The sequence below is a fragment of the Bradyrhizobium sp. genome (genome assembly GCF_035935975.1).
Classification (GTDB): domain Bacteria; phylum Pseudomonadota; class Alphaproteobacteria; order Rhizobiales; family Xanthobacteraceae; genus Bradyrhizobium.
The window spans coordinates 1-56,114 of the sequence record NZ_DASYWN010000058.1 but is presented as its reverse complement, the minus strand read 5'-3'; the positions used below and the strand labels follow the sequence as shown (position 1 = coordinate 56,114).

General features: G+C 64.8%; 53 protein-coding genes (1 of these 53 running past the window's edge). 28 read left to right on the top strand and 25 right to left on the bottom strand.

The window, feature by feature from the left end:
* The 6 genes from VGR99_RS37690 to xth form a co-directional block, all read left to right on the top strand.
* A protein-coding gene (locus VGR99_RS37690; protein WP_326905011.1) for an ammonium transporter crosses the window boundary here: on the top strand, window positions 1–1,263 show its 3' portion. 186 nt of this gene lie to the left of the window's left edge; 1,263 of the gene's 1,449 nt are visible here — the last part of the coding sequence; the start codon falls outside the window, past its left edge; the stop codon is at window positions 1,261–1,263.
* Window positions 1,264–1,468: 205 nt separating this feature from the next.
* Window positions 1,469–1,873, top strand: a complete 405-nt coding sequence (locus VGR99_RS37685; protein WP_326905010.1) for a GFA family protein — start codon at window positions 1,469–1,471, stop codon at window positions 1,871–1,873.
* A 274-nt stretch (window positions 1,874–2,147) separates the two neighbouring features.
* The gene (locus VGR99_RS37680) at window positions 2,148–3,362 is read left to right on the top strand and encodes an aminotransferase class I/II-fold pyridoxal phosphate-dependent enzyme (protein WP_326905009.1); all 1,215 of its coding nucleotides are present in this window, start codon (window positions 2,148–2,150) and stop codon (window positions 3,360–3,362) included.
* Window positions 3,363–3,371: 9 nt separating this feature from the next.
* Entirely contained in the window at window positions 3,372–5,861 is a 2,490-nt protein-coding gene (locus VGR99_RS37675) for a DNA translocase FtsK (protein ID WP_326905008.1), read from the top strand.
* 152 nt (window positions 5,862–6,013) lie between these two features.
* On the top strand, window positions 6,014–6,769 hold the full coding sequence (locus tag VGR99_RS37670; protein ID WP_326905007.1) for an outer membrane lipoprotein carrier protein LolA: 756 nt from the start codon (window positions 6,014–6,016) through the stop codon (window positions 6,767–6,769).
* Window positions 6,770–6,992: 223 nt separating this feature from the next.
* The gene (xth, locus tag VGR99_RS37665; protein ID WP_326905006.1) at window positions 6,993–7,808 is read left to right on the top strand and encodes an exodeoxyribonuclease III; all 816 of its coding nucleotides are present in this window, start codon (window positions 6,993–6,995) and stop codon (window positions 7,806–7,808) included.
* Window positions 7,809–7,913: 105 nt separating this feature from the next.
* Here xth and VGR99_RS37660 read toward each other — a convergent pair whose 3' ends face one another.
* Together VGR99_RS37660 and VGR99_RS37655 are read right to left on the bottom strand one after the other, a co-directional pair.
* Complete coding sequence (locus VGR99_RS37660; RefSeq protein WP_326905005.1) at window positions 7,914–8,357, bottom strand: cyclic nucleotide-binding domain-containing protein; 444 nt, start codon at window positions 8,355–8,357, stop codon at window positions 7,914–7,916.
* Between the two features lie 60 nt (window positions 8,358–8,417).
* Window positions 8,418–9,104 carry a response regulator transcription factor gene (locus VGR99_RS37655; RefSeq protein ID WP_008142830.1) on the bottom strand — a complete coding sequence of 229 codons (687 nt, stop codon included), beginning with the start codon at window positions 9,102–9,104 and terminating at the stop codon, window positions 8,418–8,420.
* A 203-nt stretch (window positions 9,105–9,307) separates the two neighbouring features.
* On the opposite strand from VGR99_RS37655, the gene VGR99_RS37650 reads away from it, so the two are divergent.
* Window positions 9,308–9,877, top strand: coding sequence for a L,D-transpeptidase family protein (locus VGR99_RS37650; protein ID WP_326905044.1), 570 nt, complete (start codon window positions 9,308–9,310; stop codon window positions 9,875–9,877).
* A 6-nt stretch (window positions 9,878–9,883) separates the two neighbouring features.
* Window positions 9,884–10,669 carry a 2-keto-4-pentenoate hydratase gene (locus VGR99_RS37645; protein ID WP_326905004.1) on the top strand — a complete coding sequence of 262 codons (786 nt, stop codon included), beginning with the start codon at window positions 9,884–9,886 and terminating at the stop codon, window positions 10,667–10,669.
* A 142-nt stretch (window positions 10,670–10,811) separates the two neighbouring features.
* Here the strand turns inward: VGR99_RS37645 and VGR99_RS37640 are convergent, their stop codons facing one another.
* The gene (locus VGR99_RS37640) at window positions 10,812–11,501 is read right to left on the bottom strand and encodes a YggS family pyridoxal phosphate-dependent enzyme (protein ID WP_326905003.1); all 690 of its coding nucleotides are present in this window, start codon (window positions 11,499–11,501) and stop codon (window positions 10,812–10,814) included.
* A gap of 107 nt (window positions 11,502–11,608) precedes the next feature.
* Between VGR99_RS37640 and VGR99_RS37635 the strand changes: the two genes are divergently transcribed.
* Entirely contained in the window at window positions 11,609–13,312 is a 1,704-nt protein-coding gene (locus VGR99_RS37635) for a diguanylate cyclase domain-containing protein (protein WP_326905002.1), read from the top strand.
* Between the two features lie 97 nt (window positions 13,313–13,409).
* Here the strand turns inward: VGR99_RS37635 and VGR99_RS37630 are convergent, their stop codons facing one another.
* Window positions 13,410–14,453 (bottom strand): GGDEF domain-containing protein, encoded by a 1,044-nt coding sequence (locus tag VGR99_RS37630; RefSeq protein ID WP_326905001.1) that lies wholly within the window; start codon window positions 14,451–14,453, stop codon window positions 13,410–13,412.
* A gap of 193 nt (window positions 14,454–14,646) precedes the next feature.
* Here VGR99_RS37630 and leuS point away from each other — a divergent pair, with 193 nt between their 5' ends.
* From leuS to holA, 3 genes are all read left to right on the top strand, one after another.
* Entirely contained in the window at window positions 14,647–17,271 is a 2,625-nt protein-coding gene (gene leuS, locus VGR99_RS37625; protein ID WP_326905000.1) for a leucine--tRNA ligase, read from the top strand.
* The gene (gene lptE / locus VGR99_RS37620; RefSeq protein ID WP_326904999.1) at window positions 17,258–17,809 is read left to right on the top strand and encodes an LPS assembly lipoprotein LptE; all 552 of its coding nucleotides are present in this window, start codon (window positions 17,258–17,260) and stop codon (window positions 17,807–17,809) included. The genes leuS and lptE overlap by 14 nt, the downstream gene beginning before the upstream one ends.
* A 107-nt stretch (window positions 17,810–17,916) precedes the next feature.
* The gene (gene holA / locus VGR99_RS37615; RefSeq protein WP_326904998.1) at window positions 17,917–18,945 is read left to right on the top strand and encodes a DNA polymerase III subunit delta; all 1,029 of its coding nucleotides are present in this window, start codon (window positions 17,917–17,919) and stop codon (window positions 18,943–18,945) included.
* A gap of 304 nt (window positions 18,946–19,249) precedes the next feature.
* Here holA and VGR99_RS37610 read toward each other — a convergent pair whose 3' ends face one another.
* The 7 genes from VGR99_RS37610 to hemJ form a co-directional block, all read right to left on the bottom strand.
* Entirely contained in the window at window positions 19,250–20,137 is an 888-nt protein-coding gene (locus tag VGR99_RS37610; RefSeq protein ID WP_326904997.1) for a ParB/RepB/Spo0J family partition protein, read from the bottom strand.
* A 149-nt stretch (window positions 20,138–20,286) separates the two neighbouring features.
* The gene (locus tag VGR99_RS37605) at window positions 20,287–21,141 is read right to left on the bottom strand and encodes a ParA family protein (RefSeq protein WP_326904996.1); all 855 of its coding nucleotides are present in this window, start codon (window positions 21,139–21,141) and stop codon (window positions 20,287–20,289) included.
* Window positions 21,142–21,169: 28 nt separating this feature from the next.
* Complete coding sequence (gene rsmG / locus VGR99_RS37600; RefSeq protein ID WP_414645219.1) at window positions 21,170–21,943, bottom strand: 16S rRNA (guanine(527)-N(7))-methyltransferase RsmG; 774 nt, start codon at window positions 21,941–21,943, stop codon at window positions 21,170–21,172.
* Window positions 21,944–21,952: 9 nt separating this feature from the next.
* On the bottom strand, window positions 21,953–23,833 hold the full coding sequence (gene mnmG / locus VGR99_RS37595) for a tRNA uridine-5-carboxymethylaminomethyl(34) synthesis enzyme MnmG (RefSeq protein ID WP_326904995.1): 1,881 nt from the start codon (window positions 23,831–23,833) through the stop codon (window positions 21,953–21,955).
* A gap of 713 nt (window positions 23,834–24,546) precedes the next feature.
* Window positions 24,547–25,902, bottom strand: a complete 1,356-nt coding sequence (gene mnmE, locus VGR99_RS37590; RefSeq protein ID WP_326904994.1) for a tRNA uridine-5-carboxymethylaminomethyl(34) synthesis GTPase MnmE — start codon at window positions 25,900–25,902, stop codon at window positions 24,547–24,549.
* Between the two features lie 315 nt (window positions 25,903–26,217).
* The gene (gene rho / locus VGR99_RS37585; protein ID WP_028133442.1) at window positions 26,218–27,483 is read right to left on the bottom strand and encodes a transcription termination factor Rho; all 1,266 of its coding nucleotides are present in this window, start codon (window positions 27,481–27,483) and stop codon (window positions 26,218–26,220) included.
* A gap of 250 nt (window positions 27,484–27,733) precedes the next feature.
* A complete protein-coding gene (gene hemJ / locus VGR99_RS37580; protein WP_326904993.1) occupies window positions 27,734–28,168 on the bottom strand; it encodes a protoporphyrinogen oxidase HemJ in 435 nt (144 codons plus the stop codon).
* A gap of 456 nt (window positions 28,169–28,624) precedes the next feature.
* Between hemJ and VGR99_RS37575 the strand changes: the two genes are divergently transcribed.
* From VGR99_RS37575 to dnaQ, 4 genes are read left to right on the top strand one after another with little or no spacing between them, the layout of a single operon-like run.
* On the top strand, window positions 28,625–29,464 hold the full coding sequence (locus VGR99_RS37575; protein ID WP_326904992.1) for a pyruvate, water dikinase regulatory protein: 840 nt from the start codon (window positions 28,625–28,627) through the stop codon (window positions 29,462–29,464).
* A complete protein-coding gene (locus VGR99_RS37570) occupies window positions 29,465–30,073 on the top strand; it encodes a Maf family nucleotide pyrophosphatase (protein WP_326904991.1) in 609 nt (202 codons plus the stop codon).
* A 22-nt stretch (window positions 30,074–30,095) separates the two neighbouring features.
* A complete protein-coding gene (coaE, locus tag VGR99_RS37565) occupies window positions 30,096–30,695 on the top strand; it encodes a dephospho-CoA kinase (RefSeq protein WP_326904990.1) in 600 nt (199 codons plus the stop codon).
* Window positions 30,696–30,724: 29 nt separating this feature from the next.
* Window positions 30,725–31,444, top strand: coding sequence for a DNA polymerase III subunit epsilon (dnaQ, locus tag VGR99_RS37560; RefSeq protein ID WP_326904989.1), 720 nt, complete (start codon window positions 30,725–30,727; stop codon window positions 31,442–31,444).
* A 9-nt stretch (window positions 31,445–31,453) separates the two neighbouring features.
* Here dnaQ and secB read toward each other — a convergent pair whose 3' ends face one another.
* Complete coding sequence (gene secB / locus VGR99_RS37555; RefSeq protein WP_326904988.1) at window positions 31,454–31,942, bottom strand: protein-export chaperone SecB; 489 nt, start codon at window positions 31,940–31,942, stop codon at window positions 31,454–31,456.
* A gap of 417 nt (window positions 31,943–32,359) precedes the next feature.
* Here secB and VGR99_RS37550 point away from each other — a divergent pair, with 417 nt between their 5' ends.
* From VGR99_RS37550 to VGR99_RS37540, 3 genes are read left to right on the top strand one after another with little or no spacing between them, the layout of a single operon-like run.
* Window positions 32,360–33,067: a Tim44/TimA family putative adaptor protein gene (locus VGR99_RS37550; RefSeq protein WP_326904987.1), complete on the top strand. Its 708-nt coding sequence runs from the start codon at window positions 32,360–32,362 to the stop codon at window positions 33,065–33,067.
* Window positions 33,045–34,565, top strand: a complete 1,521-nt coding sequence (locus VGR99_RS37545) for a murein transglycosylase A (RefSeq protein WP_326904986.1) — start codon at window positions 33,045–33,047, stop codon at window positions 34,563–34,565. The genes VGR99_RS37550 and VGR99_RS37545 overlap by 23 nt, the downstream gene beginning before the upstream one ends.
* Window positions 34,562–35,164, top strand: a complete 603-nt coding sequence (locus VGR99_RS37540) for a Smr/MutS family protein (protein ID WP_326904985.1) — start codon at window positions 34,562–34,564, stop codon at window positions 35,162–35,164. Before VGR99_RS37545 ends, VGR99_RS37540 begins: the two co-directional genes overlap by 4 nt.
* Here VGR99_RS37540 and VGR99_RS37535 read toward each other — a convergent pair.
* From VGR99_RS37535 to hslV, 5 genes are all read right to left on the bottom strand, one after another.
* Window positions 35,161–36,285, bottom strand: a complete 1,125-nt coding sequence (locus VGR99_RS37535) for a hypothetical protein (RefSeq protein WP_326904984.1) — start codon at window positions 36,283–36,285, stop codon at window positions 35,161–35,163. The genes VGR99_RS37540 and VGR99_RS37535 overlap by 4 nt on opposite strands.
* A gap of 211 nt (window positions 36,286–36,496) precedes the next feature.
* Window positions 36,497–37,801: an ATP-dependent protease ATPase subunit HslU gene (gene hslU, locus VGR99_RS37530; RefSeq protein WP_326904983.1), complete on the bottom strand. Its 1,305-nt coding sequence runs from the start codon at window positions 37,799–37,801 to the stop codon at window positions 36,497–36,499.
* A 49-nt stretch (window positions 37,802–37,850) separates the two neighbouring features.
* Complete coding sequence (locus VGR99_RS37525; protein WP_326904982.1) at window positions 37,851–38,483, bottom strand: DUF2585 domain-containing protein; 633 nt, start codon at window positions 38,481–38,483, stop codon at window positions 37,851–37,853.
* A complete protein-coding gene (locus VGR99_RS37520; protein ID WP_326904981.1) occupies window positions 38,480–38,965 on the bottom strand; it encodes a GNAT family N-acetyltransferase in 486 nt (161 codons plus the stop codon). The genes VGR99_RS37525 and VGR99_RS37520 overlap by 4 nt, the downstream gene beginning before the upstream one ends.
* 17 nt (window positions 38,966–38,982) lie before the next feature.
* Entirely contained in the window at window positions 38,983–39,543 is a 561-nt protein-coding gene (gene hslV, locus VGR99_RS37515) for an ATP-dependent protease subunit HslV (RefSeq protein WP_326904980.1), read from the bottom strand.
* A 264-nt stretch (window positions 39,544–39,807) separates the two neighbouring features.
* Here hslV and hisB point away from each other — a divergent pair, with 264 nt between their 5' ends.
* The 7 genes from hisB to coaA all read left to right on the top strand — a co-directional run bounded on the left by hisB (window position 39,808) and on the right by coaA (window position 44,543).
* The gene (hisB, locus tag VGR99_RS37510; protein WP_211411357.1) at window positions 39,808–40,401 is read left to right on the top strand and encodes an imidazoleglycerol-phosphate dehydratase HisB; all 594 of its coding nucleotides are present in this window, start codon (window positions 39,808–39,810) and stop codon (window positions 40,399–40,401) included.
* A 64-nt stretch (window positions 40,402–40,465) separates the two neighbouring features.
* Window positions 40,466–40,996 carry a DUF2628 domain-containing protein gene (locus VGR99_RS37505; RefSeq protein WP_326905042.1) on the top strand — a complete coding sequence of 177 codons (531 nt, stop codon included), beginning with the start codon at window positions 40,466–40,468 and terminating at the stop codon, window positions 40,994–40,996.
* The gene (hisH, locus tag VGR99_RS37500; protein ID WP_326904979.1) at window positions 40,993–41,643 is read left to right on the top strand and encodes an imidazole glycerol phosphate synthase subunit HisH; all 651 of its coding nucleotides are present in this window, start codon (window positions 40,993–40,995) and stop codon (window positions 41,641–41,643) included. The genes VGR99_RS37505 and hisH overlap by 4 nt, the downstream gene beginning before the upstream one ends.
* Window positions 41,640–42,383: a 1-(5-phosphoribosyl)-5-[(5-phosphoribosylamino)methylideneamino]imidazole-4-carboxamide isomerase gene (gene hisA, locus VGR99_RS37495; RefSeq protein ID WP_326905041.1), complete on the top strand. Its 744-nt coding sequence runs from the start codon at window positions 41,640–41,642 to the stop codon at window positions 42,381–42,383. Before hisH ends, hisA begins: the two co-directional genes overlap by 4 nt.
* 3 nt (window positions 42,384–42,386) lie before the next feature.
* Window positions 42,387–43,160 (top strand): imidazole glycerol phosphate synthase subunit HisF, encoded by a 774-nt coding sequence (gene hisF / locus VGR99_RS37490; RefSeq protein ID WP_194478777.1) that lies wholly within the window; start codon window positions 42,387–42,389, stop codon window positions 43,158–43,160.
* A gap of 78 nt (window positions 43,161–43,238) precedes the next feature.
* The gene (locus VGR99_RS37485) at window positions 43,239–43,559 is read left to right on the top strand and encodes a phosphoribosyl-ATP diphosphatase (RefSeq protein WP_326904978.1); all 321 of its coding nucleotides are present in this window, start codon (window positions 43,239–43,241) and stop codon (window positions 43,557–43,559) included.
* Between the two features lie 27 nt (window positions 43,560–43,586).
* Window positions 43,587–44,543 (top strand): type I pantothenate kinase, encoded by a 957-nt coding sequence (gene coaA / locus VGR99_RS37480; protein ID WP_326904977.1) that lies wholly within the window; start codon window positions 43,587–43,589, stop codon window positions 44,541–44,543.
* 11 nt (window positions 44,544–44,554) lie between these two features.
* On the opposite strand, the gene VGR99_RS37475 is transcribed toward coaA, so the two are convergent.
* From VGR99_RS37475 to VGR99_RS37460, 4 genes are all read right to left on the bottom strand, one after another.
* Window positions 44,555–45,184, bottom strand: coding sequence for a histidine phosphatase family protein (locus VGR99_RS37475; RefSeq protein WP_326904976.1), 630 nt, complete (start codon window positions 45,182–45,184; stop codon window positions 44,555–44,557).
* Between the two features lie 134 nt (window positions 45,185–45,318).
* Complete coding sequence (locus VGR99_RS37470) at window positions 45,319–47,544, bottom strand: PAS domain-containing hybrid sensor histidine kinase/response regulator (protein WP_326904975.1); 2,226 nt, start codon at window positions 47,542–47,544, stop codon at window positions 45,319–45,321.
* A 125-nt stretch (window positions 47,545–47,669) separates the two neighbouring features.
* A complete protein-coding gene (locus tag VGR99_RS37465) occupies window positions 47,670–48,143 on the bottom strand; it encodes a hypothetical protein (protein WP_326904974.1) in 474 nt (157 codons plus the stop codon).
* Window positions 48,144–48,263: 120 nt separating this feature from the next.
* Complete coding sequence (locus VGR99_RS37460; protein ID WP_326904973.1) at window positions 48,264–49,802, bottom strand: YifB family Mg chelatase-like AAA ATPase; 1,539 nt, start codon at window positions 49,800–49,802, stop codon at window positions 48,264–48,266.
* Window positions 49,803–50,028: 226 nt separating this feature from the next.
* Here VGR99_RS37460 and VGR99_RS37455 point away from each other — a divergent pair, with 226 nt between their 5' ends.
* Window positions 50,029–50,274 carry a PilZ domain-containing protein gene (locus tag VGR99_RS37455; RefSeq protein WP_011083489.1) on the top strand — a complete coding sequence of 82 codons (246 nt, stop codon included), beginning with the start codon at window positions 50,029–50,031 and terminating at the stop codon, window positions 50,272–50,274.
* 80 nt (window positions 50,275–50,354) lie between these two features.
* Window positions 50,355–51,143 carry a tetratricopeptide repeat protein gene (locus VGR99_RS37450; protein ID WP_326904972.1) on the top strand — a complete coding sequence of 263 codons (789 nt, stop codon included), beginning with the start codon at window positions 50,355–50,357 and terminating at the stop codon, window positions 51,141–51,143.
* 21 nt (window positions 51,144–51,164) lie between these two features.
* Here the strand turns inward: VGR99_RS37450 and VGR99_RS37445 are convergent, their stop codons facing one another.
* From VGR99_RS37445 to cpaB, 4 genes are all read right to left on the bottom strand, one after another.
* A complete protein-coding gene (locus tag VGR99_RS37445; protein WP_326904971.1) occupies window positions 51,165–52,454 on the bottom strand; it encodes an AAA family ATPase in 1,290 nt (429 codons plus the stop codon).
* Complete coding sequence (locus VGR99_RS37440; RefSeq protein ID WP_326904970.1) at window positions 52,451–53,185, bottom strand: CpaD family pilus assembly protein; 735 nt, start codon at window positions 53,183–53,185, stop codon at window positions 52,451–52,453. The genes VGR99_RS37445 and VGR99_RS37440 overlap by 4 nt, the downstream gene beginning before the upstream one ends.
* A gap of 64 nt (window positions 53,186–53,249) precedes the next feature.
* Window positions 53,250–54,770 (bottom strand): type II and III secretion system protein family protein, encoded by a 1,521-nt coding sequence (locus VGR99_RS37435; protein WP_326905040.1) that lies wholly within the window; start codon window positions 54,768–54,770, stop codon window positions 53,250–53,252.
* A 10-nt stretch (window positions 54,771–54,780) separates the two neighbouring features.
* Window positions 54,781–55,599 carry a Flp pilus assembly protein CpaB gene (cpaB, locus tag VGR99_RS37430; protein WP_326904969.1) on the bottom strand — a complete coding sequence of 273 codons (819 nt, stop codon included), beginning with the start codon at window positions 55,597–55,599 and terminating at the stop codon, window positions 54,781–54,783.
* Between the last annotated feature and the right edge of the window lie 515 nt (window positions 55,600–56,114).

Genomic DNA, 56,114 nt, shown 5'->3' with positions numbered 1-56,114 from the left:
TCCAAGAACATGCTCTCCGTTCTGATGCAGGTGTTCTACACCGTCTGCGTCGTCACCGTGATCTGGGCCGTCTACGGCTACAGCCTCGCCTTCACCGGCGGTTCCGACTTCATCGGCGGCTTCTCGAAGGCCTTCATGATGGGCGTCACCACCGACTCGAAGGCCGCGACCTTCTCGGTCGACGCCAACATCTCGGAGCTCATCTATATGTGCTTCCAGATGACCTTCGCGGCGATCACGCCCGCCCTCATCGTCGGCGCCTTCGCCGAGCGCATGAAGTTCTCGGCGATCGCCCTGTTCATCCCGCTCTGGGTCACGCTGATCTACTTCCCGATCGCGCACATGGTCTGGTACTGGCCGGGCCCGGACGCGATCCAGGACGCTGCCAAGGCTCTGGCTGCGGCGGGTGATGCGGCGGCGAAGACTGCGGCTCAGGCCAAGCTCGACGAGATCAACGCCGACGCCGGCTGGATCTTCAAGAAGGGCGCGATCGACTTCGCTGGCGGCACCGTGGTGCACATCAACGCCGGCATCGCGGGCCTCGTCGGCGCTCTCTTGATCGGCAAGCGCGTCGGTTACGGCAAGGAGCTGATGGCTCCGCACTCGCTGACCATGTCGATGATCGGCGCCTCGCTGCTCTGGGTTGGCTGGTTCGGCTTCAACGCCGGCTCCAACCTCGAAGCCAACGGCGGCGCTGCCCTCGCCATGACCAACTCCTTCGTCGCCACCGCAGCCGCCGCGCTGTCGTGGATGTTCGCGGAGTGGATCGTGAAGGGTCACCCGTCGGTGCTCGGCGTCATCTCCGGCGCTGTCGCGGGCCTCGTGGCCGTCACGCCTGCCGCCGGCTTCTCCGGTGTCATGGGCGCGATCGTCCTCGGCCTGATCGTCGGCGTGGTCTGCCTGTTCTTCTGCACCGTCGTGAAGAACGCGCTCGGCTACGATGACAGCCTCGATGTGTTCGGCGTGCACTGCGTCGGCGGCATTGTCGGCGCCCTCGGCACCGGCATCCTCGTCAACCCCGCCCTCGGCGGCGCCGGCATCATCGACTACACCGCGATCCCGCCGAAGGTTGCCGATTACGACTTCGCGGCGCAGATGATCTCCCAGATCTGGGGCGTCTGCACCACGCTGGTGTGGTCGGGCATCGGTTCGGCGATCCTCTACAAGGTCGTCGATGTGATCGTTGGCCTCCGCGCCAATGTCGAGAGCGAGCGTGAAGGCCTCGACATCACCGAGCACACCGAGCGCGCCTACAACATGTAACTCTCCTCCCGGGCGCGGCTCTCCTCGGGGCCGCGTCCACAACTACGGTTTGGGCACATACCCGGCAATGCCCCGACCGTTGAGGGGCTCCAGCGCAAGTTGGAGCCCCTTTCTTTTTGGCGGGTGTGAAGAAGAAAAGGATTGCCATTCCAGATTGCCGGCGCAGAAATATCGACCACAACGAACAACAAAACGGGAGGTCGTCATGCGTTTGGAAGGCGGATGCTATTGCGGCGAAGTGCGCTACGTGGCTGAGGGCGATCCGATGATGCAGGCCCAGTGTCATTGCCGCGAGTGCCAGTACATCTCGGGCGGCGCGCCCAACACCTTCATCGCGATGCCGGCGGACGGCTTCAGCTACATCATCGGACAACCCAAGCAGTTCACGCGCAAGGATCTCGAGCGGGCGGTGACGCGCGAATTCTGCCCCGAATGCGGCACGCATCTGGTGACCAAGGTTCCAGGCCTGCCTGCCGCGATCCTGAAGGTCGGCACGCTGGACGAGCCGGAGCAGTTCCACCCGCAGATGGCGATCTACACCTGCGACAAGCAGGAGTTCCACGCGATCCCCGCAGGCATGGCGACGTTCGAGAAGCTGCCGGGGCATTAGGCCGAGACCGCGATCGGCACATCACCAGACGACGACCGACGCGCGGCCGATCATGCCGCCGCGCGAGCGGGGTGGCGGCTGTTCCGTATACAATCACCGGCAAGGCTCCGCCCGCCGGGCCGGAACCTCTCATCTGGGTTACGGAAATGACTCTTGATGGCGCGGAAAGCCGATGGTTAATCGCGTCTTAACCTCGCCCTATCTATGGTGAACTGAACCGTTTCCCGCCGGCGCTTTCGTGCGACCGGCCGTTCCAAGAGTACTGGCGCCCAGAATGGTCATGACCGCTTCAACCCGTGCGCCGCTGGACGGTGGAAGCTCCAACAACGCACGCTCGCCCTTCGTCCGGCTGAACGAGTTGCTGGCGCCGCATCAACCCGGCAAGCCCTTGATTTCGCTCGCGGTCGGCGAGCCGCAGCATCCCGTGCCCGACTTCGTCGGCCCGGTGCTGGCCAAGCACATCGCCGATTTCGGCCGTTACCCGATGAACCAGGGCACCGAGCCGTTCCGCCAGGCCGCGAGCGCCTGGCTGTCGTCGCGCTTCAGGCTGCCGCGGCCGCTCGACCCCAAGGCCGAGATTCTCGTCCTCAATGGCAGCCGCGAGGGGCTGTTCCTCGCCGCGATCGCAGCCGCGCGCTATGTCGGCCCGCGTCCGGGCAAGCCGGCCATCCTGATGCCGAACCCGTTCTACCCGGTCTATGGCGCCGGTGCCCTCGCAGCCGCCTGCGAGCCGGTCTATCTGCCGACCACCGTCGAAAACGGTTTTCTGCCCGATCTCGACGCCATCGACGAGGCGACGCTGGCGCGCACGGTGGCGTTCTATCTGGCTTCGCCCGCCAATCCGCAGGGCTCGGTCGCCAAGCCCGACTATTTCAGGCGATTGAAGCAGCTCGCCGATCGCTACGGCTTCATGATCCTCAGCGACGAGTGCTATTCGGAGATCTACACCCGCGAAGCACCGGGCAGCGCGCTCGAATGCGCTGGCCCCGATTTCACCCGCGTGGCTGCGTTCCAGTCGCTGTCGAAGCGCTCCAACCTCCCGGGCCTGCGCGTCGGCTTCGCCGCCGGCGACAAGAAGTTCATCGGCATGTTCCTGGAGCTGCGCAACATCGCGGCGCCGCAGGTGCCGGTGCCGCTTCAGCATGTCGCGACCTTTGCCTATGGCGACGAAGCGCATGTCGAGGAGAACCGCAGGCTCTACCGGATCAAGTTCGATCTCGCCGACCAGATCATCGGCAACCGCTACGGCTATCGCCGGCCCGACGCCGGCTTCTGCGTCTGGCTCAACACGTCCGAGATCGGCGACGACGTGTCGGTGTGCCTGAAGCTCTTCACCGAAGCAGGCGTGCGCGTGGTGCCCGGCAGCTTCCTGGCACGGCAGCAGCCGGACGGCTTCAATCCCGGTGCCGGCTACATTCGCCTCGCACTGGTGCAGGATAGCGAGACCACGGCGCAGGCGCTGCACCGGCTGGTCGAAACTCTGGGTTAGGCGGGGCCCATGAGCATGTCGGCAATCGAACGTGTCATTCCACTGGTCGGCCATCTGCCGCCCTCGCTCCGCGAGGGGCTGGCGCGGCGCATGCGCGAGCTCACCGGCCTTGGCCTGATCGCCCTGGCGGGTGTCGCCTCGGCGGCGCTGATGACATGGTCGGTGCAGGACCCCAGCCTCAGCCACGCGACCTCGCGGCCGATCCGCAACATTCTCGGCTATGCCGGCGCGATCGGCGCCGACCTTGCGATGCAGATCCTCGGGCTCGGCGCGATCATGCTGGTCCTGACCGTCGCGGTCTGGGGCTGGCGCATGATGACCCATCGCCCGTTCGACCGCGAGGCGCTGCGGCTCGGCTCCTGGATTCTCTGCACGGTGATTGCGGCCGGCTTTGTCAGCTGCTGGCCGCATGGCGGCGCCTGGCCGCTGCCGACCGGCCTCGGCGGCGTGGTCGGCGACGCTCTGGTGCGCGCGCCCGCGGTGATCTTCGGACCACCAGGCACGATCTATCGCACCGTGCTCGGCGTGATCCTGTTCGCGGGTATGGCCGCGACCTTCCTGATCGCCTGCGGCCTCGGCGCGCGCGAGCACGACGAAGAGCTCGCCGAGATCGAGGATGACGACAAGCCGCTCGACGAGGACGAGGAGAGCGATCGCGGCTCGGTGTCGCTCGGCTGGCTGTTCCATGCGCTGATGAGCACCAAGGCGCGGCTGATCTGGCTGTGCGGTGCCGCCTACCGCTCGCTGGTGTCGAGCGGACCGAAAACCAAGGCCGTCGCATTCAGCCGCCAGGAGCCCAATCTCGGCGGCGGCCGCGCTGCGCCCTCGATCTCGCCGCAGGCCGAGGACGAGGATTACGAGGACGAGCACGAGGAAGAAGAAGAGGAAGGCGAGGAGGAGGAAGAGGAAGAAGAGGAGCCCGCCGCGCGCGCGCCGAAGAAGAAATCTGCGCCGAAGGCCGCTTCCAAGAAGGGCTCCGACAAGTTCGATCTTCCGTCCGTCTCCATGCTGGCCGCGCCGAAGGCCGGCGATCGCCAGCCGCTCAGCAAGGCCGAGCTGGAAACCAATTCGCGCGCGCTCGAAGGCGTACTGCAGGACTTCGGCGTCCGCGGCGAGATCGTGAAGGCCAATCCGGGTCCCGTCGTCACGCTGTACGAGCTGGAGCCGGCGCCCGGCATCAAGTCGTCGCGCGTGATCGGTCTTGCCGACGACATCGCCCGCTCGATGAGCGCGCTGTCGGCGCGCGTCGCCGTCGTGCCCGGCCGCAACGCCATCGGCATCGAGCTGCCGAACGCGCATCGCGAAAAGGTTTATCTGCGCGAGCTGCTGGTGGCTAAAGAAGCGACCGACACGGTTGCGAAGCTGCCGCTCTGCCTCGGCAAGACCATCGGCGGCGACCCCGTCATCATCGACCTCGCGCGCACGCCGCACATGCTGATCGCCGGCACCACCGGCTCCGGCAAGTCGGTCGCCATCAACACCATGATCCTCAGCCTGGTCTACCGGCTGCGGCCGGACCAGTGCCGCCTGATCATGGTCGATCCGAAGATGCTCGAACTCTCCGTCTATGACGGCATTCCCCATCTGCTCACGCCCGTCGTGACCGACCCGAAGAAGGCGGTGGTCGCGCTGAAATGGGCCGTGCGCGAGATGGAAGAGCGCTACAAGAACATGGCCAAGCTCGGTGTGCGCAACATCGACGGCTACAACACGCGCCTCGGCGAATTGAAGGCCAAGGGCGAGGAGCCGACGCGCACCGTGCATACCGGCTTCGACAAGGAGACCGGCAAGGCGATCTACGAGGAAGAGAAACTCTCGCTCGATCCGCTGCCCTACATCGTCATCATCGTCGACGAAATGGCCGATCTGATGATGGTCGCCGGCAAGGACATCGAAGGCGCGGTGCAGCGCCTCGCGCAGATGGCGCGCGCGGCCGGCCTGCATGTGATCCTCGCGACGCAGCGTCCGTCGGTGGACGTCATCACCGGCACCATCAAGGCGAACTTCCCGACCCGCATCGCCTTCCAGGTCACCTCGAAGATCGACAGCCGCACCATCCTCGGCGAAATGGGCGCCGAGCAACTGCTCGGCCAGGGCGACATGCTCTACATGGCGGGCGGCGGCCGCATCAGCCGCGTGCACGGACCTTTTGCTTCCGACGAGGAAGTCGAGAAGGTAGTGCGTCACCTCAAGACCCAGGGCCAGCCGGAATATCTCGAGGCGGTCACGGCCGAGGAGCCGACCGAGGACGAGGACGGCGCGGTGTTCGACGCGACCGGCATGGGCGGAGATGGCGGCGGCGACCTCTTCCAGCAGGCTGTTGCGATCGTCAAACGCGACCGCAAGGCCTCGACCAGCTACATCCAGCGCCGCCTGCAGATCGGCTACAACCGCGCTGCCTCGCTGATGGAGCGCATGGAACTGGAAGGCATCGTCGGCCCCGCCAACCACGCCGGAAAGCGCGAGATTCTGGTCGAGGAAGAAGACAGCCATATGTGAGGCGAGGGGCTTCAAAACATAATTTCACGCGAAATCGTTATCTGCTTTTGCCCGAAATCACGTTAAAAAGGCGCCCAGCCACACAGGACGACGCGTTGATCAGACATCCGGACATTCGATTCGCTGCCACCATTGCTGCGCGAAGCGCGCGCGTGGCCGGCGTGCTTCTCGTCACCGCCGCGATGGTGACTGCCGCGTCGTTCGCGCAGAGCGTCCCCGTGCCCAAACCCGCGCCGAAGGGCCGTGATGGCGGAGCCTCCGCCGGCGGGCCCTCCGTCACCGGCGCGACGCAGGCGCCGCCGAATCCGGTGATCCCGGACCCGCGCCGCAACGTGCCGAGCAGCATCTTCCAGACCTTCGACGCCAACCAGAAGGCGCAGGCCGCCAAGGTCAGCGCCTATCTGTCCTCGCTCCAGACGCTGGTCGGCAATTTCGTCCAGGTCGGGCCGGACGGCAGCAAGACGCAGGGCGATTTCTACATTCAGAAGCCCGGCAAGGTGCGCTTCGAATATGACGCGCCAAGCCCGATCGACATCGTCGCAGACGGATCTTCGCTGGTGGTGCGCGACCGCAAGCTCGCGACCCAGGACGTCTATCCGCTGTCGCAGACGCCGCTGCGCTTTCTCTTGTCCGACCGCATCGACCTGATGAAGGACACCAACGTCGTCAACGTCTCGGCCGACGACGTCTTCGTCAGCGTCACCATCGAGGAGAAGCAGGCGCTGGTTGGCACCAGTCGTCTCTTGCTGATGTTCGGCGCCAAGGACGGCCAGCTCAAGCAGTGGACCGTCACCGATCCGCAGGGCTACGACACCACGATCGCGGTCTACAATCTGGATTCGACCAAGAAGCTCGATCCCGGCATGTTCAAGATCGATTTCACCAATTACGGCCCGTCGCCGGGTTAGCTCGGTCTCGTGTCCCGGACGCGGCGCAGCGCGCAGCGGTGCGGCGCAGAGCCGGGACCCAGAATGCCGCGCAGACGGGCCCCGGCTCTGCAGCGCGTCACTTCGTGCCGCGCAGCGTCCGGGGCACGAGAGAGTTCGTCCGGCCATTCGCAGGGAAAAGACGGTGGGCACGGCGCTTTGCGCCTTTGCCCACCCTGCGAGAGCTTGCTAAGACGCATTTCCCATGCGTTTTTCCCTGACAACCTGGAACATCAACTCGGTGCGGCTGCGCATCGATCTCGTCGCGAAGTTTCTCAAGAGCGCGCGGCCGGATGTGCTGTGCCTGCAGGAAACCAAGTGCATCGACGATGCCTTTCCGCTGAAGCGCTTCAAGCGGCTCGGCTATGAGCACGTCGCGCTGAACGGACAGAAGGGCTATCACGGCGTCGCCATCGTCTCGAAGATTCCATTCGAATCCACCGACATCCGAACCTTCTGCGACAAGGTGGATTCGCGCCACATCTCGGTGTCGTTCGGCGAGAAGGCGAACATCGCAAAGCCGCTGGTGCTGCATAATTTCTACGTGCCCGCCGGCGGCGATATTCCCGATCCCGCGTTGAACGAGAAGTTCGACCACAAGCTCCGCTTCCTCGACGAGATGAAGGCGTGCGAGCCGCTGCATCCGCGCGGCGAGGATCGCCACATCCTGGTCGGCGACCTCAACGTCGCGCCGCACGAGAACGACGTGTGGTCGCACAAGCAGCTTCTCAAAGTCGTCTCGCACACGCCTGTCGAAACCGAGAAGCTGAAGGCCGCGCTCGAAGCCGGCGAGTGGATCGACGTCGCGCGCGACCGCATTCCGTTGTCGGAGAAGGTCTATACCTGGTGGAGCTACCGCTCCGCCGACTGGACCGTCGGCGATCGCGGCCGCCGGCTCGACCACATCTGGGTGTCGCGCGCGCTGAAGGAAGCGGTCCAGGATTTCAAGATTCTGCGCGATGCGCGGAGCTGGGAACGGCCGTCGGACCATGTGCCCGTGACGGTGACGCTGGACGTTTGAGGTTCCGTAGCCCGGATGGAGCGCAGCGAAATCCGGGACGGTCTTTCCGGAGGCGCGAATCCCGGATTACGGCTGCGCTCCATCCGGGCTACGAGGCTGCGATCTTCAGCTCGTCAGCTTCGCGCCCGCCATCAGGATATCGCTGGCGATCTGGCTGGAGCGCACTGCGAATTCATCACGAAGACGAACCGCGGCGGCGGGATCGCTTTCGAGCACACGCTGGAACAGGCTGCGCGCGACGCGGATGACGGAGGAATGCTCCAGCGCAGTCGCGCTCGACGGCCGCTTCATCGGCACCACCAGCGCAAGCTCGCCGATCAGCGCGCCGGGACCTGCGATCATCTCGGCGCCGGCGCCATCATCGACGCGGAAGGCGCCGCGCTGGACCACGTAGCCGGCATCGGCGTCGTCACCGAGATTGAACAGGACATCGCCGCGAACGAAGTTACGCTGCTCCGAGCCGATCGCCAGCATGCGCAACGAGGCGTCTCCCAACAGGCGCAGTGTCGGGACACGCTCCAGTAGCGCTACGTCGTCGTCGATTGACATTCCGGTCCGAAGCTCGAGGAACGCGCGAATTTACGACGAATCGCGCGTTTCCGGAACGTATCACGGCACCAGCTTGTAGCCACCGGCTTCCGTCACCAGGATTTCCGGGTTGGCGGCGTCCTTCTCGATCTTCTGGCGGAGGCGGTAGATGTGGGTTTCCAGCGTGTGGGTGGTGACGCCGGAATTGTAGCCCCAGACCTCCTGGAGCAGGGTCTCGCGCGACACCGGCATCTGGCCGGCGCGGTAGAGAAAGCGGAGGATCGCCGTTTCCTTCTCGGTGAGGCGGACCTTGCGCGCATTGGCCGCGGTCAGCATCTTCGAACCGGGACGGAAGGAGTAGGGGCCGACCGAGAACACAGCGTCCTCGCTGGCTTCGTGCTGGCGGAGCTGCGCGCGGATGCGGGCCAGCAACACCGCGAAACGGAAGGGCTTTGCGACGTAGTCGTTGGCGCCGGATTCAAGGCCCAAAATCGTGTCGGAATCGGTGTCGTGCCCGGTCAGCATGATGATCGGGGCCTTGAAGCCACCCTTGCGCAGGGAGCGAACCACCTCGCGGCCGTCGGTGTCGGGAAGCCCGACATCCATCAGGACGAGATCGGGGGAATTGGCCTTTGCGGCGCTGGCGCCCTTGGCGCCGGTATCGACGGCAGAGGCTTCAAATTCTTCGTGCAGCGATAATTGCTCCACCAACGTGTCGCGCAGATCGGTATCGTCATCCACGATCAGGATCTTGCGGGCATTGGCCATAGGGGGTCATCCTTTTGGAGTCCGACGAGGCGCGCAACCATGCTGCACCAAGCCGCGAGGGGAAGTTTAGGGGTCGCGCTTATTATTGTTATTCGTGTTGAAGTAGTGGGCTGTTACCGATTCACAAGCCAGAACCACTCTAACTCAAAATAGCAGGGCGTTTTGATGAATGTCCTGTAATGAATTCGACATCGCCCGTTCACATGAAAAACAAAGCTGTGTCAGCCGCTTATACCCGAAATCGGAGCTCCGGACCACTGTCCGCGATCCGCGTTAAGCCTGCCGCCGGGAATCCGCGCCGGGGCTGGCTGACCGCCGGAGCGCTGACGACTCCGGTGGCGCTGGGGCGCGGCGGCATCCTGGCGAACAAGCGCGAGGGCGATGGCGGCACCCCCAGGGGCAGCTTCCACCCCCGGCAATTGTGGTGGCGGGGCGACCGGCACAGCCGGCCGCAGACCTTTTTACCGGCAAGGCCGATTGGCGACACCGACGCCTGGTGCGAGGACCCCAAAGACCGCCATTACAATCAGGCGATCCGGCTGGGCCGGGAGCAGGGCGGTGACCGGCTCAAGCGGGCCGACCATCTCTATGACTTCATCATCGAAATCGACCACAACACCAGGCCTCGGATCGCCGGCCGCGGTAGCGCCGTGTTCCTGCATCTGGCGCGCGATAATTTCGGACCGACCGCGGGCTGCGTCTCGATGACCAGGGCGGCGATGCTACAATTGCTGCGACGACTGGGACCAAGAACAAAAATCATCATCGGGTGAGGACACATGCTCGACAGGGATCAGATCGCCACAGCATCCAACGTCCTGGTCAAGCATTGGCGTGACGGCACCAAGCTCGACGCGCTTGAGCCCAAGTTGCGGCCACAGAGCCGCGCTGATGGCTATGCGATCCAGGCCGTCCTCGAAACGCAATCGCTCGGAAAACTGTTTGGCTGGAAGATCGCCGCAACCAGCGAAGCCGGACAGAAGCACATCAATGTCGCGGGACCGCTCGCGGGGCGCATCATGAGCGACACCGTGATCGCCGATGGCGGCACCGCGTCGATGAAGGGCAACGAGATGCGCGTCGGCGAGCCCGAATTCGCCTTCCGCATGGGACGCGATCTGCCGCCGCGCGCGATACCGTACAGCGTCGACGAGGTGCTCGCCGCCGTCGAGACCTTGCATCCCGCGATCGAGATTCCCGACTCGCGCTTTGCCGACTTCGCCGGCGCCGGCGAAGCGCAGCTCATCGCCGACAATGCGTGCGCGCATCTGTTCGTGCTGGGCGCAGCAACGTCAGCGAACTGGCGCGCGATGGATCTCGTCGAGGAGCGGCCGCAGATCACGCTGCGCGGCCAGCACTACACCGGTCATGGCAAGAACGTGCTCGGCGATCCCCGCGTCGCGCTCGCCTGGCTCGCCAACGAACTGCGCGGGCTCGGCATCATTTTGCGGGCAGGGGAGGTGGTGACGACGGGCACATGCCATCCGCCGCTGCCGATCCAGGCCGGCGATCATTTTGCGGTGGACTTTGGCGTGCTGGGGAAGGCGTCGGTGGGGTTTGTGTAGGCCTCGCCGTCATTGCGAACGAAGCGACGACCCGTAGCCCGGATGGAGCGAAGCGCAATCCGGGGACGCTGGTAGCTGGAAGCGATGCCGGTCCCGGATTTCGCTTCGCTCCATCCGGGCTACGCACCGGCGCAAATAGCTTCTACCGATGCCCGAAGATCGCGCTCCCGACGCGCACATGGGTGGCGCCCAACATGATGGCTGTCGCGAAATCCGCGCTCATGCCCATCGACAGGTTCTTCAAGCCGTTGCGCTCCGCGATCTTGGCCGTGAGCGCGAAATGCGCCGCCGGCGGCTCGTCCACCGGCGGGATGCACATCAGGCCTGAAATCGTCAGCCCGTAGGTGTCGCGGCAGCTCGCGAGAAAGGCGTCGGCCTCGCCAGGCGCGACGCCGGCCTTCTGCGGCTCCTCGCCGGTGTTGATCTGGACGAAGAGCTGCGGGTGCTTTTTCTGGGATTCGATTTCCTTGGCTAACGCCTGGCAAATGCTCGGGCGGTCGACCGAATGGATGGCATCGAACAGCGCAACCGCCTCCTTGGCCTTGTTGGATTGCAGCGGCCCGATCAGATGCAGCGCGATATCGGGGTGGATGGACGTTAACGCCGGCCACTTGCCCTTGGCCTCCTGCACGCGATTCTCGCCGAATACGCGCTGTCCGGCGGCGATGACCGGGATAATTGCATCGGCGTCGAACGTTTTCGAGACCGCGATCAGCGTGACGGAGGCGCGATCCCGGCGCGCTTCCTTGCAGGCGCGTGCAATTTCGGCCTCGACCGCGGCGAGCGCGTTTGGTGAATGGCCGGTTACCGGCGCTACGTTTTCATCTGTCATGACGACGATTGCTTACGATCGTAACCGAGGTAAGTCCAATTTTACCGAGTTCAAGAAAGAGTTTTTGAACCCTTCGCTTTACCTTGCCCGCGGGGTGGGTAGCGAAGATGGCAAACGTCAGTTTCAACCGCAAACGAGTGAAACTCAAGCAGCTTCTCGGAATCCGGGCGCGGCTTGCGTTGCTCGCGGTGATTCTGGTGACGCCCTTGATGTTCGAGCGGATCCGCTCACTCGAGGACACGCGCGCCAAGCAGATCGCGCAGGCCGCTGCTGAGTTCACCAATATTGCACGGCACAGCGCCGATGCGCAGCGCGAGGTGATCTCGTCGGTCGAGACCATCCTTAAATCCGAGGCCTTCATTCGCGCGTCCGCCGGCGGCATCACCAAGAGCTGCGACGTGCTGCGCGCGAGCCTGCCGTCGAACCTTCCCTGGATCCGCACGCTGTTGATCGCCGGCCAGGACGGACGCATCCAGTGCGCCACCAACAACATGTATGTCGGCCTCGATCTCAGTGACCGGCCGTACTTTCAGCAGGCGCAGGAAACCGGCCGTTTCGTGCTGAGCGATTTCATCCTGTCGCGCCCGGTGCCGTCGCCGACAGTCATGGCGGTCTATCCGGTGTCCGCGTTCAGCGGCGTCACTGACGCCGTCGTGCTCGCCACCGTGAACCTCGACTGGATGTCGAAGGTCATGAACAATCTCGGCGGCCGCGCCGGCATTACCGCCGTGCTGGTCGACAGCGCCGGGACCGTGCTAGCCGCACCGGCCGATCAGCACGGCGCGATCGGCCGCCCGCTCGACAACATGCCGCTGATGTCGGCGATCGCCGACAAGGCGCTGCGGTCGGACCAGGACGAGGGATCGTTGTCTTTCCTCGCCGCCGACGGCTCCCGCCGCGCGGTCAGCTACATCCGCATCGCCGGCACCAATGCCCGCCTGATCGCCAGCATCGACGAGGACAAGGTGTCCGCGGCGGTGAGCCGCGACATCCGCACCGCCTATCTTCAGCTCGCCTTCGTCGTGCTGTTCGTCCTGCTCGGCGCGCTGATCGCCGCCGAGAAACTCGTGATCAAGCCGATCGAGATGCTGGCCGACATGGCCAAGCGCCTTGGCGAGGGCGACCTCTCGGCGCGCGCCGCGCGCAACCGCCTGCCGTCCGAATTCGTGCCGCTGGCCCGCGCCTTCAACGCGATGGCCGCGCAGCTCAGCCAGCGCGAGCGCGAGCTGATCGCCAGCAACGACCGCCTGACGGTGATGGCCTCAATCGACATGTTGTCGGGCCTCGCCAACCGCCGCGGCTTCCAGAGCCGGCTCGATTTCGAATGGATGCGCGCACAGCAATATAACAGCGAGCTCGCACTGCTGATGATCGACGTCGATCACTTCAAGCTGTTCAACGACACCTACGGCCATCTCGAAGGCGATTCCTGCCTGACGAGACTCGGCGAGTCGCTCTCCGGTATTGCCGCCGACACGATGGGCTTTGCGGCCCGCTATGGCGGCGAGGAATTCTGCCTGCTGCTGCCGAACACCGATGTGAACCGCGCTGTCGAGATCGGCGAGCTGGTGCGCGCGGCGGTGCTGAAGCTCTGCCTGCCGCACATCACTTCGGCCCACATGATCGTCACGGTCTCGATCGGCGTTGCCGCGACGAAGCCCAACGAGACGCTGCGCCCCGGCGATCTCATCGAAGCCGCCGACGCCGCGCTCTACGCCGCCAAGCACCGCGGCCGCAACAACGTCGTCGAGCACGGCGTGCAGGCGATCGAGAACGGCGGCACCGCGATGATGCTCGCGGCCAGCGCCTAAAGCGCGATGAGATTAGGATGAATCGTCATCGCGCTTTAGGTTGTTGTTTAAGCATGATCTTTTCGGAAAACCGCTGCGCACTTTTCCGGATCATGCTTTAGCCCGCAGCTCCCGCGCGATCGAGCTCGATCTCCGTCACCACGCGATTACGGCCGCCACCCTTGGCGAGATAGAGCGCGCGGTCGCAGCGCTCGATGAGGTCGGTGACGGATTCACCCGCCCGGTACTGCGCCACGCCGATCGACACGCTGATGCCGGGCAGGGTCTCGCCGGTCGAGCGCCGCGTGATGGTGCATTCGGCGATCGCGCACCTGATGCGCTCGGCGATCTCGGTGCAGGTGGCGAGATCGGCATCGGGCAGTACCGCGATCAGCTCCTCGCCGCCATAGCGGGCCGGCAGATCCTGCTCGCGCACCTTTTCACGCAGCACCTTGGCCATCAGGCGCAGCACCTGATCGCCGACGCCATGGCCAAAACTGTCGTTGAAGGTCTTGAAGTGATCGATGTCGAGCAGGAGCACGCTGAGCGGCTCGCCCCAGTCCGCCGTCGTCTGCGCCTTGCGCAGGAACTCGTCGAGCGCCCGCCGGTTTGCAAGGCCCGTCAGGGTGTCGGTCCGGGCGCGCTCCTCCGACCTCGAGAGCGAATCGCGGATCACGTCGAGCTCGCGGGTCTTTTCGGCAAAGCCCGCCTCGAGCCGCGTCGCCCGCGTGGCGGCGCGCGCCAGCTCGTTCATGAGCTGGGCCACCAGCGCCTTCGGATCGACGCCGGCCTTGCCCTGGTCGGCGACCTCGCTGATCGCCTTGATCTGCGAGTGGTTGTCGGCGATCGCGGTTGCCAGAAACTCCTTCGCCGTCCCCATCAGGGCGTGCAGCCGCTCGGACGTGACGACGACGGCGCTCACCTGGGGGGCGACGTAGGTCTCGAACAGGTCCTGATTGGTGCGGGTGTCGAAGGGACGGTTGTGATCGATCAGGAGATCGACGGCGTTGCGAAGATCGTCATGGCTGCCGGCGAAATATTGGAACCAGATCGCGAAATTGGTCGGCGTCGGCGGAATCTGCTGCTCGGCCATGCTCCGCATCGCCCGTCCGGCGATGGACGCGGCATAGTCGTAATCGGGATCGTCGAAGCCTGAATCCATCGCCTGGCGCGGGTGCTGTTGGCGGCCAAATTCGCACCGACCCCTTAATCCGATCCCAATACCCTCCTCCGTACTTTTGCGGAGCAGCATTGCGGGGCGCCAGCGCCTGCGGCAACCCATTGACCCCCCGAGGACTTCTATGGCCTAGTCCGGCCTCTTTAGACGGCCGAATCCAACAAAACCCAACGATTCCATGACCTCCGAACGCTACAACGCCCGCGACGCCGAACCGCGCTGGCAGGCTGCCTGGGACCAGCAGGCGATCTTCGTCTCGAAGAACGACGATTCGCGCCCGAAATACTATGTGCTCGAGATGTTCCCTTACCCGTCCGGGCGCATCCATATCGGCCATGTCCGCAACTACACGCTCGGCGACGTGCTGGCCCGCTTCATGCGCGCCAAGGGGTTCAACGTGCTGCACCCGATGGGCTGGGACGCGTTCGGCCTGCCGGCCGAGAACGCCGCCATCGAGCGCAAGGTCGCCCCGAAGGCCTGGACCTACGACAACATCGCCGCGATGAAGAAGCAGCTCCGCTCGATCGGGCTGTCGCTGGACTGGAGCCGCGAATTCGCGACCTGCGACCCCAGCTACTACAAGCATCAGCAGAAGATGTTCCTGGACATGCTCACCGCCGGCCTCGCCGAGCGCGAGAAGCGCAAGCTCAATTGGGATCCGGTCGACATGACCGTGCTCGCCAACGAGCAGGTGATCGACGGCCGCGGCTGGCGCTCCGGTGCCGTTGTCGAACAGCGCGAGATGAGCCAGTGGGTCTTCAAGATCACGAAGTACTCGCAGGAACTGCTGTCGGCCCTGGATGGGCTGGACCGCTGGCCCGACAAGGTGCGGCTGATGCAGCGCAACTGGATCGGCCGCTCCGAGGGCCTGTTGGTCCGCTTCGCGCTGGATGCGGCAACCACGCCCGCCGGCGAAAGCGAGCTGAAGATTTTCACGACGCGCCCGGACACGCTGTTCGGCGCGAAGTTCATGGCGATCTCGGCGGATCATCCGCTGGCGCAGGCCGCCGCAGCGAAGAACCCAAAGCTTGCGGAGTTCATCTCCGACATCAAGAAGATCGGCACCGCGCAGTCGATCATCGACACCGCGGAGAAGCAGGGTTTCGACACCGGCATCCGCGCGGTGCACCCGTTCGATCCGAGCTGGAAGCTGCCGGTCTATGTCGCCAACTTCGTGCTGATGGAATACGGCACCGGCGCGATCTTCGGCTGCCCCGCGCATGACCAGCGCGACCTCGACTTCGTCAACAAGTACAATCTCGGCAACACGCCCGTTGTGTGCCCCGAGGGCCAGGACCCGAAGACGTTCGTCATCACCGACACCGCCTATGACGGTGACGGCCGCATGATCAATTCGCGCTTCCTCGACGGCATGACGATCGACCAGGCCAAGGACGAAGTCGCAAAACGCCTGGAAAATGAGCTGCGCGGCAACGCGCCGGTCGGCGAGCGGCAGGTGAATTTCCGCCTGCGCGACTGGGGCATTTCGCGCCAGCGCTATTGGGGCTGCCCGATCCCGGTGATCCATTGTCCGAAGTGCGACGTGGTGCCGGTGCCGGATGCAGACCTGCCGGTGGTGCTGCCGGAGGATGTGAGCTTCGACAAGCCGGGCAACGCGCTGGATCATCATCCGACGTGGAAGCACGTCACCTGCCCGAAATGCGGCGGCAAGGCGCAACGCGAAACCGACACCATGGACACCTTCGTGGACTCGTCCTGGTACTTCGCGCGCTTCACCGATCCCTGGAACGAGACCGCGCCGACGACGCCCGCCGTCGTCAACCGGATGCTGCCGGTCGACCAGTATATCGGCGGCGTCGAGCACGCGATCCTGCATCTGCTCTACAGCCGCTTCTTCACCCGCGCGATGAAGGCGACCGGGCACGTCACGCTGGACGAGCCGTTCGCCGGCATGTTCACGCAGGGCATGGTGGTGCACGAGACCTACCAGAAGGCCGACGGCAGCTGGGTGCAGCCGGCCGAGGTGAAGATCGAAGGCGCCGGCAATGACCGCCGCGCGAGCCTGCTTGCGACCGGCGAAGACATCCAGATCGGTCCGATCGAGAAGATGTCGAAGTCGAAGAAGAACACGGTCGACCCCGACGACATCATCGCAACCTACGGCGCCGACGTCGCCCGCTGGTTCATGCTGTCGGACTCCCCGCCCGACCGCGACGTGATCTGGAGCGACGAGCGCGTCCAGGGCGCCTCGCGCTTCGTGCAGCGGCTGTGGCGGCTGGTGAACGATGCGGTGGAACTCGGCAAGGCCGCCCCCGCGGCCCGGCCGTCCTCGTTCAGCGACGACGCGCTCCTCCTGCGCAAGGCCGCCCACGGTGCGCTCGACAAGGTCACCACCGGCGTCGAGCGGCTGCATTTCAACGTCTGCCTCGCCCATATTCGCGAGTTCACGAATATTTTCTCGGAGGTGCTCCAGCGCCCCGGCCAGCCGGCCGCGGACTTGGCCTGGGCGATCCGGGAAGCCAGCCAGATCCTGGTCCAGCTGTTCTCACCGATGATGCCGCATCTGGCCGAGGAGTGCTGGCAGGTTCTGGGCCACTCCGGGCTGGTTTCGGAGGCCAATTGGCCCCAAATCGAACGCGATTTGCTGGTTGAAGACAGCGTGACCCTGGTGGTCCAGGTCAACGGCAAGAAGCGGGGTGAGGTCACAGTTGCAACAGCGGCCCAGAATCCGGAAATCGAGGCTGCCGTTTTGGCCCTCGATGCGGTAAAGCTGGCCCTGGACGGCAAACCCGTCCGCAAGGTGATTATCGTCCCCAAGAGGATCGTGAATGTTGTCGGCTAGGATCCGCATCGCAGCCCGCTTGCTGGCGGTCGCCGCTCTGGCGGCGCTGACGGCTGGCTGCTTCCAGCCGATGTATGCCGAGCATACCGACGGCACCCCCGGCCTGCGCGAGAAGCTGATGGGGGTCGACCTTCCGCCGATCAACAAGCCGAATGCCTCCCGCGAAGCCCGCGTCGGCGTCGAGGTCCGCAACGCCCTCGCCTTCAAGCTCTACGGCACCGCCACGGGCATGCCGCCGACCCACCGTCTGGAGATCCGCTTCACCTCCAGCAAATCGTCGCTGATCCTCGACCCCGCGACCGGCCTGCCGAACAGCGAAAACTATGGCATCGACGCCCAGTACAATCTGATCGAGGTCGTCAGCGGCAAGTCGGTGATGACCGGCACCACGTTCTCGCGCGTGTCCTATGACATGCCCGGCTCCTACCAGCGCTTCGCCCGCAACCGCGCCGTGCGCGATGCGGAAGATCGTGCCGCCAACGAGATCGCCGAGAACATCACGACCCGGCTCGCCTCGTTCTTCACCGCGGGCACGTAAGTCACACCTGTCATTCCGGGGCGCCCGAAGGGCGAACCCGGAATCTCGATCCCTAACCTCTGGATTCCGGGTTCGCGCTGCGCGCGCCCGGAACGACGATCTAGATCATGGTCGCGCTGCGCGGAAAAGAGATCGACGCCTTCCTCGCCCGCCCCGATGCGGGCCGTCCGATCATCCTGCTGTACGGTCCCGATGCCGGCCTCGTGCGCGAGCGCGCGGATGCGCTGATCGCCTCCGCCGTCGACGATCCCAACGATCCGTTCGCAATGGTCAAGCTCGACGGCGACGAACTCTCCGCCGAGCCGTCGCGCCTGGTCGACGAAGCCATGACGGTGCCGCTGTTCGGCGGCCGCCGCGCCATCCGCATCCGCGCCGGCTCGCGCAGCTTTGCCAGCGGCGTCGATACGCTGGCCGAGATGAACGTGAAGGATTGCCGCATCGTGATCGAGGCCGGCGAGCTGCGCCCGGAATCGCCGCTGCGCAAGGCCTGCGAGAAGGCCAAGACGGCGGTCGCAATCGGCTGCTATCCCGACACCGAGCGCGACCTCGCCAAGCTGATGGAAGACGAACTCCGCATCGCGAATTTGCGGATCGCACAGGATGCCCGCGCCGCGCTGATGTCGTTCCTCGGCGGTGACCGCCAGGCCTCGCGCAATGAGCTGCGCAAGCTGACGCTCTATGCCCATGGCAAAGGCGAGATCACGCTGGACGACGTGATGGCCGTGGTCGCCGATGCGTCCGAGCTGAAGCTCGATCCAATCGTCGACGGCGCCTTCGCCGGCCGGCCCGACATCGTCGAGACCGAATTCGCAAAGGCCATGATCGCCGGCACCTATCCCGGCGTGATCATCTCCGCAGCACAGCGCCAGGCCGCGTGGCTGCACAAATCCGCGCTCGCCATCGCCGACGGCACGCCGGCCTCCGCCGTGCTCGACGGCGGATATCCACGGCTGCATTTTTCAAGGAAGCCCGCAGTGGAGACGGCGCTGCGCAATTTCAGTGTAACGAGGCTCGCCGCCGTGATCGAGCAGCTCGCCACCGCCGCGCTCGACACCCGCAAGCAGTCCACGCTCGCCGCCGCCATCGCCCAGCGCACGCTGATGGCGATCGCCGCGAATGCGAAGCGGCGGGGGTAGGCGCAGTCTCTCCACGTCATTGCGAGCGAAGCGAAGCAATCCAGAAACCCTCCGCGGAGAGACTCTGGATTGCTTCGTCGCTTGCGCTCCTCGCAATGACGATGTGGAGAGAGATGCGCGTCTCAATGACGGCGTTAGTTCCTCATCCTGAGGAGCGCGCTTTTGCGCGCGTCTCGAAGGATGGAAGGCCCGGGCCCTCGCCCTTCGAGACGCCGCTTCGCGGCTCCTCAGGGTGAGGGGATAGACTGCTTATATCGCGGGAGATTCCGGGTCCCGCGTCGCGAGCCCGGAACGGAAGCCGAGACTACAACGCGCCCTTGGCCAGCCGCTTCATCACCTCGTCGAGCTGGTCGAGGTTGCGATAGTTGATCTGCACGGAGCCGCCGGGGTCGCGGTGATTGACGGTGACCTTGAGACCGAGCGCATCGCTGACGCGCTTCTCGAGATCAATCGTGTCGGGGTCCTTTTCCTTGCCTCCGCTGGCGCGCGCCTTCTGCGGCTTGCGCTCGGGCACGCCCTCTTCATGCGCGAGCGCTTCGGCCTGGCGGACGTTGAGGCCTTCCTCGACGATGCGCTTGGCCGACGCAACCGGATCGGGCACGCCGATCAGCGCGCGGGCGTGGCCGGCGGTCAGGTCGCCACTCGTGATCAGGGCCTGCACCTCGGCCGGCAGCTTGGTCAGCCGCATCATATTGGCGATGTGGCTGCGGCTCTTGCCGACGACCTTTGCGATGTCGTCCTGGCTGCGTTTGAACTCGTTGGCGAGCGCGTGATAGCCGAGCGCCTCTTCCATCGGGTTGAGATCTTCGCGCTGCACGTTCTCGACGATCGCGAACTCCAGCGCATCGCTGTCGCTGATGTCGACCGGCACGATCGGCACTTCGTGCAGGCCGGCGATCTGCGAGGCGCGCCAGCGCCGTTCGCCGGCGATGATCTCGTAGCGATCCTGCGCGCCCTTCACCGGACGCACCACGATCGGCTGGATCACGCCGTGCTGCTTGATGGAATCGCTGAGCTCCCGAAGCTCGGTGTCGGAAAACGTGCGGCGCGGATTGCGCGGGTTCGGCTTGATGAACTCGATCGGCACCTTGCGCTGCGCGCGCGGACGATCGACATGCTGGGCCTCGCCGCCGACATCACCGATCAGACTTGCAAGACCCCGGCCCAGTCGCGAACGCGCTTCATCGGCCATCGCCAGCTCCCTTGGATTCACGGTGCAGCACTCCAGAACTGAATTGTCGTAACTTGTAGGATGGGTAGAGCGAAGCGAAACCCATCGCTGTTCGTACGTGCGATGATGGGTTTCGCTGCGCTCTACCCATCCTACGAATCAACGTCGCTTCAATGCGTGACGCGCAGCTCGCGCTCGCGCTGGATCACTTCGGTGGCGAGCCGCAGGTACGCTTCGCTGCCGACGCATTTGAGATCGTAGACCAGCACCGGCTTGCCGTAGGACGGCGCTTCCGAGATGCGCACGTTGCGCGGGATCATGGTCTTGTAGACCTTCTCGCCCATGAACTGGCGGACGTCGGCGACGACCTGGTTCGACAGGTTGTTGCGCGAGTCGAACATGGTCAGCACGATGCCGTGGATCGACAGGTTCGGGTTCAGCGTCGAGCGCACCTGCTCCACCGTCTGCAGCAATTGCGACAGACCTTCGAGCGCGAAGAACTCGCACTGCAGCGGCACCAGGATCGCGTCCGACGCGGCCATCGCGTTCACCGTGAGCAGGTTGAGCGAGGGCGGGCAGTCGATCAGCACATAGGTGTAGTCGGCCTCCGGCGAGACGTTGTTGTTGAGCGCGCCGATCGCATCGCGCAGCTTGAAGGCGCGGCCGGGCGTGGTGCCGAGCTCGAGCTCGAGGCCGGAGAGGTCCATGGTCGAGGGCGCGATGTGCAGCCGCGGCACCGCGGTCGAGACCAGCGCTTCACGCAGCGGGGCTTCGCCGATCAGCACGTCATAGGTCGAGCAGGAGCGGTTGCGGCGATCGATGCCGAGGCCGGTCGAGGCGTTGCCCTGCGGATCGAGATCGACGATCAGGACGCGCTCGCCAATCGCTGCGAGCGCCGTGCCGAGGTTAATCGCTGTGGTTGTTTTCCCCACGCCGCCCTTCTGATTGGCCAGCGCCAGGATGCGCGGGTGGCCATGCGGGACTTCTGCGGTCTGCTCTTGCTGCGGCTCGTCAATCACGGTCATCGAAATCCCCACTCAACCCCTGAACGTCTCACCCGCGCCGTTCAACTGAAGTTAGCTCGACGATCCACCCATCGCCGGTGCGGCTTTGGTGGAGCTGCGGCTGAATATTCCAATATTTAGCGGCTTCGGTCAATTCAACCTCTACATCTTGACCCTTGAGAAACAACGCCTTTGCGCCCTGGCGCATCAGCGGCTCCGCAAAGCCGATAAGTTGATGTAGCGGAGCCAGCGCACGCGCGGTGACGCAATCGACGGGGCCGGTGATTCTATCCACATTATCCCCGATCTCAGCGAGATGTACGACTCCCGGAGATGTGGTGACGCGGATTGCTTCGCGCAAAAACGCAGCCTTCTTGGCGATTCGCTCGACCAGATGAACCTTGGCATCCGGCGTCCCTGCCATGGCACAGGCGAGCACGACGCCGGGAAAGCCGCCGCCGCTGCCGAGGTCGGCCCAGCGCTTTGCGGTTGGCGCGAGATCGACGAGCTGAAGCGAATCGGCGATGTGCCGGGTCCAGAGGTTTGGCAGGGTCGAGGGCGCGACCAGATTGGTCTTGGCCTGCCATTCCCGCAGCAGCGCAATGTAGCGATCGAGCCGTGCCTCTGTTTCATGTGAAACGGGAGCGAGCTTCAACGCCGCGCGCTTGTCGGCGGCGATGATGGAGTCGAGCGCCTGATCGTTGGCGCTGGCCTTGTCGATCCTCGGTTTGGCCGGCGCCGGCTCAGGCCGACGACCGCCGCCCTCACCTGCTCCGGGTCGTCGGGATAGCGGCCTGTCCCCGCCCGGTCCGCGCTGTTTCACGTGAAACGCCTATGCGATTGCCTTGGAAGTTTTCCGCGCCTCGCGGCGGAGATAGGCCGCGAGGATGCCGAGCGCTGCCGGCGTCATGCCGTCGATCCGGCCGGCCTGGCCGACCGTGAACGGTCGTGCCTTCTCCAGCTTGGCGCGGACCTCGTTGGAAAGACCTGGGACCTGCTGGTAGTCGACCTCCGACAGCACCATCCCCTCGTCTCGCCGGAAGGCTTCGACGTCGGCGCTCTGGCGCTCCAGATAGACGTCGTACTTGGCGTCGATCTCGAGATGGGTAGCGATGACGGGATCGATCGCGGACAGCTCCGGCCAGATCGCCCGGACCTGGCTCCAGCCGATATCCGGATAGGCCATCAGTTCGAAGGCCGACCGGCGCTGGCCGTCCCGGTTCAGGGACAGCCCGTGCTTGATCGCCTCGTTGGGGGTGATCGTCAGCGACTTCGAGAGCGTCCGGGCCGCGTTCAGGGCGTCCATCTTGGTACGGTGATGCTGGGTACGAGCGATGCCGACGCATCCCAAAGCGATCCCCTTCTCGGTCAGGCGCTGATCGGCATTGTCGGCCCGCAGTGTCAGCCGGTATTCGGCCCTTGAGGTGAACATCCGATAGGGTTCGCTGATCCCGCGGGTCACGAGGTCGTCGATCATCACACCGAGATAGCCGTCCGCGCGGTCGAACACCGTCAGTACTGCCCCACTGGCCGATAGCGCCGCGTTCAGGCCGGCCACGATGCCTTGCCCGGCGGCTTCTTCATATCCGGTGGTGCCGTTGATCTGCCCGGCCAGGAAGAGACCACGCAAACGCTTGGTCTGCAGGGTCGGATCGAGCTCCCGAGGATCGAGGTGGTCGTATTCGATGGCGTAGCCCGGACGGACCATCTTCACCCGCTCCAGACCGGGGATGCTGGCGAGGATCGCGAGCTGGACCTCCTCCGGGAGCGAGGTTGAGATGCCGTTGGGATAGACCGTGCTGTCGTCGAGACCTTCCGGCTCCAGGAAGATCTGGTGGCCATCGCGGTCGCCGAAGCGGACGATCTTGTCCTCGATCGAGGGGCAATAGCGCGGTCCGGAGCTCTTGATCTGGCCGGAATACATCGGGGAGCGATGGACATTGGCCCGGATCACCTCATGGGTAGCGGACGTGGTCCGGGTGATCCCGCACTGGATCTGCGGGGTCGTGATCCGCTCGGTCATGACCGAGAACGGCTCCGGCGGCTCGTCTCCTGGCTGCATCTCGACCGCAGACCAGTCGATCGTGGTACCGTCCAGACGCGGGGGCGTGCCGGTCTTGAGCCGTCCGAGGGTAAAGCCGGCACGCTCGAAGGAGGCGGAAAGGCCCATTGCCGGAGCCTCACCGACCCGGCCAGCGGGCCAGTTCTTCTCACCGAGATGGATCAGACCACGCAGGAAGGTGCCGGTGGTGACGACGACAGCCCCTGCCCGAAGCTCCCGGCCATCCGCCAGGCGCAGTCCGGTAACCCGCCCGTCGACCACAAGCAGCTCGTCAGCTTCGCCTTCGATGACGGAAAGACCCTCGGTCTCCCGGATCGCGGCCTGCATGGCGGCCGCATAAAGCTTCCGGTCCGCCTGGGCCCGGGGACCACGCACAGCGGGACCCTTCCGACGATTGAGAACGCGGAACTGGATGCCGCCGGCATCGCCGACACGGCCCATCAGACCATCGAGAGCATCGACTTCGCGGACCAGATGACCCTTGCCGAGACCCCCGATGGCGGGGTTGCAGGACATCGCGCCAACCGTAGAGAAACGGTGCGTCACCAGAGCGGTCGCCGCGCCCATCCGGGCAGAAGCAGCCGCGGCCTCACAGCCGGCGTGGCCGCCGCCAATGACGATGACGTCGAAACTCTCTCGCTCTGTTCGCATGGCGGACTTCTAGCTCAGAGGTATGAAAGCCGGAAGTAGAAACTGGGTGAGAGGGTGTTTCACGTGAAACGGACGACAGGCTTCGGAGGCCAGCAAAGCATTTTCCTGAAAACAACCCCATGCACAGTAGGAGGAGTGTTGAAGAGATTACTGTTTCACGTGAAACGAAATGGGCCGCAGAGGGCGAAAGATAGGTCCCGCGGAACTGGAGCGAGCCCGTCAATTCGGATTGTCTCGCCGCAGGCCGGCCGATCAAGGAGCAACAGCTCGCGCGACACTCGTCATTGCGAGCGTCGCGAAGCAATCCAGAATCCCCTCCCAGTAGCAGTCTGGATTGCTTCGTCGCAAGAGCTCCTCGCAATGACCCGGCTGGCGTCTCGCCATTGCGAATGACCATCTCGCTCGCGGAGAGACACAGTCTTCCGCTCGTCTTACGACATCAGGCGGCTGACCTGCGCAATTGGCGTTTCACGTGAAACAGGATGGAATCAGTTGCTGCTGTTTCACGTGAGACCAGCGGGACCCGTAGCCCGGATGGAGCGCAGCGAAATCCGGGACAGGCGTCCGCCGGAGCGAAAGAGGTCCCGGATTGCGCTGCGCTCCATCCAGGCTACGAAGAAAGCCGCAGCATGCTCTACGCGGAATAGGCGGCCCTGTTTCACGTGAAACACAAGTAATGGAACAAGCGTTAGTTCTAGATTGAAGAACTAGCACTACTTTCCGATACAGAATTTCTGGAAAATGGCGCCCAGGACGTCCTCGACGTCGACCCGCCCCAGCAGCCGGCCGAGGGCATAGGCAGCGGCGCGCAGCTCTTCGGCAGCGAGTTCCTCGCCCTCTTCTACAAGCTCGAGACTCCGGCGCAAGCTCTCTGACGCCCGGCTCAACAGGTCTCGCTGACGGGCCCGGGTCACGACCGCGCCTTCGCTGGCTCCGAAAAAATTCGACGCGAATTCCACAAGGGCCTCGACGAGCTCGGGGATACCATCGCCCCGGCTCGCCGAGATCCCGAACTCGTCGCGCGGCCCAGCGCCCCCGGGCTCGTCGAGATCGATCTTGTTGCGCACGATCCAGACCGGCCCGTCCGGCTGCTCGCCGTCTCCGGACTTCCGAAGGGACCCCAGCGCGTCCGGATCGGCGGCCTGCTCGCCCTCGACCAGCCACAGCACCAGGTCGGCGTCTTCGGCGCGCGCCCGCGCCCGGCGCACGCCTTCCTGCTCGACCGGATCGTCGGTCTCGCGGATGCCGGCGGTGTCGATGATTGTGACCGGATAACCGTCGAGATCGAGCTGCACCTCGATCACGTCGCGCGTGGTGCCCGCGTGCGGCGAGACGATCGCGACCTCGCGGCGCGCGAGCTGGTTGATCAGCGTCGACTTGCCGACATTCGGCTCGCCTGCGATCGCGACCACCAAGCCCTCGCGCAGGCGTTCAGAATGTCCCTGTGCCGCAAGGACTTTTGTGATTTCATCATGCAGGGCTCTGATCGCCTTGACGGCCGGCGCCCTCAATTCGGCAGGCACATCGCCTTCATCGGAAAAATCGATTCCGGCCTCGATCAGCGCCGACGCTTCGATGATGCGCTCGCGCCAGTCGCGCGCGCGATCGCCGAGCAGGCCTTGCAACTGGCGCAGGGCCTGGCGGCGCTGGCGGTCGGTGTCGGCGTGAATGAGATCGTCGAGGCCCTCGGCCTCGGTGAGGTCGAGCTTGCCGTTCTCGAAGGACCGCCGCGTGAACTCGCCGGGCTCGGCCGCGCGCGTATTCGGAATTATCGAAATATCTGCAAGCAACGCCGCCAGCACGGCGCGGCCGCCATGGACGTGAAATTCGGCGATGTCCTCGCCGGTCGCGCTGCCCGGCCCTGGAAACCAGAGTACGACGGCATCGTCGATCGGCTGGCCCTGGACGTCGCGGAGCAGCCGGCGGCTCGCCTGCCTCGGCGCCGGCAGCTTGCCCGCGAGCGTCGTCAGGACCAGGCCGGCCTGCGGGCCCGAGACGCGCACCACGGCGATCGCGCTCGGCGCACGGCCGGACGACAGCGCAAAGATGGTCTGGTCTCGCGGATGCATGGCCTATTTGTCCGGCTGGCGAAGAAAAGGCAAACAGCTCGTTCTTGCGCGGCCGGCGCCACCTTTTGCTGCGCTTTGGTCCGCAGCAATCACCTTATTGCAGTGCAATATAAGACGCAGCATTTTGCTGCAAAACTGGCTTGGCTCGGAACCATTCGGCCGGCCGAAGTCAATCATACCATAAAGATATCAACAGCTTATCGTGATTCCAAGTTCCCGGGCAATCTGTCAGCCATGCTGCACTATTACCGCAGCAAAGCTGCACAACAAAAAGGGCGCCCGAAGGCGCCCTCTGATGTCTTGCCGCACCCTGGCTCAGGTGTTCATGGAGTCGAAGAACTCCGAATTGCTCTTGGTCGAGCGCAGCTTGTCGAGCAGGAAGTCGATCGCGTCCATCGTCCCCATCGGATTGAGGATGCGGCGGAGCACGTACATCTTCTTGAGCACCTGCGGATCGGTGATGAGCTCCTCCTTGCGGGTGCCGGAGCGCGAGATGTCGATTGCCGGGAAGGTGCGCTTGTCCGAGACCTTGCGGTCCAGGATCAGTTCCGAGTTACCGGTACCCTTGAACTCTTCGAAAATGACTTCGTCCATGCGGCTGCCGGTATCGACCAGCGCGGTCGCGATGATGGTCAGCGAGCCGCCCTCCTCGATGTTGCGGGCGGCGCCGAAGAAGCGCTTCGGGCGCTGCAGCGCGTTGGCGTCGACACCGCCGGTCAGCACCTTGCCGGATGACGGCACGACGGTGTTGTAGGCGCGGCCGAGGCGGGTGATCGAATCGAGCAGGATCACCACGTCGCGGCCATGCTCGACCAGGCGCTTGGCCTTCTCGATCACCATTTCGGCGACCTGGACGTGACGCACCGCCGGTTCGTCGAAGGTCGACGACACGACCTCGCCCTTCACCGAACGCTGCATGTCCGTGACTTCTTCCGGACGCTCGTCGATCAGCAGCACGATCAGATAGCATTCGGGGTGATTGTGCGTGATCGAGTGCGCGATGTTCTGCATCAGCACGGTTTTACCCGTGCGCGGCGGCGCGACGATCAGCGCGCGCTGGCCCTTGCCGATCGGCGCGACGATGTCGATCACGCGTGCAGAAAGGTCTTTCCGCGTCGGATCGTCGATTTCCATGCGGAAACGCTGATTCGGAAACAGCGGCGTGAGGTTGTCGAAATTGACCTTGTGCTTGGCCTTTTCCGGATCCTCGAAATTGAGCGTGTTGACCTTCAGCAGCGCGAAATAGCGCTCGCCCTCTTTCGGGCTGCGAATGTGGCCTTCGATGGTGTCGCCGGTGCGCAGGCCGAAACGGCGGATCTGCGAGGGCGAAACGTAGATATCGTCCGGGCCCGGCAGATAATTCGCATCGGGCGAGCGGAGGAAGCCGAAGCCATCGGAGAGAACCTCGACGACACCCTCGCCGACGATGTCGGTCTCGGCCAGCGCCAGCTGCTTGAGGATGGCGAACAGCAGCTCCTGCTTGCGCATCGTGCTGGCATTCTCGACCCCATGCTCTTCCGCGAACGAGACGAGCTCGGCCGGCGTTTTCGACTTGAGGTCCTGGAGTTTAATTTCCCGCATTGGGGTGGTCCTGTGGGGTAACCTTTGGGGAGGGGATGCGAGGAGGCTCTGAAATGCGGACGTGAGAAGATTAGGTCCGCAGGTCTGGCAAGGTGAGTGCCGGGTGAGGCTTCAAACCTGATGCGGTGTCCGGCCTCTGGAAAGCTCAGACACAACCACATCCGCCTGCGTTGGGTGGGATATCGCTAATATAGAAAATCGCTTCCCGCTCCGCAAGACGAAGCACTGAGCGATTCGTCGCGCGGTCTGCCTAGAACGGCTTCACGATCACCATGATGACGATAAAAATCATCAGGACGGTCGGCACCTCATTGATAATCCGATAGAATTTCTGGCTCCGCGGACGCCGGTCGGCAGCGAAATCCTTCAGCCAGCGGGAAAAAAAGCCGTGGACCGCCGACATCGCCAGGACCAGTGCCAGTTTTACGTGCAGCCAGCCGAATGTGAACCAGTGGCCGGCCCAGGCGAGATAGAGCCCGGCGAGCCAGGTGACGATCATGGCGGGGTTGATGATCGCCTTGAGCAGCCGGCGTTCCATCACCTTGAACGTTTCGGACTGCTTCGAGCCGATCTCGGCCTCGGAGTGATAAACGAACAGTCGCGGCAGATAGAGCATGCCGGCCATCCAGGCGATGACCGCGATCACATGCAGCGCCTTGATCCAGAGATAGACGTCTTCGAACATATCTTGCGCCCGGATGTCTGCCCGCAAAGGGAACTGGGGATAGTAAGAACCCGTTAAGGTCTTACCCTGCACACATATCCGTCCGTAGCGCCTTCCTCAAATCTAGAATCTTAGATTCTTAAGGTTTGAGTCTTAGTGACCGTGGATTGGACTCACGCAATTCCATCCGCGCGTTCGTGCGTGCTTGTTCACATCTCTCAACATATCCCGAGGCGCTGCTGCGATTTGCGATAATTCGGCCAGCTTCAAAGGCTTGCGCGTTTCTGTCGGCAGCTTATCAAGGGGGTTGTCCGCGCAATCCCGCTTCCCTTTTGGCGAGGCGCCGGACTTGTTCTGACGGGCAGTGGTGTGAAGAAAATTGGCACTTGTCCCGCCCCTGGTGTCGCACATCCCTTTCCGAGGGGTTAAGCTCCACAGAAATCCACAAATCACACCGCCTTCATACAAAGAGTTTCTGTGCCGACCTCGAACAATTATTTCCATCTGCACCTGGTCTCCGACTCCACCGGCGAGACGCTGATCACCGTGGCGCGGGCGGTCGCGGCCCAATACGCCAATGTGACGCCGGTCGAGCATGTCTATCCGCTGGTGCGCAGCCAGAAGCAGCTCGATCGCGTGCTCGATGAGATCGAGGAAGCGCCGGGCATCGTGCTGTTCACGCTGCTGGAGAAGGATCTGGTCTCCAGGCTCGAGGACAAGTGCAAGGGGATCAACGTTCCGAGCCTGTCGATCATCGGGCCGGTGATGCAGTTGTTCGAAGCCTATCTTGGCGCAGCGACCACCGGCCGCGTCGGCGCCCAGCACGTCCTCAATGCGGAATATTTCAAGCGCATCGACGCGCTGAACTACACGATGATCCACGACGACGGTCAGCATGTCGAAGGCCTTGACGATGCCGACGTGGTGCTGGTCGGCGTGTCCCGCACCTCGAAAACGCCGACGTCGATCTATCTCGCCAATCGCGGCATCCGCACCGCCAACGTGCCGCTGGTTCCCGGCATTCCGGTGCCCGAACAACTGGAGAAGCTGACTCGGCCGCTGGTGGTGAGCCTGCATGCGACGCCGGAGCGCCTGATCCAGATCCGCCAGAACCGCCTGCTCTCCATGGGCGCCGAGTCCGGCAGCGATACCTATACGGACAGACAGTCGGTCACCGAGGAAGTCGCGTTCGCGCGCAAGCTGAGCGCCAAGCACGACTGGCCGCTGTTGGACGTGACGCGCCGCTCGATCGAGGAAACCGCAGCCGCGATCATGAAGCTCTACAGCGATCGCCAGCGCAACCGGCCTTCGGAATAAATGGCTCTCTGGCGCGGCACATCTCCGTTGATCCTGGCGTCGCAGAGCAGCGCACGAAAGATGCTGCTAGCCAATGCCGGGCTCGAATTCAAGGCGATCACAGCCGACATCGACGAGCGCGGCATTCAGGCCGCGTCCAAGCTTTCGAATCCGCGCGAGATCGGCCTGCTGCTGGCCCGCGAGAAAGCGAAGGCGGTCTCGGTCAATCATCCCGGAAGCTACGTGATCGGTGCCGACCAGACGCTGGCGCTCGGCAACCGCCTCTTCAACAAGCCCGCCGGCCGCGCGCAGGCGCTGGCGCAGTTGCGGGATCTCGCCGGCAACAGCCATGAGCTGAACTCCGCGGTGGCTGTGGCGCATGACGGCAAGATTGTCTTCGAGGATGTTTCGATCGCCCGCATGACCATGCGGCAGATGACCGACGCCGAGCTCTCGACCTATCTCGATGCCGCGCGCGATGCCGTCACCACCAGCGTCGGCGCCTATCAGCTCGAGGGGCTCGGCATCCATCTGTTCGAGCGCATCGAGGGCGACCATTTCACCATTCTCGGCCTGCCGCTGCTGCCGCTGCTTGCGTTCCTGCGGCGCGAGCGGCTAGTTGCGGTCTGAACGATAAAATGGCTGGGCGCTGATGCGGATCCTCGGACTGACCGGCTCGATCGGAATGGGCAAATCCACCACCGCGAAATTGTTCGCGGAGGCGGGCGTGCCCGTCTATGACGCCGATGCCGCCGTCCATCAGCTCTATGAAGGCGAGGCCGCGCCTGCGATCGAGGCCGCCTTCCCCGGCACTACCGCGAACGGCAAGGTCGACCGGACCAAACTCTCGGCGCGCGTCGTGCACGATCCCGCCGCGATCAAGCAGCTCGAGCAGATCGTCCACCCGATGCTCGGTGCGTCCCGGAAAAAATTCTTCGCCGATGCGGAAGCCGCCAAGGCGCCGGTGGTGGTGCTCGACATCCCGCTGCTGTTTGAAACCGGCGGCGAGAAGCGGGTCGATGCCGTCGTCGTGGTCTCGACCTCGCCGGAAGTTCAGCGTCAGCGGGTGCTGGCGCGCGGCACGATGGACGAGGCCAAGCTCGATGCCATCATCGCCAAGCAGACGCCGGATGCCGAGAAGCGCAAGCGCGCGGATTTCGTGGTGGATACGTCACACGGACTTGAACCGGTGCGCGCCCAAATCACGCACATCCTGGCCGAGGTGGTTAAGATGCCGCAGCGGCGGAGCTGATTCGCCGGCTTCAGACGGCATCCCAGATCATGCGTGAAATCGTTCTCGATACCGAAACCACCGGCCTCGATCCGCTCCGCGGCGATCGCCTGGTCGAAATCGGCTGCGTCGAGATTTTCAACCGCATGCCGACGGGCCAGACCTATCACGTCTATATCAATCCCGAACGCGACATGCCGGCGGAAGCCTTCGCGGTGCACGGGCTGTCGGCCGAGTTCCTCTCGACCAAGCCGCTGTTCCACGAAGTGGTCGATGCGTTTCTGGAGTTCATCGGCGATGCGCCGCTGGTGATCCACAATGCTTCGTTCGACATCAGCTTCATCAATGCCGAGCTTGATCGCATCAAGCGCCCGGCGATCCCGCGCGAGCGGCTGGTCGATACGCTGCTGCTGGCGCGGCGCAAGCATCCGGGTGTGTCGAACCGGCTCGACGATCTCTGCTCGCGCTATTCGATCGACAATTCACACCGCACCAAGCACGGCGCGTTGCTCGACTCCGAGCTTTTGGCCGAAGTCTATGTCGATCTGGTCGGGGCGCGGCAGTCGCAGCTGCTGCTGGCTTCGGAGAGCGAAGAAATCAGGATCAATGCCGCCGGCGATGCGCCGCGGCGGCAGCGGTCTGTGCCGCTCGCGCCGCGGGTGACTGATGCCGAGCGCGAGGCCCATCGTGCCTTCATCGCAACCATGGGCGAGAAGGCGATCTGGAACGAGTTTCTGCCCGCTCCAGCTTCCGCCAATCCGGCTGGTTAGGCCCGTTAATCAGGCCTGGCCGGTCTGACCGCCCTGGGCGGCCATTTGCCGCTCCATGTTCTGACGATAGAGACCGACGAAGTCGACCGGATCCAGCATCAGCGGCGGGAACCCGCCATCACGCACGGCGGTCGCGATGATCTCGCGGGCGAACGGGAACAGCAGGCGCGGGCATTCGATCATGACCAGCGGATGCAGGTTCTCCTTCGGCACGTTGGTGATGCGGAACACGCCGGCATAAGCGAGCTCGAACGAGAACATGATCTTGCCTGCGGTCTCCGCCTTGCCCTCGACCGACAGCGTCACCTCGAACTCGGTTTCGCTGAGATTGTTGGCGCCGACATTGATCTGGATGTTGATCTGGGGCGGCTGGCTCTGCTGCTGGAGCGAGGTGGGCGCGTTCGGATTTTCGAACGAAAGGTCCTTGGTGTACTGCGCCAGCACGTTGAGCTGGGGAGCCTGGGCCGCCTCGGGAGGGGTGCCGTTACCGTTGGTCATGAATGTCTCTCCTTACCCGATTGGGGCTGAATTTCGCGGCGGTTGGCTAACATAGGGCCGCCTCATTCCACAAGGACGAACGGCCCCGGACGGGGGTTCCGGACCGTGCCCACAACTGTGACGTTCAGGCCGGCCTTTCGGCGAAATCGCACCTTAAACGATTGAAGATGCGCGATTTCCGGGCAGGATCGGGTTTCCCCTTAAGCATAAAACGCGCTACAATCAGTGCTGTGCCAAAAGGCGCCATTGGCCGGGCAAGATTTCGTGCCTACATCCCACGGACCTGACGCTCGGACCCAAAAATGGTGATGTAGACTTGCCGTTCCCGTATGGAACGGTCTACTGGCCGGATCGATTTTCCCGGCGACGACCCCTTCTAGTCGGCCCTTCTTGAGAAGACCAGAAAGCGAATACGACGTGGACATCTACACCATCATCTTCCTGGCGTTGGCGGTCTTCATCTTCCTGAGGCTGCGCAGCGTGCTGGGGCAGCGCACCGGCAACGAACGGCCGCCGTTCGACCGCACCGCCGCCCGGAATGCGCTGGGTGGTGCCCAGGAGCCGAACGTCGTGACCATGCCGGGCAAGGTGATCGACCAGGCCCCGCTGGCGCCGACGGTCGAGCCGACCCCGCCCTCCGATCGCTGGAAGGGCCTGGCGGAACCGGGCACTGTGCTGGCGCAGGGTCTCGACGCCATCGTCGACAAGGATTCCACTTTCGATCCGCGCCATTTCATCTCGGGTGCCCGCGGCGCCTATGAGATGATCGTGCTGGCCTTCGCCAATGGCGACCGCCGCGCCCTGCGCGACCTGCTGTCGTCGGAGGTCTATGACAGCTTCGACGCCGCCATCAAGGAGCGCGAGAAGAACGAGCAGAAGACCGAGACGCGCTTCGTCTCGATCGACAAAGCCGAGCTGGTCGGCGCCGAGTTGCGTGACCGCACGGCCCAGCTCACGATCCGTTTCGTCTCGCAGATGATCTCGGCGACCCGCGACAAGACCGGCAACATCGTCGACGGCAGCGCCGACACGGTGGCCGATATCACCGATATCTGGACTTTCGCCCGCGACATCACCTCTCGCGATCCGAACTGGAAGCTGGTTGGCACCGGAAGCGCGAATTAAGCTCTTTCTGAAGAACGGCGCGACGGCGCTTTGCGCGGGTGCCGTCGTGCTTTCGTCGTTCTCGCTCGGTGCCGAGGCGGCGCGGCGTCACTATCGCAGCCACCACCATCATTTGCCACAACTGCCCGCCGCTCCGCCGCGGGCGTTGCCTTATCCGCAGCTTCCTTTGCCGTTCGAGATTCCCGGCGCGCAATATATGCCGCTGGCCTGGGCCGACGTGAAGGGCTGGAGCGACGACGATCATCTCGCCGCGTACAAGACGTTCCGTGCCAGCTGCAAGACGATCAATGCGCAGACCGGCGCGCCCGAGCCGAAGGCGCTGGGCGCTTCGCTGAGCGAGCCCTGCCGCGCCGTCAAATCACTCGAGCTCAGCGACGACGCGAAAGCAAAAACCTTCTTCGAAGAGAATTTCTCGCCGCTGCGGATTTCGCGCCTGGGCGAGCCCGACGGCTTCGTCACCGGCTATTACGAGCCGGTGCTGGAGGGCTCGCGGACGCAGACCGATGTCTTCAACGTGCCGGTCTATCGCCGTCCGTCGAACCTGTTCGTGCGCGGCTACAAGCAGGATTCCGTCAGCCTGCCCAACAAGGGCCCGGTCTATCGCAAGATCGGCCGCCGCAAGCTCGTGCCCTATTACGATCGGGGTGAAATCGAGGACGGCAAGATCGCCGGCCGTGGGCTGGAGATCGCCTGGCTGAAGGATCCGACCGATCTCCTGTTCGCGCAGATCCAGGGCTCGGCCCGGATCAAGTTCGACGACGGCGGCACGGTCCGGCTGAACTACGACGCCTATAACGGTTTTCCCTACACCGCCGTCGGTCGCATCCTGATCGAGCGCGGCATCATTCCGAAGGAAGAGATGTCGATGCAGAAGATCAGGGAGTGGATGGCGCAGAATCCTGACGGCGCCAAGGAGCTGCGGCGGCAGAACCGCTCCTACATCTTCTTCCGCGAGGTCAATCTCTCCGACAAGGACGAGGCGGTGGGCGCGCAAGGCATTCCGCTGACTGCCGGCCGCTCGATCGCGGTCGACAAGGCGCTGCATGTCTACGGCACGCCGTTCTTCATCGAGGGTGAGCTGCCGATCGATTCCGAACGCGCCAGGACGCCGTTCCACCGGCTGATGATCGCGCAGGACACCGGCTCGGCTATCATCGGCCCCGCACGCGCCGATCTCTATTTTGGTGCCGGCCAGGAGGCGGGCCGCGTCTCGGGCCGGCTGCGCCATCCCATGCATTTCGTCATGCTGGTGCCGAAGGGTGTCGATCCCTCAGCGCGTGGCGCGAAGCTGCCGGTTCCGGACCCGCGGCCCTCGGAGAAGATCGCAAAACTGTTTCCGCAGACCGATCCGGCCAAGCCGGGCGCAGTCGTGGCGCAAGGCAAAAGTGAGACGGTCGCCGTCGCCAACCCCGTGCCGCTGCCGGTGCCGCGTCCCGCGATCGAGCCGGATCAGGAGCCGCGGCGGCCGGTGAAGAATCGATCCCATCGACAGCAATGAAGCGATCGTCCCGTCCGCCCGTGCTGGAGCCTCGCCCCCCGCAGCGCCGCCGCGTGCTGAGCGAGGAAGAGCGCGAGCTGTGGGATCTCGTGGCAAAACAGGTCAAGCCGCTGAAGAAGCTTCGCGCGGCCAAGGTGGCGACGAAGCCGCAGGCCGTGCCGCGCGCCGAGCCTTCGTCCGCCGCACCGGTCACGCGACCTGCATCATCGCCCCGTCCGATTGCTGCCGCGCCGGCGCCGCGGGTGGCGAAACCCGCAATGCCGCCGTTGGCGCCGCTCGGCAAGCGTGAGCGGACCAAACTGTCGCGCGGACGCAGCGAGATCGAGGCGCGGCTCGACCTGCACGGCATGACCCAGATGCGCGCCCATCGCGCCCTCACCGGCTTCCTGCACCGCGCCCATCATGACGGCATGACCTTCGTGCTCGTCATCACCGGCAAGGGCCGCAGCGGCGGCGACAGCGGCGTGCTGCGGCGACAGGTGCCGGAATGGCTGAGCCTGCCGGAATTCCGCACCTTCGTGGTCGGGTTCGAGGAGGCCGCCATCGGTCATGGCGGCGAGGGCGCGCTGTATGTGCGGATTCGGCGCGCCAGGTTCTAGAACGGCCGGACGATTCCGACGCGCGGGATCAGCGTGATGATCAGGCCGAAGATGTTTGTCTTCTGATCCTCCGACGGAATCAACGCCGTCTCCCGCGCGGCAGGCAGCATCTTCACCGCGTGCAGGATCAGGAACATGCAGACCGCCCAGTTCGAGATCCAGCGCGAATAGTCGAACACCATCGCGAACATCACGAGATAGGCAAGGCTGACGCCCACAAGCGCGGCGATGACGAGACGGCGATGCAGCTCGCTTGCGAGCGCGCCGATCAAATTGGCGAAGAAGCGCCACAGCGGCGTGTGCAGCCAGATCAGCAGCGCGAACATGGGCACGCCGAGAATGTTGTGTGGCAGCCGGCCCCAGGTATCCGAGATCTCCTTCGCCAGCGGCTGGTACCAGATATAGGCGAATTGCAGCAGGTCGGTGCGCGACGGATCGGCCATCCGGGTCTTCAGATACGCAACGAAATCCGCCTCGGGGATCGGCATCGTTCCCAGGAATTGCGCCGCGAAGAACAGCGCGGAGACGATGGCGAAGGCGACGATACCGAAGACAACATTGGTGCGATTGCAGCCATGGGCGAGGTAGTGCCTGACCACGACGATAGTGATGATCGTCGGCACATACATCAAGAGATGGATGTGGTGGATCAGTACGAGGACGATCGAGAACAGCGCGGCCGTCGCCACGAACAGCAATGAACCCGCCGGCATCAACAGCAGGATGATCGCGAGCGCGCAGCCATAAATGTCGAAATGGCCGAGCGTATGCATGAAGTTCTTCAGGAAGAACGGCGAGCCCGCGATGAACACGAACAGCGGCAGCGTCTTCGCGGTGAAGCCGAAGGTCTTCCGAAACAGTCTTGCGTAGAGCCCGAGCGTCACCAGCCAGGTCGCGCCACCGAGCGCGAACACCAGCCAGACCGGCACCTTGTCAGTGAACAGCGCGACGATCGCCCCGATCAGCGCCCGCTTGATGAAGCCGAGATGGTAGTCGACCAGGAGATGGATGTAGGGGACGTAAGGCGGCAGCTGGATCTTGTGAATGAACACGCCGACGATGACCGCCGCGTTGATCGCGAGCAGCAGCCGCCAGGGGTTCTTCTGGATCTGAGCGATCACGCCGCACCCGAGCTGGCGCGATCTATCGTCGCTGTCGTTTCGGGCAAGCGAAGCGCGACCCGGGACCCATAACCACAGGCGGCCGTTTGAGTCGGGATCGTGGTCGACATCTGTTTAAGCAAGGACCGCCGGTGGTTATGGGTCCCCGCCCACGTGCGCAATTGCGCACCAGGCGGGGACGACAGCGGATAGATAGCCGAGCCCGGCCGAATTACAAAATAAACCGGCTCAGATCGGCGTTCTTGGCGAGGTCGCCGACGTGTTTCTGCACGAAATCGGCGTCGATCTTGACGGTCTCGCCGCTGCGGTCGGGGGCGGTGAAGGAGATCTCGTCCAGCACCCGCTCCATCACGGTCTGAAGCCGCCGCGCGCCGATGTTCTCGACGGTGGAATTGACGGCCACCGCGACGTCGGCCAGCGCGTCGACGGCGCTGTCGGTGATGTCGAGCGTGACGCCCTCGGTCTGCAGCAGGGCGACATATTGCTTGATCAGCGAGGCCTCGGGCTCAGTCAGGATGCGGCGCATGTCGTCGCGGGTCAGGGCCTGCAATTCGACGCGGATCGGCAGGCGGCCCTGCAATTCCGGCAGCAGGTCGGACGGCTTTGCGACGTGGAAGGCGCCGGAGGCAATGAACAGGATGTGGTCGGTCTTGACCGCGCCGTGCTTGGTCGAGACCGTGGTGCCTTCGATCAGCGGCAAGAGATCGCGCTGCACGCCCTCGCGCGAGACGTCGCCGGCGGCGCGGCCTTCGCGGGCACAGATCTTGTCGATCTCGTCGAGGAACACGATGCCGTTGTTCTCGACCGCGCTGATCGCCTCCAGCGTCAGCTGGTCGGAATCCAGGAGCTTGTCGGACTCCTCGTTGACGAGGATCTCGTGCGAACCCTCGACCGTCAGCCGCCGCGTCTTGCTGCGGCCGCCGAGCTTGCCGAAGATGTCGCCGATCGAGATCGCGCCCATCTGCGCGCCCGGCATGCCCGGGATTTCGAACATCGGCATGCCGCTGCCGCCGCCCTGCGTCTCGATCTCGATTTCCTTGTCGTTGAGCTCGCCGGCGCGCAGCTTCTTGCGGAAGGATTCCCGCGTCGCCGAGCTGGCATTGGCGCCGACCAGCGCGTCGAGCACGCGCTCCTCGGCGGCAAGCTGCGCCCGGGCCTGCACGTCCTTACGCTTGCGCTCGCGCACCTGGGCGATCGCGACCTCGACGAGATCGCGGACGATCTGCTCGACGTCGCGGCCGACATAGCCGACCTCGGTGAACTTCGTGGCCTCGACCTTCAGGAACGGGGCGTTCGCCAGCTTGGCGAGCCGCCGCGCGATCTCGGTTTTGCCGACGCCGGTGGGGCCGATCATCAGGATGTTCTTCGGGAGTACCTCCTCGCGGAGGGAGCCTTCGAGCTGCTGCCGGCGCCAGCGGTTGCGCAGCGCGATCGAGACGGCGCGCTTGGCGTCGGCCTGGCCGACGATGAAACGATCGAGTTCGGATACGATTTCGCGGGGGGAGAAGTCTGTCATGTCTGCTTAGCTAGGGCGGGAGGCGGCCAAGGACAAGCCGCATTTTGGGTCAGATGATGGGCGGACCCGATTGCCATTGTTTCACGGCATCGATCGGGTGGATCAGCATCAATATATTGAGCGTCAGATTGTCGCGAATGTGGAGCGCCAGCATGATTTCGAAGGCGAGCCCGATCAGGACCGTGACCGATACCGGCAGCACGCGCGCGGCGAGGAACCCCAGCACCATGGCCAGATTGTCCGAGACCGAATTGACGATGCTATCGCCATAATAATCCAGCGAGATCGTGCCGGCGCGGTAGCGCTCGATGATGAACGGCGAGTTCTCGACGATCTCCCAGGCGCCTTCGATCAGCATCGCGATGATCAGCCGCGCCGGCCAGGACAAACTTGGAAGAGGCAACTGCACGAACGGCAGGCGCGCGAACAGCAGCCAGGTCAGGCCGTAGAACAGGAAGCCGTGCAGGATGTGCGAGAAGGTGTACCAGTCGGCGATGTGCTGCGAATTTTCCGAGCTGTTCACCGCGCCATGCCAGAGCTTGACGTAGCCGCACGTGCAGATCGGCACCCGCCCCATTGCGAACAGGATCGAAGCCTGCAGCGCCAGCAAGAGCAGCGCGATGCCGACCCAGGCGAGCGGCGGGACTGCGACCTTGCTCGGGTGTGCGTGCGTCAGTGTCATGGTTGGCGCACCATCAGCAGCGCCGCTCCATCCGGCGTCTCGACCATGCGGTCGCCGACAAAGCCGGCCTTCTCATAGGCGCGTAAGGCGCGTGCGTTGCGCGGATCGGGATCGGTGACCATGCGCGGCAGGCCGTTCTCAAACTGCTCGTCGACAAACTGGCGGATGAACGCCGAGCCGTGACCGCGCGCGATCATGTCGCTTTCGCCGATGAACTGGTCGATCCCACGCGTGCCCTCCGGTTGCGGCCCAAAGCCCGTATTCCAGGCGGTCAGGCGGTAGCATTGAAGATAGCCGAAGGGCTGCTGGCCGGCCAACACGATGAACTGGTCCATGGCGGGCTCGTCGAGGTCGCCGCTGACCAGCGCAAACTGCTCGTCCGGATCGCCCCACCATTCCCGCACATGCGCCGCGCCCAGCCACCGCCGGATCAGCGGCAGGTCGGCCACGGTCATCGGGCGGAAGGCGTAGGCGGGCGGCATGTCCTGTTCGGTCTGACCTAGCCGGTCGCCAGGCTCTCGATGGTCAGATTGCGGTTGGTGTAGACGCAGATGTCGGCGGCGATGTCGAGCGAGCGGCGGACGATGGTCTCGGCGTCCTTGTCGGTGTCGAGCAGGGCCCGCGCCGCCGCCAGGGCGTAATTGCCGCCGGAGCCGATCGCCATGACGCCGGCCTCGGGCTCGAGCACGTCGCCGGTGCCAGTCAGCACCAGGGAGACGTCCTTGTCGGCCACGATCATCATGGCTTCCAGCCGCCGCAGATAGCGGTCGGTGCGCCAGTCCTTGGCCAGTTCCACCGCGGCCCGGGTCAACTGCCCCGGATATTGCTCGAGCTTGGCTTCCAGCCGCTCGAACAGGGTGAAGGCGTCGGCGGTGGCGCCGGCAAAGCCGCCGATCACGTCGCCTTTGCCGAGTTTCCGGACCTTTTTGGCGTTGGACTTGATCACGGTCTGGCCGATCGAGACTTGGCCGTCGCCGCCGACCACCACCCTGCCGTCCTTGCGGACCGTCAAAATCGTGGTGCCGTGCCAGCCCGGCGAGCTGTTCTGGGAATCCTGCATGAAGTACCTCGTTGTCCGGCCTGATTTAGGCGGTCGGGGCCAAGGGGACAACCAGCGGGACAACCAGGGCATAACGGGCCGCTCCGGGCCCAATTTCGCTCACCATAGGCGGAAGTAGAGGCCCCGCCAGCCGTTCCCGCAGTAGCGAAGGTGTCATTTGGCTGTTAAGAGACTGGCGTTTTCGGCCCCGAGCATGATCCGGAAGAGTGGGTACCGGTTTTCCGGTGAAGATCATGCTCAAAAAGAAGCGAAAGCCAGCTTTCAATGCGCACAGCGACGATCAAGCGCAAGACCAAGGAAACCGACATCGAGGTCTCCGTGAACCTCGATGGTACCGGCGTGGCCAATATCGCCACCGGCATCGGCTTTTTCGACCATATGCTCGATCTCCTCGCCCGCCATTCCCGCATCGACCTGACGGTCAAGGCGGTGGGCGACCTGCACATTGATTATCACCATACCACCGAAGACACCGGCATCGCGCTCGGCCAGGCGGTCAAGCAGGCGCTCGGCAACATGGCGGGCATCACCCGCTATGCCGGCGTGCACATGCCGATGGACGAGACCCTGTCGCGCGTGGTCATCGACATTTCGGGCCGCCCGTTCCTGGTGTTCAAGGCCGACTTCCCCCGCGACAAGATCGGTGAGTTCGACACCGAGCTGGTGCGCGAGTGGTTCCAGGCCTTCGCCATCAACGCCGGCGTGACTCTCCACGTCGAGACCCTATATGGCGATAACAGCCACCATATCGCCGAGTCCTGCTTCAAGGGTCTGGCACGGGCGCTGCGCACCGCGGTCGCGATCGATCCGAAGGCGGTGGGCGAGATCCCGTCCACCAAGGGCTCGCTGGGCGGCTGACATTTCCGTTTTGCGGCAAACGCTGCGGGCGGCATCACTGAATTCTCGAGAACGGGGCATCACCATGCCTGTCTACACAGTTCACGCTCCCTTCCCTGGTGGAGCCGATCTGCGTGCGACCGACAAGTTCGTGTTCGTGCGCGACGGTTTTCATTTCTGGGCGATGGTGCTCGGTCCGTTCTGGCTGCTCTGGAACAGGCTCTGGCTGGCGCTGATCGGCTGGGTGATCTTCCTGGCTGCATTCGATGCCGGGCTGCATAGCCTCGGGGTCGGCCGCAGCGGGATCTTCTTTGCTAATCTCATCATCGCGCTGCTGATGGGCTTTGAAGCCTCCAGCCTGCGCCGCTGGACGCTGTCGCGCGGCAAGTGGCGTCAGCTCGACGTCGTCATTGCCGACGACGAAGACACCGCCGAGCGCCGCTTCTTTGAGCGCTGGAGCCAGAAGCAGCACGGCATCGTCAACGATCAATGGGCCGTCGATCGCGGCGGTCCGCCGCCGACCCGCACCGCGCCGGGTCAGCAATTCTCGAACCCGCCGCCGCTTCCGGCCGGCGGCATCATTGGTTTGTTTCCAGAACCGGGAGGGTCAAGGTGAGCGTCGCCATCATCGATTACGGTTCCGGGAATCTGCATTCCGCGGCCAAGGCCTTCGAGCGCGCCGCGCGCAGCCTCGAAAATCCGCAAAAGGTTTTCGTCACAAGCGATCCCGATCAGGCCTACGAGGCTGACCGTCTGGTGCTGCCGGGCGTCGGCGCCTTCGCCGATTGCCGGCGCGGGCTCGATGCCGTCAACGGCATGGTCGAGGCGATCACGGAAGCCGTGCGCGTGAAGGCGCGGCCGTTCTTCGGGATCTGCGTCGGCATGCAGTTGATGGCGAGCCGCGGCAAGGAGCATGTCATCACCGAGGGTCTGAACTGGATCGGCGGCGACGTCGAGAAGATCACGCCGCGTGACGAGAGCCTGAAGATCCCGCACATGGGCTGGAATACGCTCGAGCTGCTGCAGGAGCACCCGGTGCTGAACAAGCTGCCGCTCGGCGCCAAGGGCCAGCACGCCTATTTCGTGCACTCGTACCACCTCAATGCCGCCAACGAGGCGGACGTGCTCGCGCGCGCCGATTATGGCGGGCCTGTCACCGCGATCGTCGGCAAGGACACCGCCATCGGCACGCAGTTTCACCCCGAGAAAAGCCAGCGCTTCGGCCTCGCTTTGATCTCGAACTTTTTGCGATGGAAACCGTGATTCTCTTTCCGGCAATCGACCTCAAGAACGGCCAGTGCGTGCGCCTCGAGCAGGGCGACATGGCGCGCGCGACCGTGTTCAACCTCAATCCAGCGGCGCAGGCCCAGAGCTTCGTCGAGCAGGGCTTTGAGTATCTCCACGTCGTCGATCTCGACGGTGCCTTCGCCGGCAAGCCGGTGAATGCGCAGGCCGTCGAGGCGATGCTGAAGACGATCAAGATCCCGGTGCAGCTCGGCGGCGGCATTCGCGATCTCGCCACCGTCGAAGCCTGGCTCGACAAGGGTATCACCCGCGTCATCATCGGCACCGCCGCGGTGCGCGATCCCGAGCTGGTGAAGGCCGCGGCGAAGAAATTCCCCGGCCGTGTCGCGGTCGGGCTGGACGCGCGCGACGGCAAGGTCGCGGTCGAAGGCTGGGCCGAGACCTCGCAGGTGACGGTGCTGGAGATCGCCAAGCGATTCGAGGATGCCGGCGTTGCTGCCATCATCTTCACCGACATCGCGCGCGACGGCCTGCTCAAGGGCCTGAACCTCGATGCAACCATCGCGCTGGCAGACGCGATCTCCATTCCGGTGATCGCCTCCGGCGGCCTCGCCTCGATCGAGGATGTGAAAGCCATGCTGATGCCACGCGCGAAAAAGCTCGCCGGCGCGATCGCCGGCCGCGCGCTTTATGATGGCCGGCTCGATCCCGCCGCCGCCCTCACCCTGATCCGCAACGCGCGCGCGCCGGGGAGCTGACACATGTTCAAGGTGCGCGTGATCCCCTGCCTCGACGTCAAGGACGGCCGCGTCGTCAAGGGCGTCAACTTCGTCGATTTGCGCGACGCCGGCGATCCCGTCGAAGCCGCGATCGCCTATGACGCCGCCGGCGCCGACGAGCTGACCTTCCTCGACATCACCGCGACCCATGAGAACCGCGGCATCATGCTGGATGTGGTCCGGCGCACGGCGGAGGCCTGCTTCATGCCCGTCACCGTCGGCGGCGGCGTGCGCAAGGTGGACGACATCAAGACGCTGCTGCGTGCCGGCGCGGACAAGGTCTCGATCAACAGTGCCGCGGTGTCGCGGCGCGAGTTCGTCAAGGAAGCTGCCGAAAAATTCGGCGAGCAGTGCGTGGTGGTCGCGATCGACGCCAAGCGCGTCAAGCGCCCCGGCGGCGACCGCTGGGAGATCTTTACCCATGGCGGCCGCAACTCGACCGGCATCGACGCCATCGAATATGCCCAGGAAGTGGTCTCGCTCGGCGCCGGCGAGCTCCTGCTCACCTCGATGGATCGCGACGGCACCAGGCAGGGCTTTGACATCCCGCTGACCCGGGCGATCGCCGACAGCGTTCCCGTTCCCGTGATCGCCTCGGGCGGCGTCGGCAATCTCGACCACCTCGTCGACGGTATCCGCGACGGGCATGCCACCGCCGTGCTGGCCGCCTCGATCTTCCACTTCGGGGAATTCACCATCCGTGAAGCCAAGGAGCACATGGCGCGGCGCGGGCTGCCCATGCGCCTGGATGCCTGACGACTCCCGCCCCTAAAAATGCTACACAGGCCGGCGGGGAATGGCCTCCACGGCCTCATGTGTTTCTGAGTAAGTCCGATGCCGCGTTTTACGATCCACGATCTGGCCGAGACCATCGACGCCCGCGCGGCATCAGGTGGGGAGGCCTCGTACACCCGAAAGCTCCTCGACAAGGGCGCCGAGCATTGCGCCAAGAAGTTCGGTGAGGAAGCAGTCGAAACCGTAATCGCAGCAGTCGAAAACGATCGCGCGCATCTGATCGCCGAGGGCGCCGACCTGCTCTATCACTTCCTTGTGCTGCTCAAGTCCCGCGGCGTAAAGCTGGAGGAGGTTGAGTCAGCGCTCGACAAGCGTACGAATATGTCAGGGTTGGAAGAGAAAGCTTCGCGTAAGGGCTAGTATAAGCCCCAACGGAAAGGTCGCGTCATGGATATCCGCGCACCCGAGCAGCAATATAATCCCTACCGCATTTACACGCGGGAAGAATGGGCGCGACTTCGCGACGACACGCCGATGACGCTGGAGCCAGGCGAGTTCGACCGGCTGCGTTCGCTGCACGACCGCCTCGACTTGCAGGAGGTCGAGGACATCTACCTGCCGCTGTCGCGCCTGCTGTCGATCTACGTCGATGCGATGCAGCGCCTGTATTACTCCGAGCGCCAGTTCCTCAACATCCGCGACCGCAAGATGCCCTACATCATCGGCGTCGCCGGTTCGGTCGCGGTCGGAAAGTCCACCACGGCCCGCGTGCTGCAGGCGCTGCTGGCGCGCTGGTCGCCGCGGCCGAAGGTTGAGCTGATCACGACCGACGGATTCCTCTATCCCAACGCGGTGCTCGACCGGCAGGGCATCATGCAGAAGAAGGGTTTTCCGGAGAGCTACGACCTGCCGCTGCTGCTGAGCTTCCTCTCCGACATCAAGTCCGGTCGCCGCAATGTCCGCGCGCCGGTCTATTCGCATCTCACCTACGACATCGTGCCGAACCAGTGGGCCGAGATCGACCAGCCCGACATCCTGATCGTCGAGGGCGTCAACGTGCTGCAGACCGGCAAGCTGCCGCGTGACGGCAAGGCGGTGCCCGTCGTCTCCGACTTCTTCGATTTCTCGGTCTACATCGACGCCGACGAGGCGGCGCTGCGGCGCTGGTACATCAAGCGCTTCCTGGCCCTGCGCGACACCGCGTTCACCAATCCAAAGTCCTACTTCAACCGCTACGCACTGCTGTCGGACGAGGAAGCCACCGCGACCGCGATCGCGATCTGGGAGCGCACCAACCTCGCCAATCTCGAGGACAACATTCTGCCGACCCGACCGCGCGCGACGCTGATCCTGAAGAAGGGCGCGGATCACGTGGTGGAAAGCGTGGCGCTGCGGCGCCTGTAGGTCGCGGTCTCCTATTGGTCGGCCTTCGCCGTCCAATCCGCGGCCCTGATGCGTGCAACGAAAGTCGCGGGCCCGGAGCCGTTCGCCCGGTAAACGAAGGCTTCGCCTTCCTGAACGTCTCCGGCCTCCTTGCCGAAGGCATCGGCAATGTTCGTCTTGTGAGTGACGAGGACGTTGTTCGTGCCGGCCGTCGGCGACCGATCGACCAGCTGGCGCACGGCCGCTCCGGCCTTTGCGTTCGCAGCGGTGGGGTTTGCCATTCCCGATGCGCTGGCGTTGTTGCTGTCCGTCAATGCGTCGACCGGCTTGCACTCTTTGCCGGTGATCAGCTTGCCGGCTTCGATCGCGCGGTTCAGACGGCTTGTGTAGACATCCCCGATCGGAATCGCGCGCGCCTGGATTGCCGCTCCGATCTGACGCGCCATATCCCTGCCCTTCTCGCTCAGCTGGCGCTGGGCACTCAAGTCGTCGAACTTGAAGGGATAGACGTCCTTCTGGCTGTCGTCGGTTGCGGTGTGCCGAAATACCAGAACGTAGCCACCTTGCTTCAACGAAGCGATGAGCTGCGACGTGTCCGCTGCGGCGGCCTGGGAGCAAACGGCGAGCAGGACGACGACGGAGAGGCGGTAAAGCACATTCATGCGCGATATCCTCGTCGGAAACCGGGCCCCCGAAGGATGATGACGCGCACTGCGTTGGATTTCAATTGCCTATGGTCGGCGAGAGACCCATGGGGCGCGCCTCTCACCACATCGTCATTGCGAGCGCGCTCGGGCTACACCGCCAGATGCCGTGATGCAGCCAGTCCCGCCAGCGCCTCGTCCAGCTTGTCGCGATCGAGTGGCTTGATCAGAAACCCGTTCATGCCGGCCTCGAAACAGGCGTAGCGATCTTCCACCAGCGTATTGGCGGTGAGGGCGAGGATCGGCGTGTGGTGGCCGCCCGTGGCGGCCTCGTGCGCGCGGATGCGTTTGGTCGCCTCGATGCCGTCGAGCTGCGGCATCTGGATGTCCATCAGCACGAGATCATAGGGCGTGCCGGCCGACGACGCTGCCAGCCAGGATTCCAGCGCAGCCTCGCCATGGACGGCGATGACGACGCGGTGGCCGAGCTTGGTCAGCAGCGAGCGCATCAAGAGCGCGTTGATCTCGTTGTCCTCGGCAACGAGGATCGAGAGTCCCTTTGCCGGTGTCGCGGGCTTGGCTTCAGCCGGCGGCTCCGGTGCAAGGTCGGGCGAGGCCACCTCCGGCGTCAGCGCGAGGCGGGCGGCGAGCGAGGCTGCACGCAGCGGCTTCACCAGAAAGCCGGTGAAGGCCGGCGAGAGCTTTTCGTGGCGCGAGCTCGACGTCAGCAGCACCAGCCGTTGCGGCGCGTGCGCGCGGGCGACTTCGCCGAGATGGTCGGCGATAGCAGCGCCGATTGCGCGGTCGACCAGCACCGCGTGCCATGAGCGTTCCGGCAGCAGCGCCTCTGCCACGGCGGGATCCGAGACCAGACAGGTCTGACTGCCCCAGCGCTCCAGACGCCGCGCGATCAGCGAGGCCTCGATGCCGTCGGAAACCACGAGGATCGACTTGCCCGCGAGCTCGGGGCTCGGGAATGTTGTCTGGCCGGCGCCGGTTTGCGATAGCGTGAGCGGCACCGCGACCTCGAAGGTCGCGCCCTTGCCCGGCTCGCTGGTGAGTGTGATGCGGCCGCCCATGCGCTTGACGATGCGTTCGCTGATGGCAAGGCCAAGCCCGGTGCCGCCATAGGTGCGCGCGACGCGCTCGTCGGCCTGCTCGAATTCACGGAAGATGCGCTGCTGCGCTTCCGGCGCGATGCCGATGCCGGTGTCTCGGACCAGGAAGCTGATCTCGTTCGGCCAGATGCCGGGCTCGACGATCAGCGCGACGCCGCCATGAGCCGTGAACTTGATGGCGTTGCCGGCAAGATTGAGCAGCACCTGGCGCAGCCGTGCGGAATCGCCGACCACTTCGAGCGGCAGGCGTTCGTCGACATAGGCGGCGATCTCGAGCTGCTTGGCCTGCGCCCGCGGCGCCAGCAGCTCGGTGATCTCCTCGATCAGGGTCGAGAGCGCGAAGGGGCGCTGCTCGAGATCGAGCTTGCCGGCCTCGATCTTGGAATAGTCGAGCAACTCCTCGATCAGCGCCATCAGGGCCTCGCCGGAGGTTTTCACCGCGCGGGCATAGGTCGTCTGCTCAGGCGTCAGCGTGGTGTCGAGCAGCAGGCCGCCCATGCCGATGATGCCGTTGAGCGGCGTGCGGATTTCGTGCGAGGCCATCGCGAGGAAGCGCGATTTGGCGCGGTTGGCGGCGTCGGCCTGGTCGCGCGCTTCCGATAGCGCGCGCTCGGTCTCGGTGCGGTCGGTGACGTCGCGGCCGACGCTCTGCAGTTCGGCCGCCTGGCCGGCATCGAGACGGACATAGCCTTCGCGCCAGGCGATCCAGCGCGCGCCGAGCGGGGTGGTGATCCGCTGGTCGTGGATGCGCGTGCCGTTGCTTTCGCGGGCGCTGTCGCCCTGCTCCACCACGTCGAAATCGAACCGCGTGCCGACCAGCGCGCCGCGCTCCTGGCCGGCGAGCGCACAATACGCGTCATTGGCGAAGGTGATGCGGCCCTGGTGGTCGCGCAGCACGATGAGGTCGCCCTGCTGCTCGAACAGGCTGCGGGCGCGCTCTTCCGCCTCCTTCAGCTCCCAATTGCGGTCGATCAGCGCCTCGTTGTGGGCGGCGAGCGTCCGCAGCCGCTTGTTGACGAAGCGCAGCCGCATGCTGAGCGTGGCGAGGCCAAGGCAGGCGAGGGCGAACAGAAAGCTCGCGCCGATCGCAAAGGTGTTGGGATCGTAGCCGGAATTCTCGGAGCGGCTGCCGGAGACGAAGCCATAGGCGCCGCCGAACGTCGCCGAGAAAATCATGAAGGAGCGGATCGCGAAGTGGATGCGAGGATGCTGCCGCCTGAAACGGCGCATGCGCACCTTGATCCGGAATGTCCGACCCATCGTCACCGACCCCGACTCTTTTCCGAAACCCCACCGCCGCCGCGTGCGACGATGTCGCGCCGACCTTGCGAACAGCTTGAGGCTTTGTTTCTGCCTCCAAACAGGGTTAGCGAGGTGTTAATGGCTCAGAGCGAGGCCGCCTGGAGCGGGAGCGGGCGGTGGCCGCCATGCGCGCCGACGATCAGCGCCGCCGCCTCGCGCTGCGAGAACGTCTTCGAGCGTACATAGATGCGGTAATCGGCCGGTCCGTCGGTGGAGAGGTAGATCACAGGGCCGCCGTCGACTGGCTGCGCGGCGATGGTGATGAGGCGGTTGGCCGGATGGGCCTCGCAGGAATCGGTCTCGGAGCCGAGACCATCGTCCACGACCGCGAAGTCCGCACCGTTCGCATCGTCGGTGATCTGAACCCGCACCGTGGCGCGGTCGGGGTCGTCGGTGAAGGCGACATGGACGCCGGCGGTCCAGAACAGGGTCGTCAGCTCGACGGAGGTGTCGCCCACAGCGATGCAGGGATGCGAGACCGATCCGATCTCGCCGCGGGCAAACACCGCAGCCGCCAGCAGGGGAATAACCGAGGCCAGGATCTTGAAACGCAACATGACACTCTACTCGCCAAGGACTCGCGAAGGCCGCTCGGGAACTGACCCCTGTAACTCGTGGCCTTATGGTTTGCAGAGCGTAAAGGAAACTCGTTACCGCCGGGTTGATGCGCGGAATGATCAAGCCATCTGCCGCACATCCTCCGCGAGTGCGCGGTAGGACAGCGCTTCGGCGAGGTGCAGCCGGCCGATCTTCTCCGCGCCGTCGAGGTCGGCGAGCGTGCGCGCCACCCGCAGCACGCGGTGATAGCCGCGCGCCGACAGCCGCATCGTCTCGGCGGCATCGCGCAGCAGCTTCTGGCCTTGTGCATCGGGCTTGGCGATGTCTTCCAGCACCGAGGCCGGCGCCTCGGCGTTGGTGCGGATTTTGGGCAGGCCCGCATCCGCGTAACGCGCGAGCTGGATATCGCGTGCGGCGGCGACGCGCGCGGCGACCTCGGCGGACCCTTCCGCGGGCGGCGGCAGGATCAGGTCGGCCGCGGTCACCGCGGGAACCTCGATGCGCAGATCGATGCGGTCCATCAGCGGACCGGAGATGCGCGCCTGATAGTCGCCGGTGCAGCGATCGATGCGGCCGCGCTTGCAGGCATAGCCGGGCTCGAACGCATTGCCGCAGCGGCAGGGATTCATCGCGGCGACCAGCATGAAGCGCGCCGGATAAGTGACGCGATGATTGGCGCGCGACACCGCGACCTCGCCGTTCTCCAGCGGCTGGCGCAGCGAATCCAGCACGCGCGGATCGAACTCGGGCAGCTCGTCGAGGAACAGCACGCCCTGATGCGCGAGCGAGATCTCGCCGGGTTTTGCGCGCATGCCGCCGCCGGTAAGCGCGGCCATGCTGGCGGAATGATGCGGCGAGCGGAACGGCCGTCGCGCGGTCAGTGCGCCACCCTTGATCTCGCCGGCAACGGAGGCGATCATCGAGACTTCGAGCAACTCACCCGGCGACAGCGGCGGAAGAATGGAGGGCAGGCGCGCGGCCAGCATCGACTTGCCGGCGCCGGGTGCGCCGATCATCAAGAGATGATGTCCGCCGGCGGCCGCGATCTCCAGCGCGCGCTTGGCGCTCTCCTGGCCCTTGATGTCGCGCAGGTCGAGCTTTGAGGCGGCGGCCTCATGCACTTTCGGCACGGGCCGCGACAGCACCTGCGTGCCCTTGAAATGGTTGGCGATCTGGATCAGCGAATGTGCCGCGATGATCTGGATATCAGGGCTCGCCCACGCCGCTTCGGAGCCGCACGAGGCCGGGCAGATCAAGCCTTCCTCGCGCACATTGGCGCCGATCGCAGCCGGGAGAACGCCGGCAACGGGTGCGATCGAGCCGTCGAGCCCGAGCTCGCCGAGCACGGTGAAACCCGTCAGCGCATCCGGCGGGATCGCGCCGATTGCGGCCATCAGCCCGAGCGCGATCGGAAGATCATAATGGCTGCCTTCTTTAGGGACGTCCGCGGGCGCCAGATTGACGATGATCCGCCGCGCCGGCAGCGCCAGGCCGGACGCAATCAGCGCCGAGCGGACCCGCTCGCGCGCCTCCGACACCGCCTTGTCCGGCAGGCCGACGATGGCAAAGGCCGGCAAGCCCGGCGCGACCTGCACCTGCACGTCGACCGCGCGGGCCTCGATCCCCTCAAAGGCGACGGTAGAAACCCGCTGAACCATGCCTGAACCAGCCTGCCCTCTTGTGCAATCAAGGGTAGCAGAACCCGCCATCCGCTGCAAGAACAATACGGGAACATATTCGGGCCGCCAAACCCCTAATCAGTCGTAAACGCGCTCCAGACACTACGCCTCGAATGCGAGCGGCTCTCATCAGCACATCCCAACGAATGTTCGCTACAGCTAAGGGCGCGGGATGGGCCGTGATCTAACAAGTGAACAAATCAAAATGCTTGCAAATCGCCGGAGAAGCGAACGACGGGTGTGCAGCCGGCTCGCCAAGATTCATTTTGGGGCGGGCTCGCTGCCGAGGGATTGCACGATCACGGATATTTCGGACGGCGGCGTGAAAGTCGTGGCGGAATTCCTGGAAGTGCCGCCGCAATTCACCATCATCTTCGCGCCTGACTATTCCCGCCAGTGCCGCCTGCGCTGGCGCATCGGCTGCGAATTTGGCGCTGAATTCACCGATTGAGCTCGATAGGCGCGCGTCCTTAACGGGACTTTAGCGTTAATCGGCAAAGCATCTCTGATCAGTCGCCGAGTGATCAGAGTATGTCCAAGCGTTCGCCCCTCGCCTCGTCGCCGGCGAGATTGCTGCTTCCCGCGCTCGTGGTGCTCGGGCTCGGCGGCTGCCAGACCACAAGCCTCGAGGACGTGACGGGCGCGCTCGGCATCAAGTCGGAGCCCGCGGCCCAGGCCGACGGCAAGCCTGACGCTAAGCCCGACATGGACGCCCTGCGCGAGCGCTACCGCGCCAAGCCCAGCGATCCCGCCATTGCGCTCGAATACGGCAAGGCGCTGCGCGAGTCCGGTCAGCGCGGCCAGGCGGTCGCGGTGATGGAGCAGGCGGTGCTCGCCCATCCCAGCAACAAGGCGCTGCTCGCAGGCTACGGCCGCGCGCTCGCCGACAACGGCAATTTCCAGCAAGCCTTCGACGTGCTGAGCCGCGCGCATACGCCGGAAGATCCCGACTGGCGCATCCTCTCGGCGCAGGGCGCGGCGCTCGACCAGCTCGGCCGCAACGAGGAGGCGCAGCAATATTACGCCGCGGCGCTGAAGATCGTGCCCGACGAGCCGCAGGTCCTGTCCAATCTCGGCCTGTCCTACGTGCTGCAGAACAATCTCCCGCGGGCCGAGGAAACCATGCGCCGCGCCCATCAGCGCAATCCTGGAGATCCCCGCGTGCGGGCCAATCTCGCGCTGGTGCTGGGACTGGAAGGAAAGCAGGCGGAGGCCGAGACCATCGTGAAGGGTGATCTGCCGCCGGATCAGGCTGCGGCCAAGGTCACGGCATTGCGCCAGCTGCTGGCGAAGAAGCAGCAGCAGAGGGCGGAGAAATAATCCGCTCTCCTTTTGTTGTGATTACGACGCCTTGCGATGCGGGGCGGATGGGCGGCCCGCCCGCGCCTTCAGCTTCTTCAGGAGCGGTCCGAGCAGCGAGCGCTTCGGCTTCTTCACCTCGCCGCGCCCGGCGAGACGGTTCGCCATGTTCTGGAACAGCTCGGTGGTGCGATGGGTCTTGGAGACCTCCGCGATCATCTGGCCGTTATTGGCGGCGGTCGAGAACAGTTTCGAATCGAACGGGATCACCGCGATCGGCTGGCTCTCCATGGTCTTGGCGAACGCCTTGACCTCGATCTCCGCGCGCTTGTGCATGCCGACCTGGTTCACACAATATAGCGGCGGCCGGTCGTTCGGCCGCGCCGCCTTCAGCACGCTCAGCATGTTCTTGGTGTTGCGCAAATTGGCGAGATCGGGCTCGGCCACGATCACGATGTCGTCGGCGTTGACCAGCGCGCGGCGCGTCCAGCCCGACCATTGATGGGGAACGTCGAGCACGATGCAGGGCGTCGTCATGCGCAGCGTGTCGAAGATCGCATCGAAGGCTTCGGCGCCGAAATCGTAGACGCGATCGAGCGTGGCGGGTGCCGCCAGCAGGCTGAGGCGTTCGCTGCATTTGGCGAGCAGGCGCTCCATCAGCGCCGTGTCGGGCCGGTCCTGCGACAGCACCGCGTTGGCAATGCCCTGCGCCGGGTCCTGGTTGTAGTCGAGGCCGGCGGTGCCGAAGGCGAGGTCGAGATCGATCACGACGGAATCGAGCGCGAGGTCGCGCGCGATGGTCCAGGCCAGATTGTGCGCGACGGTGGATGCGCCGACGCCGCCCTTGGCGCCGACCACCGCGATGACACGGCCGGTGATGATGGCTTCGGACGCCGAGAACAGGCTGCAGATCGAGCGGACGACGTCGAGCGTCTCGACTGGTCCGACCACATAGTCGTTGACGCCGCGGCGAACCAGCTCGCGATAGGGCGCGGTGTCGTTGGGATTGCCGATCACGACCACGCGGGTGCCGGGATCGCAGACGCCGGCGAGATCGTCGAGCCCTTCAAGGATGTCGCGCGTGCCGTCGGATTCGATCACGATCACGTTCGGCGTCGGCATCGATTCATAGGCTTCGATCGCCGCCGCGAGGCCGCCGTCCTTGGCGGTGAGGTGTGCCTTGGCGAGCCGGCGGTCCTGTCCGGCCGCGGTCACCGCCTTGAGCGTCTGGTCGGTCTCGCAAAACGCCTGCACGGAGATGCGAGGAACCGGCGCAATGTGGTCCTCGGGGTGCCGCGGGTCGTCCGCTTCTTCTTCGTTGACGCCTGTCATTTGCCTGTGTCGCTGAGTTTGGCCTTGTCGGCCTCGGGGGACGGGGACGCGATCGGCGTGCCCTTGCGATAGCGTTCGAAGGCGATGTCGCGCCGCGCGGTATAGACCGGCGTTTCCGAGCGCGGCTGCTCGAGGTCGGCGGGATTGTCGATCATCGCCGCGAGATTGCGCTGGGTGGCGCAGCCGAGATTGAAGTACGGCCGGTTCTCGTTGTAGCCGGGATCAAGGATCGACGGACCGACGTCTTCCGGCCACAGCCCGCAGGGGCCGGCGACCGCGGCGATCCTGGAATAGCTGAGGCGGATGGTCGGCAGCAGGCCGGGATCCTCCGGGCGATAGGGGTGCCGCACGATCGCGCGCGACGGCACGCCGCCGGAGGCGAGCACGGAACGGATGTCCTGATAGGTCGCCGACGCGGCGCGCGAATTCGCGGTGTCGACCGGCACGTCAACGACGACGGAGCCGGTGCCTTCACGCGTCCAGTCCCGGGCGATGCCCGCGACGTCGGCCTGCTGCGCAGCCGTAAGGCCGCCGCGCGCCTTGCCGACGAAGATCACGATCGACTTCTTGCCTTCCTGCACCGCGATCGGATGACGCTGGCGATAGTCGGTCGGCACCGTCTGGGTGACGATCTCGCCGGTGGTGTTGCACGCGCCCAGCATGACGGAGAGCCCCGTCAGCGCCAGCGCGAGCTTCAAATTGCGACGCCGATCGGAAGTCGTCTTCGTCATCGCCGTGTCCCCTCGTGCCCCATGTCCTGCCCCGTTTCTTGCCCCGGTCCCCAAACCGTCCGCCTCAGTCGATGATGAAGCCGAAATCGCCGGGCGAGCCGCTGATCGGATCGACGCGGCGATTGATGCCGTAGAGGCGGTTCATGCGGCCGAGCAGCGCGGTCTGCGCGTCCGAGGCCGGCGCGAATCCGTCGTCGGGCCGCGACAATTCCTTCTGGGCCACCGCGCGCACCACATAAGGCGTCACGATCACCATCAGCTCGGTCTCGTTGTTGACGTAGTCCTGGCTGCGGAACAGCGCGCCGAGGATCGGCACCTGGTCGACGCCGGGCAGGCCGTTGATCGCCTGCTTGGTCTGCTGCTGGATCAGGCCGGCCATCGCCATCGAGCCGCCGGAGGGAATTTCCAGCGTGGTCTCGGCGCGTCGGGTCTGCACCGACGGGATGGTGATGGAGCTCGACGAGGTCGAGGACAGCGCCTGCGTCACCGTGATGGCGTTCTGGTTCGACAGCTCCGAGACTTCGGTCATCACCCGCAGGCTGATCCGCCCTTCGCTGAGCACGACCGGCGTGAAGTTCAGCGAGATGCCGAATTTCTTGTAGGTGATCTGGGTGGTACAGACATGCGTGGTCGGATCGCAGGAATAGCCTGCGGGGATCGGGAATTCGCCGCCCGCGATGAAGGTCGCGGATTCGCCCGAGATCGCCGTCAGGCTCGGTTCGGCGAGCGTCCGCATCACGCCGGCGCTTTCCATCGCCCGCATCGTGGCGTTGACGGTGGCCACGCCCTTGGCGAGGCCGCTGACGCCGAGCCCGTTGCCGCTGACCAGCGGTCCGCCGCTGACCGAGAACGGGTTGGAGTTGTTGAAATTCACCACCGCGGTGCCGGCGTTCAGGCTGGCGCTGAGATCGACGCCGAGCTGCTTGACGATGTCGCGGCGGACTTCGCCGACGACGACCTTGAGCATGACCTGGTCGCGGCCGCGCACGACGATGTTGTTGACGACCTTGTCCGAGCCGCCGACGAGCTTGGCGGCGACGTCGCCGGCCTGCTGCGCCTCGACCGGGCTCGACACCGAGCCGGTCAGCATCACACTGTCGCCGACGCCTTCGATCTGCACGCCCGGCAGCGACGAGCGCAGGGCGGCACGCATGCCGTTGAGGTCGCGCTTCACCGCGATGTCGTAGGAGGCGACCTGCTGGCCGTCGGCGGTGAAGAACACCACGTTGGTCTGGCCGACCTGGCCGCCGATGATATAGGCGCGCTGGGCCGAGCGGATCACGGCATTGGCGATCTTGGGATCGGCCACCAGCACGTCCTTGACTTCGCGCGGCAGGTCGATGACGACGGACTTGCCGACGCCAAGCGAGAGAAAACGCGTCTTCGCCGGCGCGATCGTTCCGACCGATGTCAGGCCGAGATCCGGTGCCTGCATCGGCGCCTGGTCGCCGACCGGCGCATCCGCCGCAGCGCTGACCATGCGAGGGGCTGCGAGCAGCCCCAGCATCAGCATCGTCCCCATCCAGAACGAGCTTGCGCGCTTCCCCCGAATGCGCAGGCCCGTCCGATCATCCCCAAAGTTCATCATGTCCCCATCACTTCTGTGACGTCAGTTGCCGCGCCTGCACCCCGTAGCGGATTACGTTGACCCCATCGGCCGGACGCCTGATCGCCTGGTCGGCCGTACCGTCGGCCGCGTTGGCATCGACGAGGCTGCGCAGCGCGAGCTGGAGTGTGCCGCCCTGGCGGGCGGCGGCGAGGATCGAGATCTGGTCCGGCCTGAGCTCGAGCGTGACGGTCTTGCCGACCACGGCGTTCTGGCCCTCTTTTTCCTTCGGCGCCTGGTCGATCGCGAGCACGCGGATATTGGTCAGGACGACCTCGGAAATGATGAGGTCATTGCCGGCGGTCGGACCGTTGTTGTTGCCGTCGGGATTCTTCAGGCGGCGGGTCAGCACGATGTCGACGCGGTCGTTCGGCAGGATGAAGCCGCCGGCCGCGGTCTCGGCTGAAATCTCGGTGGAGACGGCGCGCATGCCCTGGGGCAGGATCGCGGCCATGAAGCCGGAGCCCTCGGCCCTGACCAGCTTCTGCTCGCGGATCGGCTCGCCCTGCATCAGCGGCACGCGCGCGATCGAGCCGGCGATCTGGGTCTGCGCTTCGGGCCTGCTGTCGCGGCGGATGAAGGCGTTGCTCGCGGTCGACGCGGGCCAGGGCTGCCATTGCAGGTCGTCGGGCTTCACGGCCTGGCCGAGCTGGATGTCGTTCTTCGCGACGAGAACCTCGACCGTCGGCAGCTTCTCGGCGACGGGGAGGACGGCCGCGGGCTTGTTCTCGTAGCCGCTTGCCAGATACGCAGCGACGCCGCCGGCGCCCAGCGCGATGACGAGAACGACAATGCGTGCGGTGTTCATACGCTTCTACTCTTACGCGGGCACTCGAACCGCACGTGGCGGGTTCCCTGCGTCGATGAGTAGGGAGTAAAAGTATAAGGGGTGTTGCGAGGCCGAATGTGATGGGCAGTGATGCTGCCAGTTTTAAGCAGATGGTGAATGTCGCGTTATCCGGTCGGCCAGTGGCCCCGTAGATTCACGCAAGCCGCGACGTTCGTTCGAACGATGCGCGCGGCGTCATGGTGAATGGGTGGTTAGTGGTGGATGCGATCGTCGGCGAGCGACACAGCGATTGCTCCTTAGGGTGAGGGTCGCAATGTGCAGTGTTTCTATCGATGTCTGTAGCCCGGATGAGCGAAGCGGCATCCGGGATGTTGTTGTCCCGGATATCGCTGCGCTCATCCGGGCTTCTGTAACGGGCCTCGGTTAGTCAATCCCTTTTTCGCGTCATCCTCTCACCGGGAACCTGCTTCTGTACGGGATCGGCGCTATGGCCGTCGCCTGATGGGGTTCTAAGGAGGAACAGGCCGGCCAAT

What these genes read in the sequence shown, in the direction of transcription:
- VGR99_RS37645 (WP_326905004.1), top strand. Translation starts at nt 9,884, where the DNA reads ATGCTCGACAGGGATCAGATCGCCACAGCATCCAACGTCCTGGTCAAG.
- VGR99_RS37520 (WP_326904981.1), bottom strand. Translation starts at nt 38,965, where the DNA reads ATGCCGCCCGCCTACGCCTTCCGCCCGATGACCGTGGCCGACCTGCCG.
- VGR99_RS37455 (WP_011083489.1), top strand. Translation starts at nt 50,029, where the DNA reads ATGCTTGCAAATCGCCGGAGAAGCGAACGACGGGTGTGCAGCCGGCTC.
- VGR99_RS37570 (WP_326904991.1), top strand. Translation starts at nt 29,465, where the DNA reads ATGGCTCTCTGGCGCGGCACATCTCCGTTGATCCTGGCGTCGCAGAGC.
- VGR99_RS37440 (WP_326904970.1), bottom strand. Translation starts at nt 53,185, where the DNA reads ATGACGAAGACGACTTCCGATCGGCGTCGCAATTTGAAGCTCGCGCTG.
- hisB (WP_211411357.1), top strand. Translation starts at nt 39,808, where the DNA reads ATGCGCACAGCGACGATCAAGCGCAAGACCAAGGAAACCGACATCGAG.
- VGR99_RS37605 (WP_326904996.1), bottom strand. Translation starts at nt 21,141, where the DNA reads ATGACCGTGATTGACGAGCCGCAGCAAGAGCAGACCGCAGAAGTCCCG.
- VGR99_RS37660 (WP_326905005.1), bottom strand. Translation starts at nt 8,357, where the DNA reads ATGTCAATCGACGACGACGTAGCGCTACTGGAGCGTGTCCCGACACTG.
- mnmG (WP_326904995.1), bottom strand. Translation starts at nt 23,833, where the DNA reads ATGCGAACAGAGCGAGAGAGTTTCGACGTCATCGTCATTGGCGGCGGC.
- VGR99_RS37525 (WP_326904982.1), bottom strand. Translation starts at nt 38,483, where the DNA reads ATGACACTGACGCACGCACACCCGAGCAAGGTCGCAGTCCCGCCGCTC.
- hisF (WP_194478777.1), top strand. Translation starts at nt 42,387, where the DNA reads ATGTTCAAGGTGCGCGTGATCCCCTGCCTCGACGTCAAGGACGGCCGC.
- VGR99_RS37680 (WP_326905009.1), top strand. Translation starts at nt 2,148, where the DNA reads ATGGTCATGACCGCTTCAACCCGTGCGCCGCTGGACGGTGGAAGCTCC.
- leuS (WP_326905000.1), top strand. Translation starts at nt 14,647, where the DNA reads ATGACCTCCGAACGCTACAACGCCCGCGACGCCGAACCGCGCTGGCAG.
- rho (WP_028133442.1), bottom strand. Translation starts at nt 27,483, where the DNA reads ATGCGGGAAATTAAACTCCAGGACCTCAAGTCGAAAACGCCGGCCGAG.
- VGR99_RS37465 (WP_326904974.1), bottom strand. Translation starts at nt 48,143, where the DNA reads ATGTTGCGTTTCAAGATCCTGGCCTCGGTTATTCCCCTGCTGGCGGCT.
- dnaQ (WP_326904989.1), top strand. Translation starts at nt 30,725, where the DNA reads ATGCGTGAAATCGTTCTCGATACCGAAACCACCGGCCTCGATCCGCTC.
- VGR99_RS37450 (WP_326904972.1), top strand. Translation starts at nt 50,355, where the DNA reads ATGTCCAAGCGTTCGCCCCTCGCCTCGTCGCCGGCGAGATTGCTGCTT.
- VGR99_RS37675 (WP_326905008.1), top strand. Translation starts at nt 3,372, where the DNA reads ATGAGCATGTCGGCAATCGAACGTGTCATTCCACTGGTCGGCCATCTG.
- xth (WP_326905006.1), top strand. Translation starts at nt 6,993, where the DNA reads ATGCGTTTTTCCCTGACAACCTGGAACATCAACTCGGTGCGGCTGCGC.
- secB (WP_326904988.1), bottom strand. Translation starts at nt 31,942, where the DNA reads ATGACCAACGGTAACGGCACCCCTCCCGAGGCGGCCCAGGCTCCCCAG.
- VGR99_RS37650 (WP_326905044.1), top strand. Translation starts at nt 9,308, where the DNA reads ATGAAAAACAAAGCTGTGTCAGCCGCTTATACCCGAAATCGGAGCTCC.
- VGR99_RS37630 (WP_326905001.1), bottom strand. Translation starts at nt 14,453, where the DNA reads ATGGATTCAGGCTTCGACGATCCCGATTACGACTATGCCGCGTCCATC.
- VGR99_RS37635 (WP_326905002.1), top strand. Translation starts at nt 11,609, where the DNA reads ATGGCAAACGTCAGTTTCAACCGCAAACGAGTGAAACTCAAGCAGCTT.
- hslU (WP_326904983.1), bottom strand. Translation starts at nt 37,801, where the DNA reads ATGACAGACTTCTCCCCCCGCGAAATCGTATCCGAACTCGATCGTTTC.
- hslV (WP_326904980.1), bottom strand. Translation starts at nt 39,543, where the DNA reads ATGCAGGATTCCCAGAACAGCTCGCCGGGCTGGCACGGCACCACGATT.
- lptE (WP_326904999.1), top strand. Translation starts at nt 17,258, where the DNA reads ATGTTGTCGGCTAGGATCCGCATCGCAGCCCGCTTGCTGGCGGTCGCC.
- VGR99_RS37445 (WP_326904971.1), bottom strand. Translation starts at nt 52,454, where the DNA reads ATGACAGGCGTCAACGAAGAAGAAGCGGACGACCCGCGGCACCCCGAG.
- coaE (WP_326904990.1), top strand. Translation starts at nt 30,096, where the DNA reads ATGCGGATCCTCGGACTGACCGGCTCGATCGGAATGGGCAAATCCACC.
- hemJ (WP_326904993.1), bottom strand. Translation starts at nt 28,168, where the DNA reads ATGTTCGAAGACGTCTATCTCTGGATCAAGGCGCTGCATGTGATCGCG.
- VGR99_RS37460 (WP_326904973.1), bottom strand. Translation starts at nt 49,802, where the DNA reads ATGGTTCAGCGGGTTTCTACCGTCGCCTTTGAGGGGATCGAGGCCCGC.
- mnmE (WP_326904994.1), bottom strand. Translation starts at nt 25,902, where the DNA reads ATGCATCCGCGAGACCAGACCATCTTTGCGCTGTCGTCCGGCCGTGCG.
- VGR99_RS37475 (WP_326904976.1), bottom strand. Translation starts at nt 45,184, where the DNA reads ATGAATGTGCTTTACCGCCTCTCCGTCGTCGTCCTGCTCGCCGTTTGC.
- VGR99_RS37685 (WP_326905010.1), top strand. Translation starts at nt 1,469, where the DNA reads ATGCGTTTGGAAGGCGGATGCTATTGCGGCGAAGTGCGCTACGTGGCT.
- VGR99_RS37610 (WP_326904997.1), bottom strand. Translation starts at nt 20,137, where the DNA reads ATGGCCGATGAAGCGCGTTCGCGACTGGGCCGGGGTCTTGCAAGTCTG.
- coaA (WP_326904977.1), top strand. Translation starts at nt 43,587, where the DNA reads ATGGATATCCGCGCACCCGAGCAGCAATATAATCCCTACCGCATTTAC.
- VGR99_RS37540 (WP_326904985.1), top strand. Translation starts at nt 34,562, where the DNA reads ATGAAGCGATCGTCCCGTCCGCCCGTGCTGGAGCCTCGCCCCCCGCAG.
- VGR99_RS37435 (WP_326905040.1), bottom strand. Translation starts at nt 54,770, where the DNA reads ATGAACTTTGGGGATGATCGGACGGGCCTGCGCATTCGGGGGAAGCGC.
- cpaB (WP_326904969.1), bottom strand. Translation starts at nt 55,599, where the DNA reads ATGAACACCGCACGCATTGTCGTTCTCGTCATCGCGCTGGGCGCCGGC.
- VGR99_RS37505 (WP_326905042.1), top strand. Translation starts at nt 40,466, where the DNA reads ATGCCTGTCTACACAGTTCACGCTCCCTTCCCTGGTGGAGCCGATCTG.
- VGR99_RS37470 (WP_326904975.1), bottom strand. Translation starts at nt 47,544, where the DNA reads ATGGGTCGGACATTCCGGATCAAGGTGCGCATGCGCCGTTTCAGGCGG.
- holA (WP_326904998.1), top strand. Translation starts at nt 17,917, where the DNA reads ATGGTCGCGCTGCGCGGAAAAGAGATCGACGCCTTCCTCGCCCGCCCC.
- VGR99_RS37640 (WP_326905003.1), bottom strand. Translation starts at nt 11,501, where the DNA reads ATGACAGATGAAAACGTAGCGCCGGTAACCGGCCATTCACCAAACGCG.
- VGR99_RS37485 (WP_326904978.1), top strand. Translation starts at nt 43,239, where the DNA reads ATGCCGCGTTTTACGATCCACGATCTGGCCGAGACCATCGACGCCCGC.
- VGR99_RS37655 (WP_008142830.1), bottom strand. Translation starts at nt 9,104, where the DNA reads ATGGCCAATGCCCGCAAGATCCTGATCGTGGATGACGATACCGATCTG.